Here is a 47,907-nt window from a genome sequence, read left to right as displayed (position 1 = left end):
CATTGCGTCTGAATTCCGGAAAAACATCCCAAAAGCAGCCAAATCCGGTCTGCGAAGGCCACACGAACGTCCGGTCGGGACGAACGTCGCGATCTTGAGGGGCTCGTGAAATATCCGGGCTAGGGGTAGCGGAATCGCACGGTAGTTGCGGCGAACAGCCACATTACGCGGCGGGTCAAGAGAGCCTACTTATTTATCGGCTTTCCCGTGACAATTAACAGTTAATTCGTCATTGGACCCGAGCAATTCGCTTGGGCAAGGGCAAATCGTTGCGCTTCAACGTGTCGACTATGGTGCGTTTTGCCAGCCGCACCGAGGACGCATCCACGTGCACTTCCATCTCACCGCCACCTATTGAGCCGCCAACAACTTTTCCGCACCCCGCATCGATCAAGGCCTCATCAAGAATCTGTTCAATCTGATGCCGGAGGTCGAGATCGGCAGTCGAACCTAGACCGCCCGAGCAGTCGAACACAACTTCCAGACCTCTACCTCGATCAGTTTCGTCTCTCCTAGCATGCGAAACAAATAGGTCCGTTTCACGATTCTGCCCCGTTGCGGAACGAAGTACGTCGACTCCACGTACGACGGCCATGCCCGATGAAAGGTTCAAAGCAGTGCGCAAAAGAGTGCCTACAACCAGCGGGAATGAATTCGCCCCGATATCAGCGAAGGACTCCCGCGTTAGGTCGATACTCATCAGAAAGATCCAGTCATTCTCCGGCCTGCGGACCAGCACTTCCTCGATGCGACACCTGTCTGAGAGAGAGAACGAGAAAATTGCGCGAATACAACCGTCAAAGCGAGACGGTAATCGAGCTTCTCTCAGCACAATCTCAATTTGTTGCCGAGTGGGGCCGGAAACCGACCTGTAAAGGAATAGGTCTCGGACGTAGTTGGCAAGACCCGCGAAGGTCAACTCAATCGTTCTGCCAAGAAAGAGTTCGACGATCACTTCTTGCGCCGTCCTCTCTTGTGCTCATTGTTTCCTGGAAGGCTACACCCGCACTTCCGAAGGAAATCGCGAATGACCTTCTCAACCTTCTTGATCCCCTTCTTGTTGCAAGGAATCGAGGGCGAAACAATGCACGCGTGTTTCTTCCCGGTGGTCTGTGAGAGATTCTTGGCCTGCAAATCGCACCGCTGCCTTAACTCCCTCCGCTCATTTCCATTGCAACTTTCGCCGACCTTATTGATTCCGCCCAAACTTACAACTAGGTAGACAACGCAAGGACCCGGGGTGTCGTTCCTATTTCCGTGTTTCCCCCATACGTCGAAGTACCACACGGGCTGGCTGTACACGTAGGCAAATGTGTTCGGCCCATCGTCCAAACCATTAGGATCCGACTGCACATACCGCCCACTTCCCGCCTCGTAGTCACGGAAGTAGTTGTAGTGCTGGCCGGTTTCGCGGTCGTACTGCTGGCCGGGGAAACGCAGGGTGTAATCGAAGTTTCCGAGGCCAGTGGGATTGCTATTGGCCGCAGTTTCACCGAACGGCGCAGACTCCCAGCGCCAGACAATCTGGTTGTTGGGGTTGACCAGGGCACGGGGGGTGTCGAGGTGGTCGGGGTGGACGAAGTACACATCGACCGCGGGGGCATTGCCGTTGGCGGGGATGGATTGGCCGCCTTGGCTGGAGCCCGCCGGCTTGATGACCGCAATCGGCGTGTCTTCGAGCCAGAGCTGTTCAAACAGCAGCTGGCCGTCGCCATCGTAACGCCCGATCAGGTGGCCATCTTCGTCGTAAACGTACTGCTCGCTGGGACGGGTGTTGGCTTGCTCGGTTGCCGACCATTTGCCCACTCGTTCGCCAAAGGCGTTGTAGGCATAGCGGGCAATACGGGTGTTGCCGCCAACATCCACCCGATCCACGGCCAGCAGTCGGTTGCGTCCGCCATAGGTGGACTGCATTGACTGTCCGGCAAAGTCACCGGCTTCGGCACGCCAGGCCGTGGTGTTGCCGGCGGCGTCATAGCTGCGGCTAGCAGCGCCGATTGCGCTGAGGCGATTGCTGCTTGTTGCGATCGCAAAGTCGATCACCTCGGCCGCAGCAGCGCCTACCTGTTTGGTCTGCTGCGTACGATTACCGGTTGAGTCATAGGTCCACTCCAGACTCAATCCGGCGGTGGGCCCGGCCGCAGCGCTATTGTCAGCTGCAGTCAGCCGATCGGCATCGTCATAGTCAAAACTCCAGTTGGATTGGGCGCTGCCACTGTCGCTGATCGACTCGACGCGGCCGTTATGGTCGTAGGCCAGCGTGCGGGTCGCCGACCCGAGACTATGTTCGCGGACGCGGCCATCGGTGTCGAAACTACGGGTGTAGCGCTGATTGCTGCCATAAGCCCAGGACTTCGGCTCTCCGAGCGGGAAATAGTCGATCTCGCGGACGATCTCGACACCATTGACCAGCATGCGCAACAGACGACCATCGCTGCCGTAGCTGTAGCGGATCTCGACACCAGATGGCAGCACCGTGGTCTGCAGCTTGCCGTTGGCATCGTAGTCGTGTGAGGTGCTCAGCGCTGCGCTGGCGCCAACGGTCTGTCGGCGCTCAACGATCTTTCCATGTTCGTCGTAAGCAAACGCTAGCGTGGTGGACGGAATGCCGCTGCCGTTGGCCGCCGCTGTGGTGGCGCTGGACAGCCGACCGATGCCACCGTCGCCGCCGGAGGCTTCGTCGTAGGTGAAGCTCAGTGTCTCGTCGCTGTAGCTAGCCTTGCGCAGCCGGTTGGCCTCGTCGTACTCGTAGCTGCTGGTTTGGCCACGGGCGTCGGTCTGGCCGAGCAAGTTACCTGCGGGGTCAAACTGGTAGTTCGTGGTGCCGGTATCCGGGCTGATCAGGCGGGTCAGCTCGTCGAAGCCGTTGTAGCGGTATTCGGTGGCGAGGCCGCGCGGGTCAGTGACCGTGCGCAGATTGTCCTGCGCATCGTAGCCGTAGGCGATGCTGGCACCGCTGGGGTCGGTGCTCGTTTTCAGCCTCTGCAGCGCGTCATAGCCGCTGGTCGAGGCCTGTGGGTGCAGTGGCGAGCGCATGCTGAGCTCGTTGTCATTGCCGTCGTACCCAAAACGGATGGATTCTTCAGCGCGAGCACGCTGCAGCACATCGAGACGTCCCCGGCTGTCGTAGACTCGCGTTTCGGTCATCCGCAGCACGTTGCCGACACCGAAGGTGCTCTCGCTGGTCCGATTGCCTAGCGCGTCGTAGGAATACTCAACCCGATTGCCGAGCGCATCGGCGATCTCAATCAAGCGACCGGCCTCGTTGTAACGATAGGCCAGATAACTTCCATCAGGCGAGGTAGTCCGGGTCAGGTTGCCGGCGTCGTCGTAGCCATAGACGGTGACTTCACGCGCTGTTTCTCCCTCGCGCCCGCTGCGCTGTTCCTTCAGTCGATCGCGCTGGTCATACACGTACTCGGTGAGCAGCCCATTGGGGTCGACCATCTCGAGCAAGTTGCCACTGGCATCGTAGCGGGTATAGCGGGTGACAAAACCGAGCGGATCAACCTGCGTGGCGAGATTTCCGGCAGGGTCGTAGGTGTAGGTAGTCACGTCCGCCACATCGTCGCGAGGGCCGTCTTCGGTAAGCACCTGGCCCTGCGAGTTGTAGGTGTACTTCCAAATGCGGGTTGTGCCGGCCACCGTTACTCGGCGTTCGGTAACGTCGCCCTGGTCGTTCACAATCTGCACCGTCGTTCGAGTGCCGGCTTCTGTCGGCTCGGTGATGCGTGTGGGCACACGCCACACTGGATGCCACTGGGTGACAGTCGTTCTCGCTTGAGGAGTGCCCACCGCTTCGGTGTAGGACTCCAACAAGCCGCGGGCGTTGTAGTTGAAGGCAGTTCTGTTGCCTTCAAAGTCTTGCATGGATGAAGGATAGCCCTTCGAGTCGAGCGACAGCGAGCTGAAATCTGATGCCCCACACGTCGCGCACGGCTGCTCGGTGCCCGTAACAAACCAATTATCGGCAATCTTCTGCATCGAGTACTGGCGCGTTGCACCAAGCGGATCAGTCTCCTCGAACGAACCGTTGGCGTAGCGGAAGCGATACCGGTCCGCGCCATCGGGACCGGTCGTTTCAATGGCGCGACCGCGGTAGTCGTAGGCGATGGTCGCTATGCGCACGCCGCGCTCATCGATCAACCCGGTGAGCTTTCGATCAAATCTTGAATCCTCGTATAGGTACTCGCGAGTCGTTTGGTCAGGATAGGTCACCTTGACCAAGCGCCAGTCGTCATACTCGTAGCTGGTGCGACGCTGTTGCGGGTCAATGAACGCCGAAACAAGACCGAAATCGTTGTACTCGAATTCAATCGAGCGCCCCAAGGAGTGTTGAACGCGGCTGACCAGTCCCGCAGCGTTGTAGCTCAACGTGTGAGAAACGCCGTTGCGATCGGTCAGCCTTATCAGCTTTCCATTCCGATCATAGGTTTCGGTGACATCGTCCCAGACTTTGTGGGTGTATCCCTCTGAAGTTTGCTGAAAGACGAGCGGAAGTATCGGGTCGGTATCGAAGTCATCGCCGCGCCGCTTGAACTCATAGTAGGAGCCGGTTTCCGTCATCAGCAGAACAGCGGCAGGCAAGCTTGGCAGCTGCGGGTCAGCTATGACCGGCGGCGGCTGGTTGGCGCGATACAACTCCACTCGGACATAACTACCGGATGACTCGGGCTGCGGCACAAACTTGCTGAAATAAGGCGCGCTCCAGCCTGAGGCCATGCCCTCTCGTGCAACACCTTCGCTGAGATAATGACGCTCAAAGTAGAGCGGAAACGGGCCCTCGCCCTGATAGTCGACCTCGGCGAGGTACTCCATGCCGAGCTCAGGCAGGATCGGCTTGCCCTTCGCCCTCGGTGGTCGCGAGCCTCCCCCAGCCCCGAGACCGCCTCCACCGCCGCACCTTCGAGGCCAGAGCCCCATCAAGTAGCAGATTGCCGTTATGACATCGGTTGAAGCCGCCTCGATCGTAAACTCTTGCATCGCGAGGTAGGCGGAGAAGGCCCAAATGTAGGAGCCTGCCAAAGCAGGGATAACCGGAAGCAGAGTCACAGGGCCGAACAGCATGGCCAATGTGAGCACTCCACGCTTCAGTAGAGGCTCTGCAAGCCGCATCAGGATTTTGTACATCAGGCGCTGAATCACCTCGGTCATCGAGATGGCTATGCCCAGGCACTTGGCAATCGTGCCGCCGTTGATGGTGGCGTCGATTCTCGATAGGCCAGCACCGGTTTGAGGATCACGGATGAAGTAGCCAGCCACCTTGGGTTGTCCGTCGATGCTGATCTCTTCCGACGGTGCGACAACGACCATCCCGGCATTTACCGCAGAAGCGATCTCGACCAGGGAGTCCTGATTGAGACGAATCAGCGGCATCACCTCAGTCAGGTTCGACTGATTGATCTCATAGATGGGGACACCCTGTTCATTGGCTGCCACCAGAATCGAAGTGGAACTGGCGCCGGTACCAATTGGGTTGCCCAGCTGAACATCCCAGACCAGACTTTCCAGCAATGAGCCATAGCTGCCCATCGCCATCATCATTTCGCGTGACGTGGCTTGATCGGCGGCGGCGGTTCCCAGGGTTGTGTAGACGTCAGTAGTAAACGCTCTGAACCTGCCCTCTCGCGGCACTCCAAAGAAGTAGGAGACCGACAGGTTCTGATAGAACGCACCGATGGATGGGCCGCGCAGCAGGCGACCATCGAACACGCCGGAAATCAGCTCTCGATAGTGATCGTGACCAAAGAAGTAGCTAAGTCCCGCTGACTTCAGAAACGTGGGGGTCGATACCGATGTGCCTTCCAACTGCTCTGGAACCGACGCTTGAAGCAGTGCCGGGGTCAAACCGAAGGCGTCAATGGCCACGTGTGCCCAGGCACCCGCATTCCACATGAACGGCCTGGCCGAGCGCGATCGAAGCCCGAGCGGGTCAAGCACGGTCACCCGCCATTGCTCAGACGTTCCCATGCGAATACTCGGCAGGACTGCTTCGACTTCCCCTGCCACCATCAAGATGGGGCTTACGTCGATGGCATAAGGCGCAAGCGAGGAAGGATTGTCTCGCCGCCATGCGTTGAGCGCTGTCTCCGAGGCCTCATTGCTCGGAGCGTACTCAATGCTCAGGCCATCAGCCCCCAGCGCGGCCAACGGAATGCGCCGAGTGGAAATCGGGCTGAATCCGATCGGAAATAGCTGATTGCCACCGCCGCGCAGAACCTGCACTTCCACCACGAAACGCAAGGTATCGGGAAGCACACTGTAGTGGCCGTGCTTGGCAAGTACCGAATAGGGCAAGTCAGACGGTGCGATCTCTGTAGGCGCCGGCACGATGTCCACTAGGGGCTTGGCCATGCCCGAGCTGTTCGGGTCAATCTCGTGCTCAGTGACAAGGCGGTCGGCGATCACGCCCAGACGGTTGAAGTCGAGCTGGCTGAAGCCTCCCTCTGCATGCTCCACTCTATCGTTAAGTACTTCGACGATGTCCGGCAACACCGAATCAAGCGACGGCAGCTCACTTCTTGCAGTCACGCTATGCTGCTTGAAGCTCGCATCGAGCGGAATCCAGGTATCCCCTTCACGGTGTACGGCGCCGCGCGAAGGCTCGTAGTCGAGCCAGGCTTCGACCCAGACATGTTCGAGCTGGACTTCAACCACCACTCCGTTGACCACCCGTGCGACGGCTGGGGTTCCGGAGTTCTGCAGCACGTCTACCGCCTGTGCTGCACCTGCAACCGGCTCCATCCAGGACTTGGCCTGTGCCGCGTTCATCGCCACACGGCCGGTTGCATAGCGCGCTGGCACGCCAGAGACGCGCAGCAGGGCAATGGTCAAGCTGGCGATATCAAACGGAGTACCCTGCCCATTGATCAGAGTGAAGTCAGCCGATTGTGCGGCGCCGTATCCCGGTACAACCTTGATGTTATTGCGCACCCAGCTGTAGATTGCCAACGGGTTGCCGTCCAACTCGACTGCCTTGTCACGCACACGATCGCTGAATACGACTTCCGGCGTTTCCTCCAGGTCGGATGCCACCGGAGGCGCCTTGCCCCCCGATGTGTGGTCGGCCAGCTTGGCATCATCGACAAGACCGAACTTGGCTCGAAATGCCTGGCTGTCATTGAACGGCTCACCCGCTTTGACCAACGCCATCTCAGCGCGCATTTCTTCTGCGGTCATTGGCGACTGCTTGGGCGGGGCATAGCTGGCCAGCAAGCTCTTCAGCTCAAACAAGGCCGACTCCGGCGAGCCTTTGCTTGCAAGCGCGGCCTGCAGACCGACCAGCTGATCTACCACCATTGCATGTCGACCCACCGCCAACTGCTCGGCTTCGTCTACGCGATCGAGCAATTCATCGAGACCGTGCTTGGCAAACCAGGCCCGATCTGCTTCAAACCGCTGCCGCACCTGGTTGATCTGGGCTCTTAGCGCCGGCAAGACTGCGACCGCATCACGCGCAATCTGCTTGGCATCGGCACCCGCACTTAGCTTGCCAGCCGAGCTGCCGTCCAGTAGATGCACATCACCCAGCGCATTGGCCAACCACGCCGCCGGATCGTCATGTTCAGGATTACGCTGCTCCACCCATTGCTTGGCACCGTCATTGTCGAACAGCGGCGTGGAGACCAGCCTTTCGCCCGGCTGGGCGTAGACCGGATCGAGGCCGGCGGCGAAGGTCAGCACGGCTACGATCGACAGCGCCAGCGCGCGACTCAGCAGGGTATGTGATACGCCATTCATTGGCGGAGATCCTTCAACATAACGTTTAGTTCAATCATCAGCATCGGCGCTGCGCAGCAGACGCGGCCCGCCTCAGCTGCGCCGCGCCGCCCAACAGGGCCAGAGCCAGGGCCAGGATCATCAGCATGCCGCGCTGGTCTACCGGCACCGCCACGGCGTCCTGGTCGTTATCAATCACGCCGAACAGCACCGTGTCTGATTGCAGCCCGCTGTAACCTGGATCAGCGGCGTTCATCACCTGACCCTGCACGCTGAGCCGGTAGGCGCCGGCGGCGGTCAGGTCATCGCGGGTGCTGAGTCGCAGCGACACCGGCTGCTGCCAGTTGTCCGGCCCAATCACTACCCGCATCGGTGTCAGGCTGAAGGACTGCGCGCTCGGCGCGCCGGCCATCACCGCCACCGTCAGGTCAATCTCCAGCTCGGCCTGCGGGCGCGACTCCAGCCACAGCGAGAGCTGTGAGCTTTCGCCCTCGACCAGCTGGGTCTTGCCGTTGACCGCCAGACGCACCGCCGGTGTGTCGTCGTCAGCGTTGCGCGCGGTCAGGCTGATCGGCGGTAGAACCGCAAACTGTGCGTCATCGGTGGCGCCGATCGACACCATGATCTGCACCGTCTGCAGACCGTCGGCCACCGCATCATCCACAGCTACCAGTTCCACTGTCTTCGGCTGCAGCGCGTTGTCGACGCTGAAGTCGAGGGTGGCCGGCGACACCTCAACCTCCGACAGATCAGAGCTCTCGATGCGCAGCTGCACCGGCGCCGAAGGCGCTCGACTCAACGACACCTGCAGGCGACCGCCGTCGCCCGACTCGTTGAGATCGAGATCCAGCGGCACCACCACCAGCGAGGTCTGTTGCCCTGGCATCTCGTCATCGCGGTTGATCAGCGGCAAATCGCGTGGATCAATGCCGTTGAAACGTGGATCGGTCGACACTGCCGGCAGCAGACGCAGCAGGCCCTGGATATCGCCGTCGAGCAGGTCGTCGTCGACGCCGGTCACGCGCACGGTCTGCGCCTGCTGCCAGTTGTTAACGTCAAAGATCAGCTCGCTGCGTTCCAGCAGCCACTCGCTGGCGTCCGGGGTATCGATCGCCACCCGCACCTCGGCGGCTGGCGCCGCACTGAGCTGCAGCGAGAACTCGACTGAGCTGCCGGTTTCGTCGGTAATCAGGGGCGTTTCTGGCAGCACCACGATCGAGGCGATCTCATCATCCAGACTGGTCACCGCCACATCCCGCGGCTTGGCACCGTGGTAGCGAAGATCGCTGCTCTGCGCCGCAGCCAGCACAACGAGACCGGCCTGGTTGCCGTCCAGCAGGTCGTCGTCGATACCGGTCACCTGCACCAACTGCGGTCCTATCTCACCCGCGGCAAAGCGCAGCTCGCTGACCGACAGGCTGAACTCGTCGCTGCGGGTGTTGCTGAGCGCGATCCGCACCTCGTCGCTGGGCGCTTCGCTGAGCCGCACGTCGAACCCAGCTGTGCTACCCGCCTCACTCACCACCAGAGCCGTCGGGGTGACCACAATCTGCACACCGTCATTGTCGATATTGCGCAGCGACAGGATCGGCACAGCCAGCTGATGGAATTGCGGATCGCTGCTCAGGCTAGGTCCGAGCTGCAGGTCGGCGAGCTGATCTCCGTCAGCCTCCTGGTCGTCCATCGGTTCCACCAGCACGCTGACACCGGCCTGCCAGTTGTCGCTGGTCAACACCGCTTCGAGCGCGAGAATGCGCCACTCCGAGCTGTCGACTGGCCCGATCGGAATCCGCACCGGGCTGCTGGGCGCCGCGCTGAGGCGCAGCTGGAAGGCCTGAGCCGGCCCACCCTCGCTGGTGATCAGCTGCGCCGGGCTCAGCAAGACTTCGGGCACATCGTTGTCGAGGTTGCGCGCGCGCACATCGACCGGATCGCGACCGGCATAGGCGGGATCGCCGCTTTGCGCCGGCAATAGCTCGATCCAGCCCAGCTGGGTGCCATCGACCTCGGCATCGTCCTGACCACTCACCTCGATCAACTGCACCTGATTCCAGTTGCCGCTATCGAAGCTCAAGCTGCTGCGGTCGAGCTGCCATTCTCCGGCATCACTGGACCGCAGCGCGATCAGCACCGGCGAAGTCGGTGGCGAACTGAGACGCACCTCGATGCTGGCCAGGCTGCCATCCTCCGACGTTTCGATGCTGCTCGGGCTGACCAGAATCTGCGCGCCATCATTGTCTCGGTTGGTGACCTCGACATCATCGGCATCCATGGCCTGATAGCTGGCATCGGCACTCTGCGCCGGCAGCGTTCGGATCAGGCCGAGCTGATCACCATCGGGCAGATCATCATCCAGCCCCTGCACCTCGACCTGACGGGGAATATTCCAGGTGGCGGGACTGAAGCTCAGCTCCTGAGTCGACAGTCGCCACTCGGCGCTGTCCGAGGGCTGCAAGGCAATGCGCACCAGGGCACTGGGCGGACTCTGCAACACCACGCTGAAGCTGGCGCTGGCGCCGTCTTCGTCGGTGACCAAACCGCTGATCGGCGTGACCAGGATACCCGGCTGGGTGCTGCCGGCCACTTCGAAAGCTTCCGAGTCGAGCACACGCCAGCCGCTGCCCTGCTGTACTTCCAGCACGCAGGCATAGAGACCATCGGCATAGCCTTGGGTTGCCACGATCTGATTGGCAGCCTGACTGCCCGCCGCTGGCAGGGAAACCGCCTCGCTAACCTCCAGTTTCACCTCGGATCCGGCCTCGGCCATCACTCGACGGCGCACCTGCAGGCCGCTGACTGCCGCCGTGCCCTGATTGCGTACCGTCATCAGACAGTTCTGCGTCTGCCCGACCGTCAAACGCGCCAGCTGGGCATCGACGCTGCCACTGATCGCTGCGCTGGCGTCCAGAAGCCGCTCAAACTCGGCGTTATCACTGGCCAGATCAGCCTGGGTCAAGGCCGACCGCAATACACCCGCCACGCTGTAGTTGCCGGCCGGTTCACTGGCCTCGACGCCCAGTTCGACCTGGAACACGGCACCGGCGAACAAGTCTTCAAGCTCCAGTGTACGCTGCGCCACTTCCACACCGTTGTGCAGGGTAGACAGCAGGATCTGCGGCGAACGGATCAGCTCAGATGCTGACAGGTTGCGCGCTTCGACCTGCAGGAACACCGGCTCACCCGGTCGGTAGCTGGCCTTGTCGGTCAGCAGACGCAGGCTGGCACCGCTGCCGCTGCCTTCGATGGCGAACAGGGTGCTGGCACTGGAAACGAGCTGGTTCTGACGATCCAACAGCCGCCCCTCCACGCGGTAGGCGCCACCCAGCGCATCGCCACTGAACCACGCCTGGGTCAGCAGCCGCGGCAGTGTCGTGCCGACGGCTTGAGCGCTCAGGTCATCAAAACGCTGGATCAGGCGGTTCTGCGCGTTGTACAGGCTGAGCTCAACACGGAAGTCCGCCGCGATACCGCCGCGATTCTCCACCCGCGCCTCGATCATCACCTGAGCCCCCGGCAGATAAGCACTCCGATCGGTGCTGAGCTGCAACAGGCCGCGGCCATTGGCGGCCGCGAACGGCACCTGGCGTTGATTGTTGGTTTCGCGGCATTCAGTGGCGCGGCCGCGCTGGTCGACCACAGCATACAGATCACCACTGCCGCTCAGGCTCACCTCGCCCAGGTCGACAATCTGGAAGCGGGCCGGGCGCAGGGTGTCGAGACGGGTCTCGGTCAGCAACACGCCGCCCTGGGCCGGGTCGCCACGATACACGCCAATCCACGGTGGCTCGTGGGCATCGACCGGGCCGGCATTGCCAACTCGCACCTGCACGGTGGGATTGCGCCCCGGGCCCTGATCGATCAGGCGCAGCTCGCCGACGCTGAAATCCGGCATGCCCAGCGGGTCAGGATACGGGCTGCGCTGCACGCGGTAGGTGTTGTGGGTCAGCCAGGACGGCGTTTCCAGCAACGGCACCGTACTGTCTTCGTTGACCTCGTTGATATGGAAGCTCTGCGAGCCCCACACCGAACCGGCATCGGCCCAGGCACCGTTGCGCGCCTTGAACACGCGGATGCCCGGCGTGACGCCAGCCTGGAAGTCGCGATCAAAGCCGGTCAGGATGATCTCGGCCTGCTTGTCACCGTCGATATCGGCCACCACCGGGAACTCATACACGGTGACCGAGGTGTTGCGGGTTTCGTAGAGACGCGCGCCGGTCAGGGCGTCGAAGATGCGGAAGTCTTCTTCGTCCATATGGATGACTTCGTACAGACCGTCATTCTCAAAGTCGAACACGGTGGCGCTGGTGACACCGGACTGGTCGTGAATGGTCGCCGTCCACTTAACCGTACCATCCGACTCGAATACGGTGAGGCGCTCGTTCGACGAGATCATGATCTCGGGCAGGCCATCGCGATCAAGATCGGCCACCGAAGGCGCACCCATCTCGCCGAAATCCGGAGCGAACTTCGGTCCCCAGATGGTCTCGCCAGTGTGTTCCAGCAGGTATAGCTCATCGTTGATGCTGAGCACGATCTCGGGGAAATCATCCAGATCGAAGTTGCCGATCGCATTCAGGCCCGAGGAGTTCATCGGCGTGCCATCGGCGTCCTGATAGGGATTGGGCTTGATGTCCGCGCGATGCCACAGGGTGCGGCCATCGGCATCGTAGGCGCTGCGCCCGGCCACCACTTCCATGATGCCGTCCATATTGATGTCGGCGGCAATCGAACCAACGCCAAAGGCTTCGGCCACCGGCGCATTGATCGGCTTGCCACCGTCACCGCCGGCATCGTGCTCGCCTTCCCACAGCTTTTCGCCGGAGATGCCGCGGAATACCTGTCGACCGTGGATCACTTCGGCCTCGTTGTCGCCCTCCAGATTGACGATGGTGATCTGATCGTAGACATAGGGCGGCGGCGGCAGGATCACCTCAGGCACGCTGGGGCCTGAGAGTGGCACCCGCCACTTAAGTTGACCGGTGTGTTCAAAGGCGATCAGCTCCTGACGATAGCCGCGCACGCCGACGATCTCGGCGATGCCGTCGTTGTCGATATCGCCCAGGGCCAGTGAACTGAAATGCGACAGATTGACGTCGGTGCGTGCCCAGTGCTCACCGCCACCGCGGCCATCGATCGCCACCAGGGCGGTGCTGGCCGGGCCCCACTGATTGCGCTGCGCGGCGACGAAGACGATATCGGGAATATCGTATTCATTGATCACGCCGTCGCCGTTGTCGTCGGTGAGTTGGCCAACCACCGGCACCTGATTCAAGGAGCGGATGTTTGGATTGCTGGACAGGCCGTCCCAGCGCCAGGCCTCTTCGATGGTGTCGTTACCGATAAAGGCCGGGGTGACACGGCAGCCGAGCAAGCTGGAGCCGTGGTTGTTGTCTTCGTCCTGCTCCGGCACTTCGTTTTCGACATCGACCAGGAAGGCGATCGGCGCATCGCGGAAATTGAGCTGGGCGCTGACCGCAATCGTGGCCGTCGCACTGCCGCCGATCGGCAGGTCTTCACTGACGCGCACGCGCCCGGCTTCCGATTCGATGCCGACGTCGAACACGCCGTTGCCATTGCTGTCGACAAAGCCGATCAGATCGAAATCCTGCACCACATTGGCAGTACCGCGATTGACGATCTCAACTTCGAAGCCCTGCGACAGCGAGAACAGATCGGGCTCAGTGGTGGACAGCGTGCTGTCGACGATGGCCAGATCGGGGAAATAGAAATCGATCGCCGTCGGCTTCAGGCCCACGGTGCCGATATCACGCTGTTCCAGCGGCTGGATCGGCACCAGCAGACGCGCCGGATCGAAGGCATCGGCGCTGATCGAGATACGCACCTCGGGCCCGGTCAGTGCGCTGATTTCAAAGCGACCATCATTGGCGCTGCGCAGGCTCTGCTGTCCGGCCGGATCGGTGACCACGATCAAGGCATTGGCAATCGGCTGACGGTTGGCCTGATTGACCACCACGCCACGAATCAGCGCGCGGTTGGCATCGGGTGGGGTTTCACCGGTGGGATACAGGCGCGGCGAGAAGGCGAACACCTGGTTCGGCACCAACAGCGTGCTAAGTGAGACCGAATCAAAGCCGGTCTTCGCCACCTGCAACTCAACAATGCCGTCGGCATCCAGCACCAGCTCGTAGCTGCCATCGGCGGCTGTGCTAGCGCTGGGCGTCGGACCGCCGACGCTGGCGCTGACCTGCACGTCGGCCAGTGGCGCCTGCGTCTGACCATGCAGAATCACTCCGCGCACAATGGCGGTGGTGCCGGTGTTCTCGCGCGGATTCAACCGGAAGGTGGCCTCCAGCACCGCCCCGGCTTCGCTGGTGGCATCCATGGCCGCCGAGCAATAACCGCCGGCATCGGCCAGCAGGCGCACCGGCCCCGGCGGCACCTGCAGGAACTGGAAGCGGCCGTCGGCATCACTTAACACCTCGTTAGCCGGGCTCTCCATTCGCACTCGGGCACCGGCCACCGGCTCGCCGGTGGTGGCATTGACGGTGCGGCCGCGAATCACGCCGAACGGGTTGCCGATGCCCTGTCGCTGGTACATGCGCAGCGTGCCAAGATCGATGGCGCGACCGCCGGGCACGGTGAACTCGAAGCTGACCGACTGCATGCCGGCATAACTCAAGGTCGCCTGATACTGCCCACCGGGCAGATTGTCGGCATGAAGCTCACCGCTGTTGTTGCTGGTGATGGTGCTGCTACCGGCGCCGCTTAACACCAGGCTAGCGCCTGTGATCGGTAGCTCGGTGTCGGCGGCGATCACCCGACCGCGCAGCTGGGCCATGGTCGGATCGATCACCGGCTGGGCGTGGGCATGCAAGGCGCGCAAGGCCAGGGCCGTCTGATAGGCGTCATCGGCAAAGCTGCCATTGGCCAGCTGCAGGCCGGCCAGCTGCGCGATACCACGATCGATGGCCGTGCGCTCAGCCGCCAGCGCCACTAGCGCGTCGAGCGCCTGTGCGGTCTCGAACAGCTCGCCAAAGCTGTGATCGGCGCGCTGTCGACTTAGCATGTAGTTGCGTGACTTGGTGAGACTGGCGCTCAGGGCAAAGCGGGTGGCGTAGGCCTGCAGAGTTCGGGCGACCTGCGCGCTGATCCACAGCGAGGATTCCGATGCCGAGTTGGCCGGCCAGCCGCCGTCGGCACGCTGGCTGGCCAACAGCCAGGCCAGGGCGCGCTGCGCCGGGGTTTGCGCACCGCGTCCGGCGCGATCCAGCGCCAACAACACCCAGGCGGTGCTGAGCGCATCGCTGCCGCCCTGGGCATGCGAGGAAAAACCCCCATCGGCGCGCTGCTCACGCAAGAGGCCGGCAATGATCTGATCACCACTGCTGCCCTGCTGCAGCTTGATCAACACCTGCCGCGCGCGCGACAGGGTCGACTCGTCGGCCTGCTCGGCAGCGACCGCGGCCAGTCCGGGCACACCCTGGGTGGCACCGAGCAGATGCAGGCTGAGCCAGGCTTCGGCATTGGTATCCACCGCGCCAGCCAGATCCTGGCTGCGATGTACGCCGCCGGCAGCATCGCGGGCGCGCAGCCAATCCAATCCGCCTTGCAGGTCGGCCAGAGCGGGTAAGGTCCAGAGCAGGGCAAACAAGCCCAGGACCTGCCGAAACGTCTTGTTCATGGCTGGGGAGACTCGAAACTGTCTTTAAAGATGGAGGTCGGCGCCGACTGCGGATCCATCAGCAGCAGCACCTCGGCCTCGCCGCTCTCGCCCTGTGCATCGGAGGCGCGATAGCGGAAACCGTCACGCTCGGCGCGCGGCGAGTTGGGCTGATAGTCAAAGCTGCCGTCCAAATTCAGCAGCAGCTGGCCATGCTCGGGCCCGCTGACCACGGTGGTAACCAGGGCATCGCCGTCGGGATCGCTATCATTCACCAACACACCGCGTTCCACCGCAGCTTCCAGCTTGTTCAGGCCGGGCGGCAGGTAGTAGAGGTCGGCAACTGCCTGTGGCGGGTCGTTTTGCGGCAGATACTCGATGCGCAGGGCAACAGAGTCCGACTGCATCTCGCCGTCGCTGACCGCGTAGCGGATTTCGACCGGCTGCCACTGATCTCGAACCGGCGTGTAGCGCACATGGCCATTGGGCAGCCACTCGGTGAGGCCTTGATTTGGCTCTTCTATGGGCACCAGGCTCAGAGCAACACCCTCCGGATCGCTATCGTTGCTAAGCAGGCTGCTGAAGCTGCGCGAGTCGAACACGGTATCTTCGGCCAGGCTGTAGCGCTCACCCTGTGCCTGCGGACGAACGTTGCTGCCGCGCGTGACGTCGATCGCTACGCGACCCAGTGCCTGCGCGCGGCCATCGCTGAGTCGATAGATGAACTCATCGCGACCATTGAACGCGGCGTTGGGCTGGTAGCGGAAACTGCCGTCGGCGGCCAGCTGCAGGGTGCCGTGGCCGGGCGCGCCGTGAACGCTCAGCGTGAGCGGATCGGACTCCACATCGCGGTCATTGACCAGGACGCCGTGCGCCGCGTCCACCAGGAGCACGTTGCCCTGAATGACGCTGTAGAGGTCGTGCTGCACGCGTGGCGCATCGTTGACCGCGGTGACCTCGATCTCAGCCGTGACCGTGTCGCTGAGGAATTCGCCGTCGCTGACCTGGTACAGGAACGCATCCTGACCGAAGAAATCGGCCGTCGGGCGATAACGGAAATGCTGACCATCAAGCTCCAGCTCACCGTGGGCTGGCAGCTCGACCAGGATCACGCTGAGCGCATCGCCATCGGGGTCGCTGTCGTTTCGGAGCAGCCCGCCAACGCTGCGGCTGTTCAGCAGATGATCCTCGTCGATCACATAGCGCTCGCCCTGCGCCAGCGGCGGCTGATTGTCGCGCGCGATATTCAGTCGAACGGTGGCGGTGGCCAGCGCCAGCAAGTCGCTGGCCGCATAGCGGAAGCTGTCCTCACCGATTGCACCTGGCAACGGCAGGTAAATGAATCCCCCCTCCGGATCCATTTGCAGCTGGCCTTTGCGAGGTGCGTCGACCAGTTCCACCATCAACGTGTCACCGTCGACATCGATGTCGTTGCTAAGTACTCCATCGGCCGTTGCCACCTGCAACGCAACATCCTGTTCGACGCGGTAGATATCGTCCTGCGCCTCGGGCGTATCGTTCTGGGCAAACACGCTGAGCGCGGCTTCAGCCGGCTGCGACCAGGCCTGGCCATCACTGACCCGATAGCGCAGCCGATCGTTGCCGTGGAAGTTGGGATTGGGTCGGTAGACAAAGTGGCCGCCGGTCAGTAGCTCGAGCTGACCGTGCTCGGGAGCGTCCAACACCTCCAGTTGCAGCGGCGCACGCTCATGATCGCGATCGTTGGCCAGCAGGCTGGCAATCGGCCGCGAATCCAGGATGGCGTCTTCCAGCACGCCATAGCTCTCACCAAACGCCTGCGGCGGCACGTTGACCGTGCGCTGCACATCCAGGCTGACCCGGGCCAAGGCGGTGGCATCACCGGAGCGCACGACATAGGTGAAGCCAAGCAATCCGACATAGCCGTCAGGCGCCTGGAATACGAAGCTGCCATCCGCATTCAGCTGCAGCGTGCCGACGTTGGGCGGGATGGCCAGCTCGGCCTGCAGCGTGTCACGCCCGGCGCCGTCGATACGGTCATTGCCAAGCACACCGGGCGCGTTGATCTCAAGGCGTGGCCCTTCGAAGCGATAGAAGTCGTTCTCGCCCACCACCTCAACCTCAGGATCCACCGAGGTCACCTGGATCAGGGCGGTACCCACGGCCAGGGCGCCGAGACCATCGTCGATCTGGTAGCGGAACTGATCAACTCCACTGAAGAAGCCATTGGGCTGGTAACGGAAGCCGCCGTCAGGCTGCAGGCTGAGCTGACCATGCTGCGGCGGTCCGATCAGGCTGACCGACAAGTTCGGACCATCGACATCGCTGTCGTTGATCAGAACACCGGCATCGGCCGCCACCCACAGCTCCTGATCCATCGGCGTGCTGTAGCTATCGTCGACCGCCGTCGGAGCATCATTGACCGGCGTGACGTGGATCTCGACGATTTCGTCAGCGTACAGGCCGGTCGTGTCGTACACGCGATAGCGGAAGCTGTCGTCGCCGTTGAAGTCGACATCCGGGGTGTAGGTGAAGCTACCGTCAGGCTGGAACTCCACCGCGCCGTGACTGGCCTCACTTAGCATCTCACTCCGCTCAAGACCGTCGCCATCGACCTCGCGATCGTTGCGCATCACGCCCTGCGGCTCGGGTGCCACCAGCACTTCGTCTTCCCGCGTGCGGTAGGTGTCGGAGTCGGGAATCGGCGCATCGTTGACCGGCAGGACGGTGATGCTGACCCGACCGACATCCTGGCCGGCGATGCCGTCGCTGACTCGGTAATAGAACTCGTCCAGACCGTGATAGTCGCGATCCGGCGTATAGCGGAAGCTGCCATCGGCCTGGATGGTGACGCGACCATGACAGGGCGCGCAGCCGCCCGCTGCTGAGGCATAGATCGCATCGCCGTCGATGTCGCTGTCGTTGATCAACAGTCCTTCGGCAGCAGGAACCACCAACACCACATCTTCGGTAGCGACATAGGCATCATCGGCGGCCTGCGCTGGCGAATTGACCCGAATATTGACTGTGGTGTCGGCGCTGACTCGACCGGTGCCGTCACGCACGCGATAGATGAACTGATCGACGCCCGAGTAGCCGGCCTGCGGCACGTAGTAGAAGGTGCCGGTATCAGACAGGCTGAGCTGGCCATGGCTGGTCGTACTCACCAGTTCAGCCTTGATCGGCAGCAGGTCGGCGCCGCTGGCCGCAGGCCACTGCGGTCCTCCGGCATAGGGACGGGTATCCGGATCGTAGTCGTTCTTCAGCAGACCCTGCGCCACACTGCTGATCGACAGCGGGGTGTCGCGCTGGGTCAGATAGCTGTCCGCCATGGTGATCGGAGCATCCGGCACCGGCGCAACAGTGACGGTGATCTTGCCATCGCGGTCCTGTTGGGTGCCGTCACTGATCACATAGTTGAAGACGGCTGTGCCGTAGTAGTGGCCCTGGGTGCGAATCTGGGTCACGGTCGGGTTCTGGCGATCATCGACACTCAGAACAATGTGAGTTCCGTGCAGGTAGTAACTGAAGCTGCTATAGGCCAACTCCAGCGGATCGCCATCGGCATCAACGTCGTTGGCCAGCGGACTGGGGCTGACTTCGGTCAGACTGTCTTCGGTCACGCTGTAACTGTCGGGACGCGCCTCCGGTGGAGCATTGACCCGGAACCGCACCACGGCGGTGTCGGAAATTCCGGTGTCGACCTGGAACAGGCGATAGGTCAGCTGATCAGTGCCGGCGAAATCCTGACCCGGCGTGTAGATCAGCCGGCCGCTGACCGGATCGATGGTCGCGCTGCCGTGTACCGGCGGATCGACGATTTCGAAGTTGACCGTGAAATCACCGTCCCAGCTGTCGTTGCGACGAATCGGCCAGGACGAACCGTTGGTATCGAACACGGTGTTGCGGATCACGCCATAGGCGTCGTCCTCGGCGTTAACACCATCATTCACCGGATGGACGATGATCTTGACCACCGCACCATTGGAAATGTCGGTGCCGTCATAGGCCTGATAGACGAAGAAGGTCTCGCCGAAGAAGTTAGGCCAGGGCTTGACCCGGAAGCTGCCGTCAAGATTGACTGTGACGTCGAGACCGCTGCCACCGAGCCGGGCGCGACCCACCAGGTAGGCCTCAAGCTCATCCAGCGGTGTATCCGCATCCAGATCATTGATCAGCAGACCTTCGGCGGCCGGCACAATCAGCTCACCGTCTTCCACCGTTTCATACTCATCGGGTACAGCGCGCGGCAGACTGGTGATGCCAACTGCCATGGTCACCGTGCCAACGTTCGACTTCGATCGCCCATCGGTGACCTGATAGGTCCACACATCAAGGCCGCTGTAGCCCGGATCGGGCGCGTACAGGAAGGTGCCGTCAGGGTTGAGCAGCAGATCGCCGTGCTCTGGCAGAGTATCGATCAGAGCCGTGAGCGGGTCATTCTCCGGCGCGTCATGATCGTTGACCAGCAAGCCTTCACGCCGATCGGTGATCTCGATCGGTGTATCGACATCGACCAGATACACGTCATTGGTGGCCGTCGGCGGTTGGGTGACTTGGATCCTGACCTGCACCGCCGGGCCGCTGCTGTTGCCATCGTTGGCGGCATATTCAAAGGTGTCGTTGCCGCGGAAGTTCACCTCAGGAATGTAGGTGAAACTACCGTCAGCGCGCAGGGTGACGGTGCCATGCTCGGCCTGACGTACGAGCTCGGCACTGAGCAGGTCATCTTCGACATCGGTGTCGTTGTCCAGCACGCCCGGCGCGGCCACAGCGAGTTGCGCATTTTCATCGGTCAGATAACTGTCGGCGACCGCAACAGGAGGATCATTGACGCCACGGATCTCAATACGCGCCCGCGCCGTCGGCGAGCTGACCCGGTCATCCTGCAGCCGATAGATAAACTCATCGATGCCCGACACATCGGTGGAATTTGGTGTATAGACGAAGCTACCGTCATTGGCCGCCTGCAACACACCGAGCTCCGGCTGATCGACGATGATCACCCGCAGCGGCCCTTGCGGGAACACGCTGTCATTGGCCAACAGGCCGCTGACCTCATCGACGAACAGCACCTCGCCTTCGTTCATCACGTAGCTGTCGTCGGCGGCCGCCAGGGTGTCGTTGACGGTGATGCGCACCTCGGCCGGTACACGCAGCCCGCGCGGATCCTGCGCCTCATAGCGGAAGCTGACACTGCCGACGAAGTCGGACGGTGCGGTATAGCTGAAGCTGCCGTCGCTGTTCAACGACAAGGAGCCGATCGCCGGATTCTCCAGCAGCCGGGCCTGCAGCACATCGCCATCGGGATCGCTGTCATTGGACAGTACACCGCGAACCTTGGGCACATCGAGGCGCACGCCGCGATCGGTGACATAGCTGTCGTCCTCGGCAATCGGTGCCTCATTGACGTCCTGCACGATGATGCGGAATTCAGCCGGCAATGAGCGCAGTCCATCCACCTGCAGGCGATAGCGCAGCACCTCAGTGCCGGGCGTGCCGTTCGGCGTATAGCGGAAGCTGCCGTCATTGGCCAGAATCAGGCTGCCGCGGCTGGGGGCATTCTCCAGCACGATGGCCACCGCCGCGCCGGCGGTGATTCGATCATTGCTTAACAGGCCGTTGGCCGCATCGACCTCAAGCACCTGATTGTCAGCAATCAGATATTCATCGTTGACCGCGTCGTCGCGTTCGGTGACACGCAAGGTGACCGAAGTCGAATTGCCGATGGCATCAGCATTTGCCGGCGAATACTCGAAGCGATCGTTGCCGACGAAATCAGCATTCGGCGTGTAGACGAAGCTGCCGTCGGAGCGCAGATTCAAGGTGCCGGAGTTGGGCAGGCTGCGCAGCACCGCCAGCATGGCGCCGCCCTGCGGATTGAAGTCGTTGCTAAGGACGCCCTCGATCGCTGGCACATCGATCAGTGCGTTGGTGTGCAGGTTGTAGCTGTCCGACGTCCCTTCCGGCACATCGGCATCGTTGTCGTCGATTTCGAAGATGGCGCTGTCTTGCGGCACAAAGGGCAACAGCGAGCTGACACGCTGCAGGTCGACTCGGCGCTTGCCCGGCGCGGCGTCGGCGGCAATGGTGAGATCGAAGCTCAGACTCAGGCCATCGGCCGCCAGCTGCGGCGTGGACAGGGTAATGCCCTGGTCATCGGCAATGACCACCGATGTAACCTGATCCAGACCGCGACCTTCAACGCGCAATTGCGTGGTCTGCCCGCGCCGCACGATGTTCGGACTGACCCGGTCGGCATAGGCACCACGGACCACACGCAACAGCGGCGAGTGGAAATCGAGCTGGCTGGAATGCTGCGCATTGCCGCGCCGCACACCGAGCAGCGGTGAAACCAGCGGCGTCAGCACCTGATTGCGGTCGCGCACAAACAGGGTGTTGCCCGGCGTCGGCTGATCGATGCTGCTAGAGGACGGCGAGCTGACCTGCACCAACCGAGCACCGAGGGCGGCGTCGGGCGCGGCGCGAAGCACCATGCGGGCGGCCTCAGCGCCGAGCGCTTCGTAACTCTCGATGATCAGCCCCTGATCGGAAATCAGACGCACGGCAGTGGTCTGGCTGAGCGCGCTGCCCTGCAGTTCGATCGTCTGGCTGCTGCCGTCACGCAACAGATAGGTGGGTCTGAGCGCCGTGATCTGCGGTTGGCGATCGCGAATCTGCAGCAGTCGCGGCGCGACCAAGGACTTGCTCGGCAACTGAACTTCGACTTTGCGCGGCACGAGCTGGGCGTCAGCAGAGACTAGCAGCCGCACTTGAACCTGCTCGTTCGACGCGCTGAAGCTGCCGGCAATCTGCTCGATGCCATGCGCGGGCAGGATGCGCAGGTCGCTGGCCGCGGACAGCCCGCGGCCGGTTACGGTCAGTTGCACCTCGCTATCCAGCTCGACCGCCGTCGGCGCGATATCGGCGATGTAGTCACCGCGAACGACGCCGACCGCCACACCGACCACATCGCGCACAATCGGCGCCGCGCTGCCGCGCTGCACTCGCAGCAAGGGTGACACCCAGGGCGAGCGCACGACATAGGGCTGGCTGCTGATATGCAGGGTGTTGGCCGGCGTCATCTCGGCCGCTGAGACCCCGCTCAGAGTCTCGAGCTCAACCCGCCGCGGGCCCAGGGCCGCGGTCGCCGCAATCTGGATCGGGACGGTCACTTCGGTGCCGGCGTCGTTATAGGTTGGCTGATCGCCGACGCTGATCTGGTCTGCCGGCAGGACCCGAACGATCGGCTGATTGACATCGCCCCTGCTGACGATGGGCAATCCGCGCAGATGCCGACCCCGAATCACCAGGGTCGCTGCATCGCCCGGATTGAGCAGAACCGGTGCAATGCTGTCGATGATCGGCGCATCCGCGGCCACCAGCAGCTGCCCGGCCTCTGAAGTCAGTGGCGGAATCCGGCTGCCATCGGCGCGCAGCACGCGTAGTTGTCGCTTGCCGACGCTGGCATCGCTGGCCACATCGAGAGCAACCTGCAGGCTTTGGCCGTCGCTCGCTGCGTCAAGGCTGACAACCGCGATGCCATCGGCCGGCTCGAACTGCAGACTGGCTGCCTGCTGCAGGCCATGCCCGCTAAGACTCAGCTGCTGGTCGGCCTGGCCCAGGGAAACGCGGGCCGGATCGACGCTGCGCACGCCGGCGCCGCGAAGAACGCCGAGGGTCGGGGCGACAAACAGCCGTGCTTCGGCAACCTGTTCAACCGGCCGACGCACGCCCAGTGCCGGCGACCACAGTTGGCGTTCGATGACCGTTGCAACAGGCCGTTTCACCCCAAGCGGGGCGTTGGCCACCACATCGCCCGGGCGCAGCACAAAGGGCAGATCCTTGGCGCCCGCCGCGGGCTCAGCCAGGGCGCCCGCCGAGGCCAAGGCAAGCAGGATGCTGAACAGCCAAGACAGCGGCAGGCCGCGCTGACGCGAGGCGTGCGCGTTCAGCCGGCACGAGCGAATGGCTCCGAACATGAGCGTCGGCGATCCGGGCGGGGATTCTTAACTAGCCGTTACATGATCCCTGCCGGTAGTTCGACCCGTCGTCCCGACTCCGTAACCAGAACGGTGCGCGGCAATCCGCCCAGTCCCGCCTCCAGCGCTACCTGCACCACCGGCTCGCCCTCGGTATAGCGGGCCAGGGCCTTGCCCTGCGGCCCGGATACGCTATAACTCAGCGTCGCCAACAGCACGCTGAGGCCGTCACCGAAACTGACATTGGCCCGCGCACTACCGCTGGCCTCTGAACCTTGAATTGCGTTGGAAATCACCGTCTGCGGATTGCCACTGGGCGGCGTGACAATGATCGACACCGTGTTACCCAGCGGCACATTGGTAGTTTCGATAATCACTTCCAGCGGATCCAGCGCATCCTCGGGTAGCACGATGTCGGCGCCACCGGTCGGTGCTGCCGGCGCTGCGATGCCGGCGACGCTGGCGATGCGCAGACTGGGTACACCGGCAATCACCACCGGTCCCGGCGTGCTCTGGGTGTAGGCGGGGTTGGTGCCGGCCGTGCGCGACAGCACTTCGGCCTCGATGCGGATGCGGCCCAGGCCGCCCGCACTATTCGGGTTGTGGTTGGAGAACCGCCCCTCTCGACCGCCCGTCGCGGTGATCGCACCGTTGCCTGTGAAGGTGCTGGCAATCAGGCGAATGCCGCCGCCGCTGCCGCCGCCGCCAGGCTGCGGTCCAGTGTTATGAGTATTTCCAATGTCGCCGCCACGCCCACCATTGGCGCGAATGGTACCGGTAACGTTAAGAGTCCCGCTGACCGCCAGCAGCAAGGCGCCACCACCACCGCCACCGCCAGAGCCACCCTGGCCGGTCCAGCTATTGCCGCCGGAGCCGCCCGAGCCACCGACCAGGGGCAGCAAATCGACATTGCCATAGGTCGGCCCGGTGGCACCGCCATAAACTTCGCCGACGGTGCCAAAGCTGCCACCGGTACCGTTTCGATACGGCTCAGTCGGGCGGCTGCTGGGCCGGCCACCGCCCGGACCGAGCCCGGATTGAGCAACGCGCGCCGTGGAATTCGCATTGGCCGCCGCTCCCGCACCGCCTGGGAAGCCACCGGGCCCACCGAGACCTGGCAATCCGTCGTCACCGACATTGCCGTTTCCCGCACCATTGGCGTCGGCAGCGTCCTGCCCGTTGACATCAAGGACTCCGGCTATGGTCGCGTCGCCGCTGACCAGCAGAGTCACCGGCGTATTCAAGGCATTGCGTCGAAAACGAACCGTCACGCCGGAGGGGATATTGATGCTGCTGTAGTGCAGCACGCCGTCGGCCGGCAGCTCGACCTCGGTGTCGACATTGGGATTGAGCGCACCGTTGGCACCAGTGCTGCCGCTATCAAAAGCAGCAGCAGGCAGGGCGAATGCAGCGGCAAAGACAAGGCACAGCGAACGGCAAGCGATCATCGACAGCAGACTCCGGATTGAGGCAAGCAAGGCCGCTGCGACTGCCAGGGGCAGCCCAACATCGCGACCTGGATATCGCCCCAACTCCAAGAGCGAGGCCGTGAGTGAATCAGCACCTGTCTAGCGACGGTACAACTTCACAGTCACCTCACGATTCTAAGCGAAGAGCGTGATCTGGCGCACACTAATTTGAGCGGATTTGCTAAAAAAGCGTCCACCCTTGTCGGCCAAACCGCCCGTTCGTCGGTCATTGCCCTGTTGCGGGTGCATCGTGCACCTGCCAGCCCTGCTCAGCCTGGCGGCTGATCCGCACCCGCTGGCCGGAAAAGATCAGGTCGATCACGCAAACCTTCTTGTCATCCAGTTTCGGGTGGATACGGATGGCGCGCAGCGCTCCCTCGGCATAGTCGGCGGGGGCCTTGAGGCCGTGTTGGCCGTTGCTGGGGCATTGGCCGGTACGTTCGACGATGCGATCGATCTCGATCTGCAGGCCGCGTGAATCGGCCACCCTGCGCTCCACTTCGAGCGGGCTGGGGCGCTCCACCTCCATGCTGAATTGGGTCGGCAGCCAGATCATGAAGCCGAGCAGCAGCGCCAGAACAATCGCGATTCCCAACCAACGGGGCATCACCAGACGTTCCGAGGTCGCCGGGGCGACGAAACGTTCGGCATTGATGAAGATGCGAATGCCAAGGTCCGGGGCCAGCTTGTGCAGCTCACGCCAGCTGGCCATGCCTTCGCGCCAGATCAAGGTATCGGCCCTGATCCGACTGAGTTGATAGGCCGAGCGCAGGTCGGCCGTGCTCAGCGGCCCGACCTGCTCGCCGTCGGCATTGTTGTAGTACCAGTCGTCTACGTCTTCCAGCGGCGCATCCATGACGGCTCCGGCGCGGTGGAACTAGCCCGCCTATTCCAGCGTCAATCTAGCACCAAGCGGGCATCTGTTCGGCCCCCCGCAGCTCTCCCGTCAGCCAAGCGCGTCGGGCTTACAGACGAGCGGCGCGCTTGACCGCCAGATAGTGCTCGACCAAGGCTTGCGGCAATTGTCTGGCGGTAACATCCAGTACGGTCAGGCCCTGCGAGCGCAGCCGCCGATGGGCCTGATCGCGCTCGCCGAGATACTGCAAGGTAGCGGCATGACGCAACGCACTGTCGAGATCCTTCACCGGCTGCTTCATTGCCTCGTCCAACACCAGTTCGCGCAAGCTGGCAATGCAAACCAGATGCCGCCGTTGCATCTGCCGAGCCGCCACCGCCAGTTCGTCGCAGTCCTCATCACGGGCATTGGTGATGAAAAGCACCAAGGCACGCCGCGGCTGCCTGATCGCCAATTGGGTAGCGGCGTCGATGAAGTCGGTTGCGATGGGTTTGGCGTGCACGTCGAACAGGTGATCGAGCATGCGGTCGATGGTGTGCAGACCACGCTGTGGCGGCATGAAACGCGGCGTCTCGTCTGCGGTCAAAACGCCAACGGCATCGCCCTGGCGCAGAGCGATATAGGCCACCATCAAGGCCGCATTGAGACTGTGATCGAAGTGCGACAGGCCCTCATCCTCGGCCAGCATGCGCCGGCCGCAATCAAGCACGATCAGTACCTGCTGGTTGCGTTCGTCCTGGTACTCGCGCGAGATCAGGCGCCGCGCGCGCTGGCTGGCCTTCCAGTCAATCTGCCGCATGCTGTCGCCGATGCGGTACTCACGTAACTGGTGAAACTCGGTGCCTTCGCCGCGGCGGCGCTGCAGGTGCGCGCCGATCGTGCGCGAGGCCTGATCGGCACCGACCAGGGCCAACGAGGCCAGCGGCGCGAAGTTGGGGAACACCCGCAGTCGATGCGGCAGATCCAGCTGCCGCTGCTGGCTCCACAGCGCCCAGGGCGAACGCAGACGCAGCTGGCAGGCACTGAACTGGTACTCGCCACGCGCCGCCGGCAGCAGTTCATACTCGAAACCTGCCCGACCGCCCGGCGCCAGCTGCAGTCGACGCGGCAACCCCAGAATCGCCCAGCTGGCCGGGTGGCCGTCATGAACATCGAGTTCCAGCGGAAGGCGCGACAGATTGGCCAGATCGAGACGCACGGCGCGCCGCACCCCAACCGGCACCACTGGCGACAGCTCGCGCTCTAGCTCCGGGCTTGGAGTGCGTTTGAGACGCCAGGCATCGATCAACAGCATGGAAACCAGGCCAGCGGCGCACACCCACCAGGCCTGCATCGGCATCCAGCCGAACACCGCCAGCGCGCCGAGCGCGGCCAAGCCGATCAGCGCCAGCCATTGTGCCGCGGCCGGCCTCACTGACGCGGCGCCTCCACCTTCTCCAGTACGGCGCGCAGCATGTCTTCCACGCCGCGTCCTTCGATCTGCATCTCCGGGCTCAGCGCAATGCGATGACGCAAGGCCGGCAGAGCGATGCTGCGTACGTCATCCGGGGTGACGAAATCGCGACCTTGCACTACCGCCAGACCGCGCGCCGAGCGGACCAGGGCCAGACTTCCGCGCGGCCCGGCGCCCATGGCAATGCCATGCCATTCGCGGGTAGCGCGGGCGATCCGCACGGCATAGTCCAACACCACCGGATCCACCGCGATGGCCGCGGTGGCACGCTGCATGGCAACGATGTCGGCGCCATTGGCGACTGGCCTGACCGCGCTCAGATCGAAGCTGGTGGCGCGTTTGCCCTGACTGACCGCAGCCACCATCCTGACCTCATCTTCCAGCCCCGGATAGGCAATCTTCAGCTTGAGCAGGAATCGATCCAGCTGCGCCTCGGGCAAGGGGTAGGTGCCTTCCTGTTCGATCGGATTCTGCGTGGCGATGGTCATGAACGGCGATTCCAGCGCGAAGCTGCGCGATTCGATGGTGACCTGCTGCTCCTGCATCACTTCCAGCAGGGCCGACTGCGTCTTGGCCGGCGCGCGATTGATCTCATCGGCCAGCAACAGGTTGGCGAACACCGGGCCGCGACGGATCTTGAAGCTTTCGCTCTTCGGGTCGTAGAAGGCATGACCGGAGACGTCGCTGGGCATCAGATCCGGGGTGAACTGAATGCGCGAGAAGCTGCATTCGGTGGCTGCAGCCAGGGCGCGCACCAGCAGGGTCTTGCCCAGGCCGGGCACGCCTTCCAGCAGCACGTGTCCGGCCGACAGCAGGGCGATCAACATCTGATCGAGCACCTCGTCCTGCCCTACGAACGCCTGCGCCACCTGATCGCGGATGGCGGCCACCCGATCGCCGAGCTCGGTGATCGGCATCAACGCCTGCTCGGCGCGTTGGGGAGTCGCTTCGTTCATGACAATCCTTGCATCTGAGTCAATGTGCGGATGGCGAGCGTGAACTGTTCAGCCCGCCCAAGCTGGTGTGGATTGAGCGCCTGCGCCACCGCAGCGGGATCGAGCTTCCAGCGCTCGGCCAGCGCTTTGATAAGGTCGTCCAAAGGCAGAGCAGCCAGGCTGGGATGCTCCTTTTGCAGCTGTAGATCAAAGCGCTTGCGACACTCTGCGTATAGCGGCTCGACCTGCTGCTCGCGAAAGGCGAACTGCCCCGCGGCATCAATATGTTCAAGCAGGGCGCGTCGATCGATGCCGGGCAAGGGCACCGGCGGCCCCAGACTCTGGCTGCGCGCCCACAGCCAGGCCAGCAGGGCCAACAGCAAGGGCAGCACCACCGGCCAGCCGTAGCGCACCAGGATCACATGAGCCGGTGGCATTTCGACGGCATAGACGATATGAATCTTGCCCTCACCCAGCCAGGGCGCCAGCAGCTGCCAGGCCAGTTCTGCATTGGCAGCATTCTCCAGCGCCTTCTTCACCAGCGGCTGGAACGAGGCCAGGGCAATCCACTCGCCATCACCGTAGGCCGCCTTGACGGCGAACCGGCCTGTCGCTGCCGCCGCACCACGCACCTTGCTGACGCTGCTGATCGAGGTGTCCTCATCGTCGAGCAGTTCGCGCAATGCTTCGATCTCGGCTCGACTGCGTCTCTGATAGTCGAGCGCCCAGATCAGGTCATCGTGCGGATAGTACAGGCTAAGCTCGCTGCACACCTCAGATGAGGCCTGCTCTGCAGCACGCCACAGCAGGCATTGCCGCAATTCCTCACTGATCACGCTCAGCCCGAGCTCATCCAGCATTTCGGACTGCTGTGCCGATTCGGTGGCCGGCGCAGCAAACAAGAGGAAACCACCCTCGTACAGCCACTCCTGCAGGGCCCACACTTGCTGCTCAGACAGGCTGCTAAGTGGGCTGGCCAACAACAGCACATCACCCGGCTGCGGCTGCATCGACTCCCACTGCAGATAGGCGCGCGATTCCACCGGATAGCCCATGCCGCGCAAGGTTTCGCCCAGGGCATACAGCGGGTTGTAGCGGGCCTCGCCGCGCGGCGGCAGCGACACTTCCTCTTCGACGTAGTGATAGGTCTGCAGAAAGGCAAACACGGCGACGGCGGTCAGCAGCAACAGGCACAGCCCGACGATGGTCTGCGCGCGGCTCATGACCCTGCTTCCGAGCTCGGCGCATCGGTATGCTGTACGCTCTCTGGCCACTGCTGCAGCAGGCTTTCGACGGCGGCCTGCTCCGGCAGTCGATGGGCATAGGCGGCGGTCTGCCAGGTCCGCACAACGTTGGCCAGCCACTGCGCCAAGCCATGATCATCGAGGCGCCGCGCGCTGCGCAGCACTTCCGATTCGGTGGCCCCCGGCGCCAAGCCGTGGCTCAGTCGCCTGCCAAGTGCAGCCACCGCACCGCGATACAGCAGGGATAGCGCCGCACGCGGCTGTCCTTCCTGCCACAGCCTACGCACCGCCGCCGGGATGTCGTCGGGCAAGGCCGAAGGCGCCTTCGGATCGAGCAGCGGCGACTGAGTTGTCTGGCGCTGCGGCGGCAGCGCACTGGTCCAGTCAGCCCACCAGCGACGCGAGTGAATCAATAGCCAGAGAAGCAGCAACCCGAGCAGGATCCACAGGATGTTCTCGACCAGAAAGGCAACGACTTGTGCCAGCCCCTGAACCCAGCTCGGCGTGGGTGAATTCAACGACGGCTTGAGCTCTTCGATGCGCTGCCATTCGCCGACCAGCTTCTTCGGGTTGAGGTCGGAGTCGCGAAACACCTCGGTCATCGCCTCCTGGTACCGCTGCTCGGGCGGTTCGAAATGCTCGCCGAGCAGAGCGCTGAGCGCCTGTCCCTTGGGCGCTTTCTTGTCTTCAGCCTTGCTCGTGTCTGTGGCCTCCACCTCGAGTTCAGGCGCTGAGGAATCGAGCGCCGCCGCCCTCGCGTCAGCACCGGCGACGCCGCCAGACCACAGCAGCACCGCGAGACACACCGAGGCTGTCAGCGCCGCCACCCGCTTGGCCAGGCGCCGAAAGGCCAGTTCGATATCCCAGGCCTCAAGCTCGGTGCGGCGATTGAGATAGAGGGCGAAGCCGGCGCCGACGTAGAACGGCTCGATCACCCACACCGCCAACCAATAGGCCATGCCCTGCAGAAACTCAGCCCAGGGCGGCGGCTCTTCCAGCATCAGTTCATACATCGCCTTCAGCGAGTCATCGAGGAACTCGACCGGAATCAGCATCAGCACAAAAACGATCAGCGAGCCCCACAGCATCAGCTCTAGATGGGCCCCGACCAGCCAGATCATCGGTGGCGCGCTGGCCTGCCCACGACCGAGCAGACGGGCGCGTTCGGCCCGCGCCTGCCCCACCGGCTGTTCCAGCAGATCCATCGCCAGCAGCAAGCTGCGTGCAGGATGCAATCGACGCCAAAGCAGCCAGGGCCAGATCCGCGACCAGCCCCAGCGCATCTGTTTCAGCGCCTCCCTGATGCTCACCTCCTGACCGAGGATGCCGCGCGATAGCACATAGATCGGCAAGCGATCGAACATCGGCTTGAGCCACCAGAACAGCAGCCCGGCCAACCAGGCGTAACCCAAGGGCGTCAGCGCCAGGTGCAAGGCCAGGAACACCGGCAGCGTGGCCAGCGCCCAGCTACCGAACAGTACCCTGGCGTGTCGACGCACCAGCCCCATGCCGAGGTCAGCCGCTTCCCAGGGCGGCCGCTGACGCAAGACGATGTTAAGTCCGTCAACGCGCATGACGATCCGCAGCCGGGGGCTGATAGCTGCGTCCGCCACGCCACAACCAGATCAGGATCAACAGCCAGAGGCCAATGCCCACGGTGTACTTGATGGCCGCCGGCGTGCTGGCCGTGGACGACCAGAACGCCTCGACCATGGCAGCGAACACCAGCAGCATGAACACGCCGAGCGCCAGCTTGGCACCCTCGATACCGTCCTCCAACAGCGCGCGGGCACGGGTACGTCGGCCCGGTGCGATCAGTGCCATGCCCAGCTTCAAGCCGGCGGCACCCGAGATCACGATCGCCATCAGCTCTGGACCGGAGTGACCCGAGAAAAAGCGCCAGAACGGGTCGCCGTGGCCGATGGCGGTCAGGTGGCCGGCCACAGAACCGAGGATGACGCCGTTGAACAACAGAACGAATACCGGCCCGATCGCGCCAAGCAAGCCGCTGGCGAAGCAACGAAAGCCGATGCTGATGTTGTTCATGATGTAGACGCCGAACATTTCCAGATCGGACTCGGCGTCGCGCGCCTCGCCCCAGCGCTCGGCGCTCGGGTCGTACATGTCTTCCATCTGCGCGATCATTTCTGAATCCAGCAGGCTATGCACCCATTCCGGCTGCCACTGCAGGATCAGCATGCAAGCAATGAACGGCCCAAAGAACAGTGCGGCAGAGGCAAAGTGAAACTGCTTGTTGCGACGAACCAGCCATGGATACTCGGCGGCAAAGAAGTTCACTGCCCGCATCATCTGCGGTTTGGGAGGTCGATACAGCCGGTGATGGCCCTGCTGCATCAAGACCTGCAGACGCGCCAACAGTGCCGGGCTGTAGCCGCGGCGCTGGGCCAGGGCAAAGTCCTGGCAGACCCGTCGATACTCAGCCGCATAGGCGCGTAAATCGGCCGGCGGCGATTTTCCACGCGCTGGCTTGGCGGCCAGCATGTGCTCGAAGCTTTGCCAGCGCGCCTCATGCGCGGTCTCGAACTGATGCTGCTTCATGCGCCAGCCTCGGCACGGCCCATCAAGGTGGCGGCCATGGCGTGCAGATGGCGCACCGCGCCGGGGCCACGGCGCTCGATCATCGGCTGCAGCAGCTCGGCCAGCTCTTCCTGCCGCTCCAAGGTCAGGCCCGGCGAGCGTTCGGCGAAATCGATGATCGCCTGCTTTTCGCTCAGGCTGAGGGCCAATGGCGGGTGTGTTGCCTGCAGTGTCGGCAGCACCGTCTTAACAGGCGGCTTGGGCTCATGAACGACCAGGGTGCCGGCGACACGATCGCCGAGGCGTCGGCATTGCGGATCGGCGAGACTGGCCAGCACGCCAAACCCATACAGCACCGGCAGCATGTCGACCGTGCGCAACAGATTGCGCAGAAAGGAGGCTAGCCAGCCCACCGGCGTGCCGTTGGCATGCACCACACGCAATCCCATGGCGCGCTTGCCGATGGTCTGGCCGTTGCGCAGCACTTCGAACAGGATCGGATACAACCAATAAATCAGAAACAGCAAGATCAAGGTCAGCCCGGCTCCGGTCTTGCCCAGAAAGCCCAGCACCATCGAGCCGATCATCAGCGCAGACAGGCGGACGACGAAATCGATCGCCCAGGCTACGGCGCGCGACATCACCCCAGCGGGATGCAGTCGCAGCGCCACCCCCTCGGGCGTCTCAACCCGATGCTCGGTGTCCAACAACATGGAGTTCAATCGAACAGCGGGAGAAACGCCACACCCTCGATCAGCACTTGACCACGATGCTATCGGCGATCATGTCGTGCATGCAGCGGCGATCTTCGCGGAAGATCAGCAGCGGATCGACCAGGGTCACGATATAGCCAACGATCGGGATCATGCCCAGCAGGGTGACCGGCAGCCAGCGCATGCCGATGACCCGGCCGAGGCTGATCGGTGAACCATCGCCACGCAGGATCTTGATGCTCATCACCCGCTTACCAATGGTCTGACCGTAGCGATGCAACCACAGGCAATTGACCACGACCACGGCGAGAAAGGCCGCCACCATCACGAAACCAAGGATGCCGACCGCTACTTCGCTACCGCCCTGCCCTTCGCGCGGCGCCAGCATGGGTATCAGGATGGCGGCCAGGATGGCTACGCCGCCGAAGGCAAGACCATCAATGATGGCGGCCACCAGACGAATGCCGCGATCGGCCAGCACCAGCTCTTCGCCGAAGCCATCATCGACGCGCGCCTGAGGCGCGGCATAGGGGTTGTGTTCGGGCAGTGGCGGCGGAGTTGACATAGGTGAAAGCCCATCCGTGAGTTCGGCGTGATAGAAGCGCGATCAGAGCACGTCGTTCAGCGTCAATCAAGCCCGGTTAAACGGAAATTTGCCCTGTGACCCGTGGCAGGCGTCAACGATCCAGTCCCTTGTCCAGCGGCCCAGCATGACCTCTAGCAGGTCGAGATTCTGACTTCCGGCACTGAGCTCAAGCCCGGCCCTCGTCGAGCATGATGCTCCTGTTTCCGGATCCGGCCATGCCCATGCGAAACCTCATTACCACGTTCGCCCTGATGACGGCCCTGCTTGCCGCAGAGCCGTCAACGGCGACCCCGCCGCCCGGCGTCGCCGCGGCGCTCGATGAGGCAAAGTCTCATATCGGCGTCGACACTCAGGCCGCGGAAGCCGCCATCGAACGGGCGCTGGAAATTGCGCCGGACGATGCGGAGGTGCAGTTTTATTGCGGCAGGATCATGGGCGCGCGGGCCGAGGAAGGATTCTTCAGCGCCATGAGCTATGCAGGCCGATCCCTCGACTGTCTGCTACGCGCCGTGCAGCTGCGGCCCACACATGTACCCTACCGACGCGCCCTGATGGCCTTCTATCTGGGCGCGCCCGGAATTGCTGGCGGCGACGAGTCGCTGGCTTGGGCCGAGGTCGAGACGATCAGCAAGATGGATCCACGGGCCGGCGCACTGGCGGCACTGTCGTTCTATCGGGAAACCGAGGACCAGACAGCCTATGCCGCCCTGCTCAGCGAGAGTCGAGCGCGATATCCCGAGCTCGCCGAACTGCACCTGCGCCACGGCCTACTGCTGCAGGAGAGCAAGGACTACGCCGGAGCCCATGCCGCCTTTGTCCAGGGCAGTGCCCTGCTTGAAAGCGCGAAGGACGAGGGCGAGCGCGCCCACGCGCTGAATGCCCTCTACCAGATCGGGCGAAACGCCGTGTTCAGTGGAGCCCACACCTTGGATGGCATCGCTGCCATGCAGCGGTTTGTCGAACAGCCGCTGCCAGCAGAACGCGTCCCGCCGAAGGAATGGGCGTGGTTGAGGCTCGCCCAGCTCCTGCACGACAGTGGCCAGCCAGAGCAGGCCCGTCGCCACGCCGACCTTGCCCGCACCCTCGTTGACCGGGAGCTGCACCGTGAACTCCGCAAGCTCGGCTACTGACCTCGTGGCGGATTCCGTGCGACTCAGTGCACGTATGGCAGGCCTGCTGCTGGCCGCCTTCCTGGTTCTGGAGCTGCCGTGCCGAATCCTGCTGCAGCCCGACCCGTGGCTGCTGCACCCGGACCACTGGTACTTCCTGCAGCCGCTTCGCCTGGGCCTCGAAGCACTGCTGGTCGCCGTCGCTGCGCTGATCCTATGGCGGGCTCGACCCGATCTGCTACGGCTCGATGCGGCACATTGGCGCCTGGTGCTGATCGCCATGGTGGTTTCGGCCCTGCTGTTCGGCCTGCTGGAGCACGATCAGCTTGCCGGCAGTCTGTCACTGCCGTGGGGACATTGGCTGGCCTGGCTGGGCAGCGGCTTTCTGATCGGCATCGGTCAGGAGCTGGCCTACCGAGGCCTGCTGTTCAGTGCGCTGCGCCGCTGGCTGACCGACGGCCCCGCGGGATGGCTGACCACCGCGGCCTTCGTGCTGGCGCCACTACATAGCTGGCGCCTGTGGGATCTCGCCAGTCGCGGCGAGTTGGTCAGCGTCGCGCTGCTGATCGCGATCTACATCGGCGCCGGCATGTTGTTCCAGTGGCTGCGTTGCCACACCCGCAGCGTGGTCGCCCCGGCGCTGGTACATGGGGTCGGCAACGCGATCACCTGGGTCGCGGTGTTCTCCTGAGTGGCTCGCCGAGCGGCCTCTGCGGCGACTGGAGGTTGAGCTTCGGGCAGAAGAAGTCGAGACATTTTCCCTTCTCCCTATGCGAGGAGGTGGTGCGAAGCGCCGGATGAGGGTGCAAATACGCGAGACCTGCGGGCCGGGCAACGTTAGCGAACACCCGGCCCCCACCCCCAAGAGGGGCTTTACAGCGACTGCCTCTCATGTCGGAAAGATCAATAATCGATTGCGCCTTAACACACCACTACATCGCAACACAGCCGGCTGGCAGTACTTGTTCCGGCGCGCCAGCGGCCGCTGGACCTACGTAGCGGCAGGGTGTCCCGACATCTAGTCGTTCCGCTTTGAGTCGCAAGCGGCGCTTCGCTCACGGCGCGGAGCGCGCGAGGCGAAGGCGCCCTTCCCACTGATGATGCGGCCGGCTTGGCCCTGGCGCGCCACCGTGGTTTCCAGCCTCATCACTCTGCCGGATCAACCACGGGCGCTAGCTCAGCTCATCCGCACTTCGAATAGCCGCAGCTCAGGCAGGTCTGGCAGCCGTCCATCACTACCATCGCCTGGGTATTGCACTTGTGGCAAAGCGTGGCGCCCGGGGGAAAGCTTCCGGCTTCACCCTTGCTTTCACTGCTGCTGTCACCGCCCTTCTTGCTCTGCGCCTCGAAAGCAGCACGCTTCTCGGCGATCAGCGCGCGTTGGTGCTCGTCGAGTTCTGGATCGACAATCAAACCGATGGTTTTGAGGTGATCTTCGACCACCGCACCGATCTCGGCCACGATGCTCGGCATATAAACGCCACCGGCCTTGAAGTAGCCGCCGCGCGGGTCGAACACGGCCTTCAGTTCCTCAACCAGGAAGGTGACGTCGCCGCCCTTGCGAAACACCGCCGACATGATGCGGGTAATCGCCACGACCCACTGGAAGTGATCCATGTTCTTCGAGTTGATGAAGATCTCGAACGGACGTCGCGATTCGTGCTTGGTGCCCTGGTTGAGCACGATGTCATTGATGGTGACGTACAGCGCGTGCTCGAACAGCGGCGACTTGATCTTGTAGGTGGAACCGACCAGCACCTCGGGGCGCTCGATCTGCTCATGCATGTGGATGACTTCCGCGCGCGGCGCTTCGGTCTTCACCGCCGGCTGGGCTGCCCTTTGCTTCTCATCGCCCGTTTGAACGCTGAAACCCTTGATTTTCTTGCTGATCTTGATCGACACCACACAACTCCCAACAAACAGGCCGGCTGGCCCTGGCGCCCCGACGGGTCGCCGTTGCATTGTAGCCTCGGCTGACCCGAGGCTGCCCTGGCATGGCCCACAGCCCTGCCCTCTGTCACGCCCCGAGCTAGGAATCCCGTCCGCGGCTCTTTGGCACACGGACGGGTCCCTCGGGGCAACTCTGCCGTTTCCGGCCTGATCCTCTGCTGACACCCCCATCCAGGCGTATGTCAGCGCAAACGGTCGCGGCAGAGCCGCGCCACACTTGCATGCTTGACTTCCTGCGCGCCATCCATGGCACGCAAACAATCCGACTGCTGGGTGAGATCAGCAGACGTTTAGCGACCGGCGCGCCTGGCTGCCTTCTTGGCGGCTTTCTTGGCCGGCCCTTTCTTGGCTGGGAGCTTCTTCGCCGGCGCCTTCCTGGCCGCTGCCTTCTTAGCCACTCGTTTCGCCGGGGCATTTTTCTTGGCCGCCTTGGCTACTTTCTTTGCAGCCTTCTTGACCGCCTTCTTCACCGGCGCGGCTTTCTTCGCCACCTTCTTTGCTGCCTTCTTACCGCCACTGCTGACCTTGGCTTTGGCCTCTTCCACCGCGTGAACCACGCTCTTCTTGGCCTTCTCAACCGACTTCTTGGCCTGCTGCACGGACTTCTTTGCGCTCTTCTTGGCCTTGTCGATGCGCTTCTTGGCCGATGCCACCGCCTGCTTGACGTCCTTTGAGGCGGTCTGCACCGCGGCTTCGGCCTGCTTGCGCACGCTGGCAGCGCGCTTCTTCACCACCTTGCGCGCTTCGGCCGCTACCTCCTGCACCTTTTCACTCATCGACTCCACCGCCTGACTGATCGTGGCGGTCACACCATTGCCATTGCTCATAGCCCCTCCTCGTCACGGGCATTGTTACGAGCTTGGACCCCTGTCGGCTGCTCCTGCCCGCCGCCAGACCCGAGAGGTGCGTTCGCGAACCATTCGCTTGAGCACCGATGGGCCTTGCGGCCCAGCCATCCGCCCATCCCGGACAGGTGGTGAAACACGGTGTATCGAAGACCAGCACGGCAGCACCAGAGCGGCTGGTTCAACAGAACTTCCGCAGCTGGAAAACAGGCTAGAACTTGCCGTAGTAGCCCTCTTTCAACGCATCAAACAAGTTTGCCGCGGTGTGGGTTTCACCGTCGTACTCGATTTCCTCATTGCCGCGCGCTTCGATCACACTGCCGTCTTCCAGTTCGAAGCGATACACGGTCTTCTCCAGATCCTGCTCTTTCACCAGCACACCCTGGAAGGCGGCCGGATTGAAGCGGAACGTGGTGCAGCCCTTCAAGCCCTTCTGGTGCGCGTACAGGTAGATGTCCTTGAAATCTTCGTACGGATAGTCGGTCGGCACATTGGCGGTCTTGGAGATCGACGAATCGACCCAGATCTGCGCCGCTGCCTGAATATCGACGTGTGCCTTCGGCGTGATGTCGTCGGCAGCCACGAAGTAGTCCGGCAGCTTGGCCTCCGGCTCGTCGCTGAACGGCATCGCCTTGGAATTCACCAGGGTGCGATAGGCCAGCAGCTCATAGCTGTAGACCTCGACTTTTTCCTTGGTCTTCCTGCCCTCACGAATCACATTGCGTGAGTAGTGATGGGCGAAGCTGGGTTCGATGCCGTTCGATGCATTGTTGGCCAAGGACAGCGAGATGGTGCCGGTCGGGGCAATCGAGCTGTGGTGGGTAAAGCGCGCGCCCACTTCGGACAGCTTATCCACCAGTTGCGGTGCCACCGAGGCCACCTTCTGCATATAGCGACTGTACTTGGCGTGCAGCAGACGGCCCTTGATGGTATCGCCCACCTTGTAGCCGTCTTTGGCCATTTCCGGCCGCTTGCGCAGCATCTCGGCGGTGACCTCGAAGTCCTCACCCATGATCGGCGCCGGACCTTTTTCCTCGGCGAGGCTGAGCGCGACTTCCCAACCAGCGACGGCCATTTCGCGCGCCACCCGCTCGGTGAATTCGCAGCTCTTGTCGGTGCCGTACTTCATTCGCAGCATGGTCAGGGTGCTGCCGAGGCCAAGGAAGCCCATGCCATGACGGCGCTTGCGGATGATTTCCTGGCGCTGCTGCTCCAGGGGCAAACCATTTACTTCGACCACGTTGTCAAGCATGCGGGTGAACACCCGCACCACTTCGCGGTATTCCTCCCAGTCGAAGCGGGCACGGTCGGTGAACGGCTCGCGGACGAAATTGGTCAGATTGACCGAGCCAAGCAGGCAGGCGCCATACGGCGGCAATGGCTGCTCGCCGCAAGGATTGGTAGCGCGAATGGTCTCGCACCACCAGTTGTTGTTCATCTCGTTGACCCGATCGATCAGGATGAAGCCCGGCTCGGCGAAGTCATAGGTGGAGACCATGATCATGTCCCACAGATGGCGGGCCTTGATCTCACCGTAGATCTTGCAAGCCACCAGTCCATCGTCGCGGGTGATATAGCCTTTCTTGGTCGGCCACTCGCGCCAGATGACCTTGCTGGCATCGTCCAGGTCGATGCCCTCTTCTTCCTTGCGGTTGACCGGGAAGACCAGTGGCCAGTCAGCGTCCTGCTTCACCGCCTCGATGAACCCATCGGTGATCAGCAGCGACAGGTTGAACTGGCGCAGACGCCCGTCTTCGCGCTTGGCACGAATGAACTCCTTAACATCTGGATGCGCCACATCGAAGGTGCCCATCTGGGCGCCGCGACGGCCGCCGGCGGAACTGACGGTGAAGCACATCTTGTCGTAGATATCCATGAAGGACATCGGCCCAGAGGTGTAGGCGCCGGCACCGGCCACGAACGCACCGCGCGGGCGCAGGGTGCTGAACTCGTAGCCGATACCGCAGCCGGCCTTCAGGGTCAGCCCGGCTTCGTGAACCTTCTCCAGGATGCCGTCCATGGAATCGGTGATGGTGCCCGACACCGTGCAGTTGATCGTGCTGGTAGCCGGCTTGTGCTCCAGCGCACCGGCGTTCGAGGTGATCCGGCCAGCGGGAATCGCGCCGCGGCGCAGGGCCCAGAGAAAGCGCTCGTACCAGTACTTCTGCTTCTCCGCGCTCGGCTCCGCCTCGGCCAGGGCCCGCGCGACGCGCTTGTAGGTATCGTCGATGTCGCGGTCTACCGCTTCGCCGCGTTTGGTTTTCAGGCGGTATTTCTTATCCCAGATGTCCTGCGAAGCCGGCTGCAAGGGAATTGCCACCGCGTCATTCTTCACCGCTTCCAAGCGTACCGTGCTCATTCCAGTTCCTCGTCTCCCGAGACGCTGTCGCGCCTCTCTCAAATCGCCCGCCCGCCATGCAGATGACCCTCCCCTGGGCTCGGAACTGCGTTGCCGGCTTGGCACATGTCTTTGTTTTTAAACTTTTCCGTCCCTGAAGATCCCCATGCTGCGTCGCAGCACCACTATAGATTGTGGTCTTCTTGATTGGGACCACTATATATAGTGGCCCGGCATGCGAACCCTACGCCGCGTGCCAGATGCTGTCAACGAGTTGCAATGAAGTGAATTTCACTCTCTCGCGCGCCCCGCTTGGGGAACTGCCATTCCTCAGCGATGGTCATCTGACGAACGGTCTCCACCAGGGCGACTCAAGGAAGGAAACACCATGTCTGGTCTCCAATCTGTTCTCTTGCGCAGCGTAATCGCGCTGGCTTGGCTGCTGTTCGGGGTCTGCGCCTCGGCTGCATTGCCGGCTGAGGTCGATGGCCAACCCCTGCCCTCCCTGGCCCCGATGCTCGAGCGGGTCACGCCAGCGGTGGTCAACATCCACAGCCGCACTCGCGTGCGGGTACGCAATCCATTGGCCGACGACCCATTCTTTCGCCATTTCTTCGGCCTGCCGGCCATGCCGCAGGAGCGCGTGCAGCAGTCACTCGGTTCGGGGGTGATCGTCGACGCCGAACAGGGGCTGGTACTGACCAACAATCACGTTGTCGAGGGCGCGGATGATATCCAGGTGACCCTGGCCGATGGCCGCACGCTGAGCGCGGAATTCGTCGGTTCCGACCCAGACACCGACGTTGCCCTGGTGCGCGTGCCGGCCGAACGCCTCAGCGCTGTGCGCTGGTCCGACCAGCACTCGCTCAGGGTCGGTGATTTTGTCGTGGCCGTGGGCAATCCCTTCGGACTGGGTCAAACCGTTACCTCGGGCATTGTCTCCGCACTGGGCCGGCAGGGCCTGTCCGGGCTTGGCTATCAGAATTTCATCCAGACCGATGCCAGCATCAACCCGGGCAACTCCGGCGGCGCCCTGGTCAATCTGCGCGGCGAATTGGTCGGCATCAACACGGCCATCTACTCACCCTCCGGCGGCAACGTGGGGATCGGCTTTGCCATTCCAATCGAATTGGCCCGCGAGGTCATGCGTCAACTGCTGGCCTTCGGCGAAGTTCGCCGTGGCAGCCTGGGTATTCAAACCCAGGACATCGATGCCGCGATGGCGCAATGGCTGGAACTCAAGGATCGTCGCGGTGCCGTGATCACCCGCGTGCAGGAAGATTCGCCGGCTGATCGGGCCGGACTGAAGCCCGGTGATGTAGTGGTGCGACTCGGCGACAGCGTGATCAGTGATCGACAGGCCCTGCACAATGCCGAAGGCTTGCTGCCGGTGGAACGGCCGGTGCAGCTGGAAATCCTTCGCGAAGGTCAGCGTCAGCGTCTGCAGGTGGTGGTCCAGGCCAAGGCCAGCAGCCTGAGCGGGGAGAGTCTGGATGCGCGCCTGGCCGGGTCGAAACTGGTCGAACTGCCGGAACGCCTGCGCCAGCGCGGTGTGCGCGGCGTACGCGTCGATCAGGTCGCCGAGGGCAGCCGGGCGGCGCTGAACGGTCTGCGCGAAGGCGATCTCATCGTTGCGCTCAACCGCCGCGAGTTCGAAGATCTGGACGCACTGCGCAAGGACCTGCAGCGCCCGCCGCGGCAATTGCTGCTGACCGTGGTGCGCGGACGCGGCGCGCTGCTGCTGCTGGCCGAATGAGACCGCAATATGAGCGCTGGGTCACGGGCCACCGCGTGCTATCGTGGTGGCCTGTTTCTCCGCGGTCTGCCAGGCCTTGATTCGCGCCATTACCCTCGATCTTGACGACACGCTGTGGCCGATCGCCCCGGTGATCGAACGAGCCGAGCACGCCGTGCAAGCGTATTTCGCCGAGTATTGTCCCGAGGTGGCCAAGCGCTTTCCGATCACCGCCATGCGTGCCCTGCGTGAGCGGATCGCCGCCCAGCACCCGCACCTCAGCCATGATTTCAGCGAACAACGGCGCCTGTCCTTGCGGGCCGCCCTGGACGCTTGCGCTGCCCCGCATGCCCATCTGGAGCCCGCTTTCGAGGCCTTCTTCAGCGCCCGCAATCAGGTCGAGCTATATCCGGACAGTGAGGCAGCGCTGCGCCTGCTGGCCGCCCGGTTCCCGCTGGCGGCGCTGACCAATGGCAATGCCGACCTTGGCCGGATTGGTCTGGCCGAATGGTTCTGCTTCAGCCTGGGGGCTCGCGAACATGGTGCGCCCAAGCCGGTCGCCAGCATCTTCCTCGCCGCCTGCGACCGCCTCAACACCGCCCCCGAATATACCTTGCACGTCGGCGACGACCCCTGGCTTGATGTCGAAGGCGCGCGCGCCGCGGGCCTGCGCACTTGCTGGATCAATCGCCACAACAGCGCATGGCCCGCCACACTGCCGCCCCCGGACTGGCAGGTAGATTCGCTGGACAAACTACACGCCTTGTTACAACCCAGTCAGGCAGACTACGCCTGACCTCTCGCAATGGAATCGCGCATGTCTCTACCGCCCTGCTTCGCCGCTCCTGACGCCCTTGAACAAGCGGTTCCACTGATCGTGGTGGACCGCGAGAGCCTGACCAAGGTGCTGACCGAACTGCCGGCCCACGCCGGCGCATGGGTGAAGGCGCAGGGTTTCAATGCCGACCCACAGAGCTGCGTGGCGATTCCCAATGAACAAGGCCAGCTGGGACTGGCCCTGGTCGGTGCCTCGCGCGGCGACGATCCGCTCACCCTGGCAGCGGCCCCCTGGCTGCTGCCGCGCGCCGACTATCACCTCGACAGCACGCGCGGGTTGGCCATCGACCCGGGCCAGGCACTGCTCGGCTGGGGACTCGGCGCCTATCAGTTCAATCGCTACAAGAAGCCAGCCAAGGAGCCGGCCCGTCTGGTGCTGGATGGCGATGCTCGTCTGCGCTCCGAGGCTTTCGCGGTACTGAAAGCCAGCACCCTGGTGCGCGACCTGGTCAACACGCCGACCGAGGACATGGGACCAGACGAACTCGAAGCGGTGATCCGCCGCGTGGCCCACGCCTATGATGGCGAGTGCCGTTCCTGGTGCGGAGACGATCTGTTACGCAATAACTTCCCGGCAATTCACGCAGTGGGCCGTGCCAGCCACCGTGCTCCACGCCTGATCGAAGTGTTATGGGGCGATCCTGCTCACCCGCGGATCAGCATCGTCGGCAAGGGCGTGTGCTTTGATACTGGCGGACTCGATATCAAGCCCGCCGACGGCATGCGCAACATGAAGAAGGACATGGGCGGTGCCGCGCATGCAGTGGCACTGGCGCAGCTGGTCATGGCACGCAAATTGCCGGTACGTATGCAGCTGCTGATCGGCGCGGTCGAAAACGCCATTGGACCGAATGCCTATCGTCCAGGCGAGGTGTTAAGTACGCGCGCTGGGATCAGCATCGAGATCGACAATACCGATGCCGAGGGCCGCGTGGTGCTGTGCGACGCGCTGACCTATGCGGTCGAAGAGAAGCCGCAGCTGCTGATCGATTTCGCCACCTTGACCGGTGCGGCGCGGATTGCACTGGGGCCGGATCTGCCCGCGCTGTTCTGCAACGACGACGCCCTTGCCAATGACTACCTGGCCGCCGCCGAGGCCAACGCCGACCCGATCTGGCGCCTGCCGCTGTGGCGCCCCTACCTCAGCATGCTGAGCAGCAATGTGGCCGACCTGGCCAATAGCGGCAGCAGCCGCCTGGGCGGCGCAATCACCGCAGCGGTGTATCTCGATCGTTTCGTACCCAACACCCTGCCCTGGGCGCATATCGACGTCTATGCCTGGAACGACGCCAACCGCCCAGGCAAGCCGGCCGGAGGCGAAGCACAGGGCTTACGCGCGGCATTTGGCTTGCTGAAGAAGCGTTACCTGGCCTAGCCCGGCACTCGCCACGCAGCAGGTGCAACGCAAGCATTGTTTGGCACGATTTGCAGCCAAATGGCGACTTTGACCTAGCGCACGCGGACCGATCGTGTGGCACTGGAGCTGCCCTACAAGCGCCCGCGCTGCGGGCTCGATCGGCCCGGATAGACGTTTCCTACGCGGTTCCGAACAAGACACACAACACGCACCGACGAAGTGCTAATAATCGGCGTCTCGGGCATGGCTTTCTTGCAGTCGATGTGCTTTTCTAAACCTCCCGCGGCCTGATCGACGTCGTGTTGTACAGGCCTTATCAGGCTGCTGAGACTCATTTCAGCAGCCCGATAAGGCGCGCCATGGATGGTGCACACGGAAATCGAACACAGAACGTGTTTGATTTCAGCAACCTGTCAGGAGAGCCAATGAGTTCGTTGCGACTACGCACCTTGTTGGGCGTTTCCTTGCTGGCCGCAGCCCTGCTGGTGGCGGCCGTGCCGCTGTCGCGCCTGATGCTGGAGCCCAGCTTCGATCAGTTCGAGCTGGATAGTGCCCAACAGTCGATGGAACGGCTCCGCCTGCTGTTGCAGTCAGAGGCGCGTACCTTTCAGGAGGTCACCCGTGACTATGCTCATTGGAGTGAGACGGTCGCCCTGCTACGTGGCAATCGCCCGCACTGGCGGCAGAAGCATCTCGATGATTCGGTTTTCACCCTGTTCGATTTTGATGCTGTACTGATCGCCAGCCCGGACCTGCAACGCAGCTTCAGCTTCGTGCCGGCCGGTGGCAGGCTCTGGGCAGACGAGGCAGAATCCAACACGCTGTTCAAGCAGCTGGAGCAGCGCTGGCTGGACGATGCTGAAACGCGCAGTGTCCTGACGGTGGAACGACCACGGGCCGATATCGAGTTCCATCAGGGGGAACCTTATTTGGTGGCGCGCAGCTCGGTACTCGATCCTGCCGACTCCACTCGCACCGCCCACGGACTGATGGTCTGGCTGCGCAAGCTCGATGCTTCGCGACTGGCCGTCATGCACCGCGCCGCGCAGCTGCCGTTTTCCTTGCAGCCGCATCTGGCCGGCATGCCCAGCGAACTTAGCATAGAGTTCAACGGAGACAAGCTGTCGGCGGTGATGCCGCTGGAAAGCGGCCATCTCGGCGACGGTGCAGTGGCACTGGTCCACATGCCAAGGCCACTGGTGGAACAGCGACATGCCGTTGAACAGACTATCTGGTGGATGCTGGCGGTCGCCATCGCCGCCTGCGCCCTGCTCGGTTTTGGCGTAGCCGACCTGCTGGTCGGGCGGCGCATTCGTCGCTTGAGCGTGCTGATCCACCGCCTGCGCGCAGGCAATGTCGACAGCGTACTCGGCGCTGCCCCTGCACGCGGCCTGCTGCGCCGCGATGAGATCGACAATCTCAGCGACGACGTGCGGCGGATCAGCCGGGAAATCGAAGCCCGACTGGTCGGTGTGCGCGAACAATCCGAGCGTGACTTTCTGACCGGCCTGGGCAACCGGGCGCGCTTGATGAACGAACTGCCCGCTGCGCTCGGCGTGGGCCCCGACCGCGGCCGCTACCTGGTCTTGATGTTGATCGACCTGGACGGCTTCAAGCAGGTCAACGACACCCTGGGCTATCACGCTGGCGATGCCTTGTTGCGCGAAGCCGCGCTACGCATTGGCGACAACGCGCTGCCGCCGGCCAGCGCCTATCGCCTGGGCGGTGATGAATTCGCCTTGCTAGTGCCGCAGGTCGACAGCGAAACGCTGGCCGAGCAGATCGCTGTCCGCGTGTCGATGAGCTTGCAGACCACCCGCATCGTCGATGGTCGGCACGTACCGGTCAGCGCCAGCGTCGGTATCGCCCTGTCGGCCTACCAGCAGCCGCTGGATGCCTCGGAGATGCTGATACGTGCCGACATCGCCCTGCTCGATGCCAAGAACAGCGAGCGCGGTGGAATACGCCTGTTCAGTGAGCACGCCCACAATGCGTTCCGCGATCGCATCGAACTCGAGTCGCTGTTGCGCGGCGCCCTGAAAGAGCAGGCGCTGCAGGCCTGGCTGCAGCCGGTGGTTGCCAGCGGCAACTCTCGGGTGGTGGGCTTTGAAGCACTGGCACGCTGGCACGACCCGGTGCGCGGTTGGGTCGAGCCCGGACGCTTCATCGCCGCAGCCGAGCGTGCCCAGCTGATCCCGGATGTCGATCTCTGCGTTACTGAACGTGCCATTCAACTGTGGCTGCCGCTGCGCAGTTACCTGCCGCGGGCGCGCTTGAATGTCAACGTGTCTGCCAAGAGCCTGCTGGCGGCAGATTTTCTGCCGCGGTTCGCTGAGCTGCTGAATCGATACCAGGTACCCGCCAAACTGCTGGCGGTGGAATTGACCGAGAGCGAACTCGGTATTTCGGACGAGCGACTGGAGGCTGCTCTGGCCGAGTTGCGACGCCTGCAGGTGCCGCTGATCGTCGATGACTTCGGTGTCGGCGCGTCGTCCCTGAGTCGCCTGGCGCGCCTGCGCCCCGCCGGGGTCAAGATCGACGGCAGCTTTGTCCGCGACCTGGAAGGCGACGGCGGACGCATCTGCCGCGTGGTGCTGGAGCTGGCCCGAGAGCTAGGCATGACAGTAACCGCCGAGTTTGTCGAAAACGCCTACCAGGCCGAACGCCTGGCCGAGATGGGCTGCCACTTTCAACAGGGCTTCCGCTATTCCGCCGCGCTCAGCGGCGATCGACTGGAGCGCTGGGTCAGCGAGCGACTGCGGCTGGAAATGCCGATCAGCCGTGATCCGCCGATAGGCGCGGGATTTCTGTCCTGAGCGACGCCAACACCGGGTGGCGTTGCATTATTCCCGCGTAAATGCGCGCAAGCGGGATTCCAGCGCTTTCGTTCGTCGAGCGATACATGGTGACCAGAGCACTGCACCCCCGCATGCGCGGGGGTGACGAGCAAAGGGCGGCGCGGCAAATGCCCCGCGCAGGCGGCGCGGCAAACGGGTCAGTTTGCCTTGGCCGCGCTGGGATACACCTGTGCGGCCAGGGCGCGGTCGTCCCGTAGCAGGCCTATGGCATCTACCAGCACTTGCGCCGCTTCCCGCAGCAAGGGATCTGGACGCTCCTGCGGCTGTTCGCCCGCGCCTTCTTCGTCCGCTTCAACGCCGCGCTCGTCGGCCTGCAGGCCATCGTCAAGCCCAGCCAGCCCATCGGTGCCCAGGCCGGCGGCCTTGCGCGCCTCTTCGCGCGCCTTGCGCTTGGACTCCTTGGCCTCGCGCTCAGCCTGACGCTTGGCGAAATTCAGAGAGATCTCCTGCTGTTCGCGCTGACGTCGATACTCTGCGACGTCCTCGCTCCACCAGCGGAACTCAAGGTCTTCGCCGGCGCGGGATTCGTGCAACTTCTGCAAGGCCGGAATCAGGGGCGCAAAGTCGGCCAGTGACTGGTGCGAGGCGCGATCGATTTCCGTCCACGGCAAGGCATTGTCGTAGGCGCTCTCACCATAGTCCTCGGCATCCAGGGTCACCGGGAAGGCGATATCAGGCACCACCCCTTTGTGCTGGGTCGAGCCGCCGCTGACGCGGAAGAACTGCGCCACGGTCAGTCGAATCTGTCCCAGCCCCGGCGACTCCTTCGAGGCGAAGCGATCAAGATCGACCAGATTCTGCACCGTGCCCTTGCCGAAAGTGGGTTCGCCGATGATCAGGCCGCGACCATAATCCTGGATTGCGCCGGCAAAGATCTCCGAAGCCGAGGCCGAGGCACGATTCACCAGCACCGCCATCGGGCCTTCCCAGGCCACGCCGGGTACATCGTCCTTTTCCACCGAGACGCGCTTGGTGTAGTCGCGCACCTGCACCACCGGCCCCTTGTCAATGAACAGGCCGGTCAGTTCGATCGCCTCGGTCAATGAACCACCGCCGTTGTTGCGCAGGTCGATCACCAGACCATCGATCTTCTCTTTCTTCAGCTCAGCCAGCAGTTTCGCCACGTCGCGTGAAGCGGAGCGGTAGTCGGCCTCGTCACGCCGCCGGCCTTCGAAATCCTGATAGAAGGTGGGCAGATCAATCACACCGATGCGTCGCGTCTGATCACCTTCGGTCAGCTCAATCACTCGCTTCTTCGCTGCTTGCTCTTCCAGCTTCACCTTTTGCCGCACCAGGGTCACCATCTGGTGCTCGCCGTCCAGCCCGGCCGTGGCCGGAATGACATCGAGGCGTACCGAGCTGTCTTTCGGACCGCGGATCAACTCCACCACATCGTCGATGCGCCAGCCGACCACATCGGTCACCGCACCCTGTTCGCCCTGACCTACGCCGACGATGCGGTCGCCGACTTTCAGCTTGCCACTGAGGTCGGCAGGCCCGCCCGGCACGATCGAGCGAACGATGGTGTACTCATCGTCACGCTGCAGCACCGCACCGATACCTTCCAGGCTCAGGCGCATCGAGATGTTAAAGTTCTCGGAGGTGCGCGCATTCATGTATGCGGTATGCGGCTCAATCGAGTTCGCATAGGCATTGAGGAAGGTCTGGAACACGTCCTCGGCCTTCAGTTCGGCGACCCGTTTGGAGTAGGTGTCATAGCGCTTGCTCAGCGTCTCGACGATCGCCTTGTCTTCCTTGCCGGCCAGCTTCAGCCGCAAGTAGT

The 47,907-nt window shown here is 63.1% G+C and carries 23 protein-coding genes (1 of these 23 cut by a window edge); 6 read left to right on the top strand and 17 right to left on the bottom strand.

What is annotated here, in order from left to right; translation table 11 throughout:
- Positions 1-229: 229 nt before the first annotated feature.
- The 13 genes from IFO71_RS07105 to IFO71_RS07045 form a co-directional block, all read right to left on the bottom strand.
- A complete protein-coding gene (locus IFO71_RS07105) occupies positions 230-955 on the bottom strand; it encodes a hypothetical protein (protein WP_192028844.1) in 726 nt (241 codons plus the stop codon).
- Positions 952-7,740, bottom strand: coding sequence for an RHS repeat-associated core domain-containing protein (locus tag IFO71_RS07100; protein ID WP_192028843.1), 6,789 nt, complete (start codon positions 7,738-7,740; stop codon positions 952-954). The genes IFO71_RS07105 and IFO71_RS07100 overlap by 4 nt, the downstream gene beginning before the upstream one ends.
- 37 nt (positions 7,741-7,777) lie before the next feature.
- Positions 7,778-15,361 (bottom strand): carboxypeptidase regulatory-like domain-containing protein, encoded by a 7,584-nt coding sequence (locus IFO71_RS07095; RefSeq protein ID WP_192028842.1) that lies wholly within the window; start codon positions 15,359-15,361, stop codon positions 7,778-7,780.
- Entirely contained in the window at positions 15,358-23,301 is a 7,944-nt protein-coding gene (locus IFO71_RS07090) for an Ig-like domain-containing protein (RefSeq protein ID WP_192028841.1), read from the bottom strand. Before IFO71_RS07090 ends, IFO71_RS07095 begins: the two co-directional genes overlap by 4 nt.
- 38 nt (positions 23,302-23,339) lie before the next feature.
- Complete coding sequence (locus IFO71_RS07085) at positions 23,340-24,749, bottom strand: hypothetical protein (RefSeq protein ID WP_192028840.1); 1,410 nt, start codon at positions 24,747-24,749, stop codon at positions 23,340-23,342.
- 247 nt (positions 24,750-24,996) lie between these two features.
- Positions 24,997-25,626, bottom strand: coding sequence for a DUF4339 domain-containing protein (locus IFO71_RS07080; RefSeq protein ID WP_192028839.1), 630 nt, complete (start codon positions 25,624-25,626; stop codon positions 24,997-24,999).
- 109 nt (positions 25,627-25,735) lie between these two features.
- Complete coding sequence (locus tag IFO71_RS07075) at positions 25,736-27,040, bottom strand: DUF58 domain-containing protein (protein ID WP_332309341.1); 1,305 nt, start codon at positions 27,038-27,040, stop codon at positions 25,736-25,738.
- Positions 27,037-28,035, bottom strand: coding sequence for an AAA family ATPase (locus tag IFO71_RS07070; protein WP_225444458.1), 999 nt, complete (start codon positions 28,033-28,035; stop codon positions 27,037-27,039). Before IFO71_RS07070 ends, IFO71_RS07075 begins: the two co-directional genes overlap by 4 nt.
- Positions 28,032-29,237 carry a DUF4350 domain-containing protein gene (locus IFO71_RS07065; protein ID WP_192028838.1) on the bottom strand — a complete coding sequence of 402 codons (1,206 nt, stop codon included), beginning with the start codon at positions 29,235-29,237 and terminating at the stop codon, positions 28,032-28,034. The genes IFO71_RS07070 and IFO71_RS07065 overlap by 4 nt, the downstream gene beginning before the upstream one ends.
- Positions 29,234-30,832, bottom strand: a complete 1,599-nt coding sequence (locus IFO71_RS07060; RefSeq protein ID WP_192028837.1) for a DUF4129 domain-containing protein — start codon at positions 30,830-30,832, stop codon at positions 29,234-29,236. Before IFO71_RS07060 ends, IFO71_RS07065 begins: the two co-directional genes overlap by 4 nt.
- A complete protein-coding gene (locus IFO71_RS07055) occupies positions 30,822-31,817 on the bottom strand; it encodes a stage II sporulation protein M (protein WP_192028836.1) in 996 nt (331 codons plus the stop codon). The genes IFO71_RS07060 and IFO71_RS07055 overlap by 11 nt, the downstream gene beginning before the upstream one ends.
- On the bottom strand, positions 31,814-32,509 hold the full coding sequence (locus IFO71_RS07050) for an RDD family protein (RefSeq protein ID WP_332309340.1): 696 nt from the start codon (positions 32,507-32,509) through the stop codon (positions 31,814-31,816). Before IFO71_RS07050 ends, IFO71_RS07055 begins: the two co-directional genes overlap by 4 nt.
- A 40-nt stretch (positions 32,510-32,549) precedes the next feature.
- The gene (locus tag IFO71_RS07045; protein ID WP_192028835.1) at positions 32,550-33,074 is read right to left on the bottom strand and encodes an RDD family protein; all 525 of its coding nucleotides are present in this window, start codon (positions 33,072-33,074) and stop codon (positions 32,550-32,552) included.
- A gap of 236 nt (positions 33,075-33,310) precedes the next feature.
- Here IFO71_RS07045 and IFO71_RS07040 point away from each other — a divergent pair, with 236 nt between their 5' ends.
- Positions 33,311-34,225 carry a tetratricopeptide repeat protein gene (locus IFO71_RS07040; RefSeq protein WP_192028834.1) on the top strand — a complete coding sequence of 305 codons (915 nt, stop codon included), beginning with the start codon at positions 33,311-33,313 and terminating at the stop codon, positions 34,223-34,225.
- 34 nt (positions 34,226-34,259) lie between these two features.
- The gene (locus IFO71_RS07035; protein WP_192028833.1) at positions 34,260-34,895 is read left to right on the top strand and encodes a CPBP family intramembrane glutamic endopeptidase; all 636 of its coding nucleotides are present in this window, start codon (positions 34,260-34,262) and stop codon (positions 34,893-34,895) included.
- 491 nt (positions 34,896-35,386) lie between these two features.
- On the opposite strand, the gene IFO71_RS07030 is transcribed toward IFO71_RS07035, so the two are convergent.
- From IFO71_RS07030 to IFO71_RS07020, 3 genes are all read right to left on the bottom strand, one after another.
- Positions 35,387-36,106 (bottom strand): TSCPD domain-containing protein, encoded by a 720-nt coding sequence (locus IFO71_RS07030; protein WP_192028832.1) that lies wholly within the window; start codon positions 36,104-36,106, stop codon positions 35,387-35,389.
- A gap of 338 nt (positions 36,107-36,444) precedes the next feature.
- Entirely contained in the window at positions 36,445-36,981 is a 537-nt protein-coding gene (locus IFO71_RS07025; RefSeq protein WP_192028831.1) for a hypothetical protein, read from the bottom strand.
- A gap of 229 nt (positions 36,982-37,210) precedes the next feature.
- Positions 37,211-39,358 carry an adenosylcobalamin-dependent ribonucleoside-diphosphate reductase gene (locus tag IFO71_RS07020; RefSeq protein WP_192028830.1) on the bottom strand — a complete coding sequence of 716 codons (2,148 nt, stop codon included), beginning with the start codon at positions 39,356-39,358 and terminating at the stop codon, positions 37,211-37,213.
- Between the two features lie 367 nt (positions 39,359-39,725).
- Between IFO71_RS07020 and IFO71_RS07015 the strand changes: the two genes are divergently transcribed.
- The 4 genes from IFO71_RS07015 to IFO71_RS07000 all read left to right on the top strand — a co-directional run bounded on the left by IFO71_RS07015 (position 39,726) and on the right by IFO71_RS07000 (position 46,082).
- Entirely contained in the window at positions 39,726-41,093 is a 1,368-nt protein-coding gene (locus IFO71_RS07015; protein ID WP_192028829.1) for a DegQ family serine endoprotease, read from the top strand.
- A 43-nt stretch (positions 41,094-41,136) separates the two neighbouring features.
- Positions 41,137-41,868, top strand: a complete 732-nt coding sequence (locus IFO71_RS07010) for an HAD family hydrolase (RefSeq protein ID WP_332309339.1) — start codon at positions 41,137-41,139, stop codon at positions 41,866-41,868.
- A 21-nt stretch (positions 41,869-41,889) separates the two neighbouring features.
- On the top strand, positions 41,890-43,284 hold the full coding sequence (locus tag IFO71_RS07005) for a leucyl aminopeptidase family protein (RefSeq protein WP_192028828.1): 1,395 nt from the start codon (positions 41,890-41,892) through the stop codon (positions 43,282-43,284).
- A 407-nt stretch (positions 43,285-43,691) separates the two neighbouring features.
- Positions 43,692-46,082 carry a putative bifunctional diguanylate cyclase/phosphodiesterase gene (locus tag IFO71_RS07000; RefSeq protein WP_192028827.1) on the top strand — a complete coding sequence of 797 codons (2,391 nt, stop codon included), beginning with the start codon at positions 43,692-43,694 and terminating at the stop codon, positions 46,080-46,082.
- A gap of 179 nt (positions 46,083-46,261) precedes the next feature.
- Here the strand turns inward: IFO71_RS07000 and IFO71_RS06995 are convergent, their stop codons facing one another.
- On the bottom strand, positions 46,262-47,907 hold the 3' portion of the coding sequence (locus tag IFO71_RS06995; RefSeq protein ID WP_192028857.1) for a carboxy terminal-processing peptidase. 529 nt of this gene lie beyond the right edge of the window; 1,646 of the gene's 2,175 nt are visible here — the last part of the coding sequence; its start codon lies beyond the right edge, outside the window; the stop codon is at positions 46,262-46,264.

Origin of the sequence: Pseudomarimonas arenosa (assembly GCF_014841215.1) — a bacterium.
In the GTDB taxonomy this organism is placed as follows: Bacteria; Pseudomonadota; Gammaproteobacteria; order Xanthomonadales; family Xanthomonadaceae; genus Pseudomarimonas; species Pseudomarimonas arenosa.
This window is presented reverse-complemented; position numbering and strand designations above follow the sequence as displayed.

Bases quoted from the DNA above. Each gene is read 5' to 3' on its own strand.
- IFO71_RS07090 (WP_192028841.1), bottom strand. From the start codon at position 23,301: ATGTTCGGAGCCATTCGCTCGTGCCGGCTGAACGCGCACGCCTCGCGT.
- IFO71_RS07045 (WP_192028835.1), bottom strand. From the start codon at position 33,074: ATGTCAACTCCGCCGCCACTGCCCGAACACAACCCCTATGCCGCGCCT.
- IFO71_RS07025 (WP_192028831.1), bottom strand. From the start codon at position 36,981: ATGAGCAATGGCAATGGTGTGACCGCCACGATCAGTCAGGCGGTGGAG.
- IFO71_RS07085 (WP_192028840.1), bottom strand. From the start codon at position 24,749: ATGATCGCTTGCCGTTCGCTGTGCCTTGTCTTTGCCGCTGCATTCGCC.
- IFO71_RS07070 (WP_225444458.1), bottom strand. From the start codon at position 28,035: ATGAACGAAGCGACTCCCCAACGCGCCGAGCAGGCGTTGATGCCGATC.
- IFO71_RS07035 (WP_192028833.1), top strand. From the start codon at position 34,260: ATGGCAGGCCTGCTGCTGGCCGCCTTCCTGGTTCTGGAGCTGCCGTGC.
- IFO71_RS07055 (WP_192028836.1), bottom strand. From the start codon at position 31,817: ATGAAGCAGCATCAGTTCGAGACCGCGCATGAGGCGCGCTGGCAAAGC.
- IFO71_RS07040 (WP_192028834.1), top strand. From the start codon at position 33,311: ATGCCCATGCGAAACCTCATTACCACGTTCGCCCTGATGACGGCCCTG.
- IFO71_RS07100 (WP_192028843.1), bottom strand. From the start codon at position 7,740: ATGAATGGCGTATCACATACCCTGCTGAGTCGCGCGCTGGCGCTGTCG.
- IFO71_RS07005 (WP_192028828.1), top strand. From the start codon at position 41,890: ATGTCTCTACCGCCCTGCTTCGCCGCTCCTGACGCCCTTGAACAAGCG.
- IFO71_RS07095 (WP_192028842.1), bottom strand. From the start codon at position 15,361: ATGAACAAGACGTTTCGGCAGGTCCTGGGCTTGTTTGCCCTGCTCTGG.
- IFO71_RS07065 (WP_192028838.1), bottom strand. From the start codon at position 29,237: ATGAGCCGCGCGCAGACCATCGTCGGGCTGTGCCTGTTGCTGCTGACC.
- IFO71_RS07050 (WP_332309340.1), bottom strand. From the start codon at position 32,509: ATGTTGTTGGACACCGAGCATCGGGTTGAGACGCCCGAGGGGGTGGCG.
- IFO71_RS07080 (WP_192028839.1), bottom strand. From the start codon at position 25,626: ATGGATGCGCCGCTGGAAGACGTAGACGACTGGTACTACAACAATGCC.
- IFO71_RS07015 (WP_192028829.1), top strand. From the start codon at position 39,726: ATGTCTGGTCTCCAATCTGTTCTCTTGCGCAGCGTAATCGCGCTGGCT.
- IFO71_RS07020 (WP_192028830.1), bottom strand. From the start codon at position 39,358: ATGAGCACGGTACGCTTGGAAGCGGTGAAGAATGACGCGGTGGCAATT.
- IFO71_RS07000 (WP_192028827.1), top strand. From the start codon at position 43,692: ATGAGTTCGTTGCGACTACGCACCTTGTTGGGCGTTTCCTTGCTGGCC.
- IFO71_RS07060 (WP_192028837.1), bottom strand. From the start codon at position 30,832: ATGCGCGTTGACGGACTTAACATCGTCTTGCGTCAGCGGCCGCCCTGG.